Origin of the sequence: Flavobacterium sp. (assembly GCF_013823965.1) — a bacterium.
In the GTDB taxonomy this organism is placed as follows: Bacteria; Bacteroidota; Bacteroidia; order Flavobacteriales; family Flavobacteriaceae; genus Flavobacterium.
In genome coordinates this window covers 1-57,671 of sequence record NZ_PNNA01000048.1, presented here as the reverse complement: position 1 = coordinate 57,671, position 57,671 = coordinate 1, and the positions used below count along the sequence as shown (strand labels likewise).

Annotated in this window: 39 protein-coding genes (1 of these 39 running past the window's edge); 31 read left to right on the top strand and 8 right to left on the bottom strand. The window is 37.3% G+C overall.

All coding sequences use genetic code 11. From position 1 onward, the window contains the following. The 22 genes from C0430_RS05670 to C0430_RS05565 form a co-directional block, all read left to right on the top strand. A protein-coding gene (locus C0430_RS05670) for a hypothetical protein (protein WP_290866393.1) crosses the window boundary here: on the top strand, positions 1-508 show its final stretch. 2,009 nt of this gene lie to the left of the window's left edge; only the last 508 of its 2,517 coding nucleotides appear in the window; its start codon lies beyond the left edge, outside the window; its stop codon occupies positions 506-508. A 16-nt stretch (positions 509-524) separates the two neighbouring features. Further along, positions 525-12,335 (top strand): Ig-like domain-containing protein, encoded by an 11,811-nt coding sequence (locus C0430_RS05665; RefSeq protein WP_290866391.1) that lies wholly within the window; start codon positions 525-527, stop codon positions 12,333-12,335. Positions 12,336-12,385: 50 nt separating this feature from the next. Next, on the top strand, positions 12,386-13,315 hold the full coding sequence (locus C0430_RS05660) for a type IX secretion system membrane protein PorP/SprF (protein ID WP_290866389.1): 930 nt from the start codon (positions 12,386-12,388) through the stop codon (positions 13,313-13,315). A gap of 10 nt (positions 13,316-13,325) precedes the next feature. Continuing rightward, positions 13,326-15,266 carry an OmpA family protein gene (locus tag C0430_RS05655; protein ID WP_290866387.1) on the top strand — a complete coding sequence of 647 codons (1,941 nt, stop codon included), beginning with the start codon at positions 13,326-13,328 and terminating at the stop codon, positions 15,264-15,266. A gap of 168 nt (positions 15,267-15,434) precedes the next feature. Next, the gene (locus C0430_RS05650; RefSeq protein ID WP_290866385.1) at positions 15,435-15,860 is read left to right on the top strand and encodes a CBS domain-containing protein; all 426 of its coding nucleotides are present in this window, start codon (positions 15,435-15,437) and stop codon (positions 15,858-15,860) included. A gap of 157 nt (positions 15,861-16,017) precedes the next feature. Beyond that, positions 16,018-18,309 carry an NADP-dependent malic enzyme gene (locus C0430_RS05645; RefSeq protein ID WP_290866383.1) on the top strand — a complete coding sequence of 764 codons (2,292 nt, stop codon included), beginning with the start codon at positions 16,018-16,020 and terminating at the stop codon, positions 18,307-18,309. Positions 18,310-18,516: 207 nt separating this feature from the next. Then, a complete protein-coding gene (gene ruvA / locus C0430_RS05640) occupies positions 18,517-19,098 on the top strand; it encodes a Holliday junction branch migration protein RuvA (RefSeq protein WP_290866381.1) in 582 nt (193 codons plus the stop codon). 36 nt (positions 19,099-19,134) lie between these two features. Then, entirely contained in the window at positions 19,135-26,310 is a 7,176-nt protein-coding gene (gene sprA / locus C0430_RS05635) for a cell surface protein SprA (protein ID WP_290866379.1), read from the top strand. Positions 26,311-26,419: 109 nt separating this feature from the next. Next, positions 26,420-26,800 carry a glycine cleavage system protein GcvH gene (gene gcvH, locus C0430_RS05630; protein ID WP_290866377.1) on the top strand — a complete coding sequence of 127 codons (381 nt, stop codon included), beginning with the start codon at positions 26,420-26,422 and terminating at the stop codon, positions 26,798-26,800. Then, complete coding sequence (locus tag C0430_RS05625) at positions 26,793-27,179, top strand: VanZ family protein (RefSeq protein ID WP_290866375.1); 387 nt, start codon at positions 26,793-26,795, stop codon at positions 27,177-27,179. The genes gcvH and C0430_RS05625 overlap by 8 nt, the downstream gene beginning before the upstream one ends. 28 nt (positions 27,180-27,207) lie before the next feature. Beyond that, on the top strand, positions 27,208-27,951 hold the full coding sequence (gene deoC, locus C0430_RS05620; RefSeq protein ID WP_290866373.1) for a deoxyribose-phosphate aldolase: 744 nt from the start codon (positions 27,208-27,210) through the stop codon (positions 27,949-27,951). Between the two features lie 15 nt (positions 27,952-27,966). Continuing rightward, the gene (locus tag C0430_RS05615; RefSeq protein ID WP_290866371.1) at positions 27,967-30,090 is read left to right on the top strand and encodes a gliding motility protein RemB; all 2,124 of its coding nucleotides are present in this window, start codon (positions 27,967-27,969) and stop codon (positions 30,088-30,090) included. A gap of 101 nt (positions 30,091-30,191) precedes the next feature. Further along, on the top strand, positions 30,192-30,827 hold the full coding sequence (locus C0430_RS05610; RefSeq protein WP_290866369.1) for a hypothetical protein: 636 nt from the start codon (positions 30,192-30,194) through the stop codon (positions 30,825-30,827). Positions 30,828-30,919: 92 nt separating this feature from the next. Continuing rightward, entirely contained in the window at positions 30,920-31,591 is a 672-nt protein-coding gene (locus C0430_RS05605) for a hypothetical protein (RefSeq protein WP_290866367.1), read from the top strand. A 155-nt stretch (positions 31,592-31,746) separates the two neighbouring features. Continuing rightward, complete coding sequence (gene cyoE, locus C0430_RS05600) at positions 31,747-32,649, top strand: heme o synthase (protein WP_290866365.1); 903 nt, start codon at positions 31,747-31,749, stop codon at positions 32,647-32,649. Between the two features lie 2 nt (positions 32,650-32,651). Then, complete coding sequence (locus C0430_RS05595) at positions 32,652-33,239, top strand: cytochrome c oxidase subunit 3 (RefSeq protein WP_290866363.1); 588 nt, start codon at positions 32,652-32,654, stop codon at positions 33,237-33,239. A gap of 42 nt (positions 33,240-33,281) precedes the next feature. Beyond that, the gene (locus C0430_RS05590) at positions 33,282-34,307 is read left to right on the top strand and encodes a cytochrome c oxidase subunit 3 (RefSeq protein ID WP_290866360.1); all 1,026 of its coding nucleotides are present in this window, start codon (positions 33,282-33,284) and stop codon (positions 34,305-34,307) included. Between the two features lie 19 nt (positions 34,308-34,326). After that, positions 34,327-34,677 carry a cytochrome C oxidase subunit IV family protein gene (locus C0430_RS05585; RefSeq protein ID WP_290866358.1) on the top strand — a complete coding sequence of 117 codons (351 nt, stop codon included), beginning with the start codon at positions 34,327-34,329 and terminating at the stop codon, positions 34,675-34,677. Between the two features lie 77 nt (positions 34,678-34,754). Continuing rightward, on the top strand, positions 34,755-35,396 hold the full coding sequence (locus C0430_RS05580) for a hypothetical protein (protein WP_290866356.1): 642 nt from the start codon (positions 34,755-34,757) through the stop codon (positions 35,394-35,396). Positions 35,397-35,408: 12 nt separating this feature from the next. Next, positions 35,409-36,095, top strand: coding sequence for an SCO family protein (locus C0430_RS05575; protein ID WP_290866354.1), 687 nt, complete (start codon positions 35,409-35,411; stop codon positions 36,093-36,095). Between the two features lie 2 nt (positions 36,096-36,097). Next, a complete protein-coding gene (locus C0430_RS05570; protein WP_290866352.1) occupies positions 36,098-36,637 on the top strand; it encodes a DUF420 domain-containing protein in 540 nt (179 codons plus the stop codon). Positions 36,638-36,722: 85 nt separating this feature from the next. Next, positions 36,723-36,911, top strand: coding sequence for a hypothetical protein (locus tag C0430_RS05565; protein WP_290866350.1), 189 nt, complete (start codon positions 36,723-36,725; stop codon positions 36,909-36,911). A 19-nt stretch (positions 36,912-36,930) separates the two neighbouring features. On the opposite strand, the gene C0430_RS05560 is transcribed toward C0430_RS05565, so the two are convergent. Then, positions 36,931-38,337 (bottom strand): DUF4403 family protein, encoded by a 1,407-nt coding sequence (locus tag C0430_RS05560; RefSeq protein WP_290866405.1) that lies wholly within the window; start codon positions 38,335-38,337, stop codon positions 36,931-36,933. 167 nt (positions 38,338-38,504) lie between these two features. Here C0430_RS05560 and C0430_RS05555 point away from each other — a divergent pair, with 167 nt between their 5' ends. The 7 genes from C0430_RS05555 (at position 38,505) to tsaB (ending at position 46,430) form a co-directional block, all read left to right on the top strand. Continuing rightward, positions 38,505-39,206 (top strand): ABC transporter ATP-binding protein, encoded by a 702-nt coding sequence (locus C0430_RS05555; RefSeq protein WP_290866348.1) that lies wholly within the window; start codon positions 38,505-38,507, stop codon positions 39,204-39,206. Next, positions 39,199-40,446, top strand: coding sequence for an ABC transporter permease (locus C0430_RS05550; RefSeq protein ID WP_290866346.1), 1,248 nt, complete (start codon positions 39,199-39,201; stop codon positions 40,444-40,446). Before C0430_RS05555 ends, C0430_RS05550 begins: the two co-directional genes overlap by 8 nt. A gap of 2 nt (positions 40,447-40,448) precedes the next feature. Next, positions 40,449-41,714, top strand: a complete 1,266-nt coding sequence (locus tag C0430_RS05545) for an ABC transporter permease (protein WP_290866344.1) — start codon at positions 40,449-40,451, stop codon at positions 41,712-41,714. A gap of 43 nt (positions 41,715-41,757) precedes the next feature. Beyond that, the gene (locus tag C0430_RS05540) at positions 41,758-42,873 is read left to right on the top strand and encodes an efflux RND transporter periplasmic adaptor subunit (protein ID WP_290866342.1); all 1,116 of its coding nucleotides are present in this window, start codon (positions 41,758-41,760) and stop codon (positions 42,871-42,873) included. Between the two features lie 81 nt (positions 42,874-42,954). Further along, positions 42,955-44,325 (top strand): TolC family protein, encoded by a 1,371-nt coding sequence (locus tag C0430_RS05535; protein ID WP_290866340.1) that lies wholly within the window; start codon positions 42,955-42,957, stop codon positions 44,323-44,325. Positions 44,326-44,331: 6 nt separating this feature from the next. Further along, complete coding sequence (locus C0430_RS05530; protein WP_290866338.1) at positions 44,332-45,618, top strand: efflux RND transporter periplasmic adaptor subunit; 1,287 nt, start codon at positions 44,332-44,334, stop codon at positions 45,616-45,618. Positions 45,619-45,761: 143 nt separating this feature from the next. Next, positions 45,762-46,430: a tRNA (adenosine(37)-N6)-threonylcarbamoyltransferase complex dimerization subunit type 1 TsaB gene (tsaB, locus tag C0430_RS05525; protein ID WP_290866336.1), complete on the top strand. Its 669-nt coding sequence runs from the start codon at positions 45,762-45,764 to the stop codon at positions 46,428-46,430. Between the two features lie 5 nt (positions 46,431-46,435). Here tsaB and C0430_RS05520 read toward each other — a convergent pair whose 3' ends face one another. The 3 genes from C0430_RS05520 to C0430_RS05510 form a co-directional block, all read right to left on the bottom strand. Further along, positions 46,436-47,260 carry a mechanosensitive ion channel domain-containing protein gene (locus C0430_RS05520; RefSeq protein ID WP_290866334.1) on the bottom strand — a complete coding sequence of 275 codons (825 nt, stop codon included), beginning with the start codon at positions 47,258-47,260 and terminating at the stop codon, positions 46,436-46,438. Between the two features lie 23 nt (positions 47,261-47,283). Further along, positions 47,284-49,299 carry a thioredoxin domain-containing protein gene (locus tag C0430_RS05515; protein ID WP_290866332.1) on the bottom strand — a complete coding sequence of 672 codons (2,016 nt, stop codon included), beginning with the start codon at positions 49,297-49,299 and terminating at the stop codon, positions 47,284-47,286. 96 nt (positions 49,300-49,395) lie between these two features. Continuing rightward, complete coding sequence (locus C0430_RS05510; RefSeq protein WP_290866330.1) at positions 49,396-50,295, bottom strand: NifU family protein; 900 nt, start codon at positions 50,293-50,295, stop codon at positions 49,396-49,398. A gap of 164 nt (positions 50,296-50,459) precedes the next feature. Here C0430_RS05510 and C0430_RS05505 point away from each other — a divergent pair, with 164 nt between their 5' ends. Continuing rightward, complete coding sequence (locus tag C0430_RS05505) at positions 50,460-51,458, top strand: type IX secretion system membrane protein PorP/SprF (RefSeq protein WP_290866328.1); 999 nt, start codon at positions 50,460-50,462, stop codon at positions 51,456-51,458. Positions 51,459-51,486: 28 nt separating this feature from the next. After that, positions 51,487-52,005: a gamma carbonic anhydrase family protein gene (locus C0430_RS05500; protein WP_290866326.1), complete on the top strand. Its 519-nt coding sequence runs from the start codon at positions 51,487-51,489 to the stop codon at positions 52,003-52,005. A 9-nt stretch (positions 52,006-52,014) separates the two neighbouring features. Here C0430_RS05500 and murI read toward each other — a convergent pair whose 3' ends face one another. The 4 genes from murI to C0430_RS05480 all read right to left on the bottom strand — a co-directional run bounded on the left by murI (position 52,015) and on the right by C0430_RS05480 (position 57,587). Further along, positions 52,015-52,791, bottom strand: coding sequence for a glutamate racemase (gene murI, locus C0430_RS05495; protein ID WP_290866324.1), 777 nt, complete (start codon positions 52,789-52,791; stop codon positions 52,015-52,017). A gap of 109 nt (positions 52,792-52,900) precedes the next feature. Further along, positions 52,901-53,401: an OmpH family outer membrane protein gene (locus tag C0430_RS05490; protein ID WP_290866322.1), complete on the bottom strand. Its 501-nt coding sequence runs from the start codon at positions 53,399-53,401 to the stop codon at positions 52,901-52,903. A 20-nt stretch (positions 53,402-53,421) separates the two neighbouring features. Beyond that, positions 53,422-54,855 carry an OmpH family outer membrane protein gene (locus C0430_RS05485; protein ID WP_366559306.1) on the bottom strand — a complete coding sequence of 478 codons (1,434 nt, stop codon included), beginning with the start codon at positions 54,853-54,855 and terminating at the stop codon, positions 53,422-53,424. Between the two features lie 68 nt (positions 54,856-54,923). Then, positions 54,924-57,587: a POTRA domain-containing protein gene (locus C0430_RS05480; RefSeq protein ID WP_290866320.1), complete on the bottom strand. Its 2,664-nt coding sequence runs from the start codon at positions 57,585-57,587 to the stop codon at positions 54,924-54,926. Between the last annotated feature and the right edge of the window lie 84 nt (positions 57,588-57,671).

Here is a 57,671-nt window from a genome sequence, read left to right as displayed (position 1 = left end):
ACCTTATTCTTATTCTTGGTCAGGACCTTCCAGTTTTACTGCCACAACCGAAGACTTGTCCGCTTTAAAATATGGACAATATCAGGTGACAGTTACTGATGCCAATGGGTGTGCAACTACAAATAAAGTATTCGTTTACGAACCGGAAATTTGTAACGATGGTATTGATAACAATGGAAATGGACAAACAGATTGTGAAGAGACATCTTGCATTCCATTGAATCCAGGAACAATCACTCCTTCTAAAAGTGCTCCATGTGTTGGAGATTCGGTTACTTATACGGTTACAAATAATCCGGCATATACTTATGTTTGGACTGTTCCTGCAGATGTTGTGTTTACGGGTCAAGGAACAAATCAAATCACCATCACTTGGGCATCAACCCAAGGTGGAAATATTTGTGTCAAAGCAAATAATGTAGGTTGTTTGAGCACGCCAAGCTGTATGTTAGTTTCTCCAAATGCAATACCAGTAACGCCAACTCCACTTAATCTAATCAATCATTAATACGAAAAGTAGGTCAATGAATACAAAATTAGCCATGAAAAGTACTATCATATCATTACATAAGAAAGCATTTTATACACTCGTATTATTGTCTTTGTTTTCATTAGTTTCTAATGCCCAAGTCAATACTAAACTTTACCTATCAGAAGGCCAAACTTTAGACAGGATTGATCCAGTTGCAACGAGTGATGTGACATTAAGCCAGACAGCTGATCTATATAAAAATTCAGCAGTATTAGTGACAAAAGGTACTTATTCGTCATCAAACGGAGGTAGTACAGTACCTGCAAACGTTGGTTCATATACAATTGCAGCAGGGACTAATAGGTTGTTGATAGTTGGAGTGGGGTATTCGTATACTAATTCAGCTAACAATGTTACAGCAATTAGTTACGGCTCGCAATCATTGACTAAATTAACCGAAATTAGTAATGGAACATCTTCTAAAGTACAGTTGTGGTATTTGATTAATCCAACTGTCGGAACAGCAAATATTGTAGCTGCTTGGACAGGTACATTAGAAGTCTCTATGGGATTTGCAAATTTCACAAATGCCGATCAAACGAATCCTTTTGGTGTTTATAATGCAATTAATGCAAGCTCAACAGGTTCTTTTTCAAATACAGTAAATTCCAATATTGGAGATATAGTTGTTGATGTCGTTGCAACTACAAGTAATACTGCGCCGACTATTGGCTCCGGTCAAACATCAATATTTACTGCTGGAACTAATAGTATAAAAGTAGTGTCAAGTTACAAAACGGCTCTAGCAGGATCAACACCTACTTCTTGGACTGGTTCAGCGAGTTCTAATTGGAGTGGAATTGCGGTTGCGGTAAAGGGGTATTCTAATGATGATGCCTTATTTACCATGACGCCTACTTTTTGTAAAGACTTCACAGTAAAAGGATCTCAAACCATAACCATAAAATCGTTTGCCACGCAAGTTACGGGTACGATTCCCGCCACGGCAGCAGTAACAGCCACATTGGGATATGGATCCACCACTGTTTTTACAAGCACTTCGGCAACTTGGAACAGTACCGACAAATCCTTGACCTGGACAGGAACGATTCCTAGTGATGTTACTATTCCTTCAGGACAAGCACTAACATTGAGAGTTAAAAATGATATTACAGGAGTAACTTTTAAACTAGATTTTGATAGTTCTTCAAAGCCTTCGTCAATTACTATTCCAACATCTACGTATGTTAATGTAGATTCTGTAAATATTTATACTGCCAGTTATGCCTCTGGCGGAGGATCATCCATAACAACTTCACAAGGAGGTCAAACGGTTTACGTGAGATCTGTTGTTTCGGATCCATTTGGTTCTGCTGATATTACGGCAGAAGATATTTTAATTACGAATCCTTCAAGTTCGACTTCGACTTCAGCGGGTACTTTAGTGGCTACATCAACGTGTACCAAGACCTATGAGTATGCTTGGACTTTGCCTGCTACAGCGGGAGCTTATACCTTGAAAGGTACAGGGAAACAAGGTACGGAAGGAATAACGCAAACCAGCGCAGGAACTGCTTTTACCATTACTGCCCCTGCACTTTCTGTAACCAAAACATTAACTTCTCCAGCATCTGGTCCATACAAAATAGGCGATACGCTTACCTATTCAGTTGTGATTAACAATGCAGGTTCTGTTAATTTTAATACACTTCCTTTAAAAGATAGTTACAGTACTAGTTGTTTGCAGTTTGTGTCGTCATCAGTGGTGCCAAATTCTATTTCTGGAGGAATCATTAGCTGGAATAATTTGGGAACTTTAATTCCTTCGGCAAGCAAAACAGTTACGGTAAACTTTCTTGTTGTAGGCATGTGTGATCCGGCATCAAATACGGCTCAAGTAGCAGGAGCCATAGATGCAAATAGCGCTACATATCCTACTATATCTTCGAAGGTTGATATTAATATTGATGCAGCTCCTATTGCTTATAATGATAATTTTAGCTGTGTTAATTCGGGAGGGATTTTGAATGTACTTGCCAATGATGTGGACATAGATAATGATATAGCAACGGTAACCTTGGTTTCTGTTCCAAGCGCATCTATTGCAACATTTACAGTGAACCCTGACAAGACGATTCAGTTTACACCTGGAGCTTCTATCGTTGAAGACAGTACAATTTCGTTTACGTATAAATTAACCGATGCTGCTGGATTACAAAGTAATACAGTAACAGCCCAATTATTTTATTCTTCAACAAATAATCCTCCATCAATTGTAACGCCACAAAACTATTTGTTCTCTGGGAATGTGCAACATATTATCAATGTGCTTTCTGGAGTAACAGATTCTGATGGTACAATAAACACTTCTTCACTAACAATTGCATCGAATCCTAAAAATGGTATTGCGTATGTCAATCCAGACCATACAATTACCTATGTGCCAAATGCTGGTTACGAAGGAACAGATACATTTACTTATCAAGTATGTGATACTGGATGCCCAACTCCTGTCGCCTGTTCAACAGGGACGGTTTCTATATCTGTATATGCTGCTTTTTATGTTTGTTTAAATGGAACTAGTACCGTTAGTGTTCCAGCTGCTCCTGCAACCACGTATAGTTGGACCTTGCCTGCTGGAGCAACTATTACTTCTGGAGCAACAACAAATTCCATTGAAGTTGATTGGAACGGAGTTGCTGTAGGTGAATATACAATTTGTGCCAAAGCAATAAATGATTGTGGAGAATCATCGGATTCTTGTTTTAAAGTGATTATTGGAAAACCAACACTTTCTGCTTCGAACACCAATGTTTTATGTAATAACACCGCAACAGGCGCAATAGATTTAACGGTTACGGGCGGATTTGCTCCATACACATACAGTTGGACAAATGGTGCTACCGTTCAAGATTTATCCAATATTAGTGCGGGTACTTATACCGTTACTGTTACAGATAGTAAAGGATGTACGGCAACTTATTCAACTACAATTAGCCAACCATCTACAGCTGTTTCGATTACAGGCGGAACAATAACAGATGAAACAGCGTATTTAAATCATGATGGAGCCATAAGCGAGATAGCTGTTTCAGGAGGAACGTCTTCTTATACTTATAGTTGGAGTGGTCCTGATGCTTTTACTGCAAGTACCTTAAGTGTCTCAGGATTGTATAGTGGGTTATATACACTTTCGGTTACAGATGCAAATGGATGTGTCAAAACAAAAACTTTTACAGTAAACACAACGGGAGGACCTTTGAATATTGTTTCACTTGCGCAAACCAATGTAAGTTGTTATAACGGAACAAGCGGAGCAGTTAATTTAGAAGTTATTGGCGGTGTTAAACCTTATACCTATTCTTGGAGCGGACCAAGCAGTTATACAAGTACCGCGCAAAATATCTCCTCTTTAGCAGTAGGAACGTACACTGTTACGATTACTGATAGTTCATTGCCTTCCTCCATAACGGCTACAGGATCTGTGACCATAACGGGACCGTCTTCTGCTGTTTCAGCTTCTATTAGTAGTACAAACATAAGCTGTTATGGCAATAAAAATGGATTGGCAAATTTAACCGTAACAGGCGGAACGGCTCCTTATACTTATTTATGGTCCAATGGTGCAACAACCGAAGATTTAATTGGATTGGCAAATGGAACTTATTCAGTTACCGTGACCGATGCCAATGGCTGTTCAACAACGGCGAACACAACCATAACTGAACCATTATTGTTTTCTTTGACAGGTGTTGCTACTAATACCATTTGCGGAACTTCGAATAACGGAGCAATTAATTTGTCAAAAAATAACGGAGCAGGAACAATTACCTATTCTTGGTCTGGTCCTTCTAGTTTTACAGCTACTACCGAAGACTTGACTGGATTAGCTCCAGGAGTTTATTCAGTTGTTGCGACAGACAGTAATGGATGTCAAGCTGGAGCTTCATTCACGATAAATACAACTTGTATAGGAGTTGCAAAAACAATTTCATCAGGACCTACAAGTAATAAAGATGGAAGTTATACATTAACCTATGCCATTAAAGTTGAAAACAAAGGAACATCTGTATTAAATAATGTTCAGGTTGTGGAAAATTTATCAAATACTTTTGCATCACCTACAGCATATACCATAAGTGATGTTTCTTCTACAACTCTAAGTGTTAATTCCTCTTTCAACGGATTAGCCGATACTAATTTATTGGCAGCTTCTCAAACACTGAATGTGAATCAATCTGCAATTGTATTGGTTACAGTAGTGGTAACGCCTTCAATAAATTTAGGCCCCTACAACAATACGGTGACAGCTAGCGCAACCAGTAATGGATTAACTGTTTCTGATGATTCCAATAATGGAACAAACACGGATCCTGACAGTGACGGAAATCCAAAAAACAACGATGGAGTAACTCCAGTGACATTTACCGAAAATGCTTTAATTGGGTTGGCCAAGACAATTAGTTCCGGACCTACCAATAATGGTGATGGAAGCTATAATATTACGTATACATTGTTGGTGTCTAATGATGGAGAAGTTCCTTTGTCAAACATTCAAGTAACCGATAATTTAGCCACTACTTTTTCAGGAGCAACATTTACGGTAAATACGATCACGTCGCCTACTTTAAGTGTAAATAGTTCATATAACGGTTCTTCAAATGTTAATTTGTTGGCTACAGGAAATAGTTTGGCACTTTATCAAACGGCGACTATTCAATTAGCTTTAACTGTAACTCCAACTAGTACAAGTGCCTATTCAAATACGGCAACAGCTTCTGGAACTACTCCTTCAGGAAATAATGTTACCGATATTTCCCAGGATGGATCAAGTCCCGATCCGGACAATGATGGAAATCCAAAAAACAATAACGACTCAACACCTGTAACTTTTTCTCAAAATCCTTCTATTGGAGTTGCAAAAGCACTTACGTCTGGGCCAATAAATAATGGTAATGGTACTTATACATTGACTTATGCCATTAAAGTTAAAAACACGGGAGATGTGCCATTAAATAGCGTACAAATAACGGACAACTTGGCTACTGCTTTTTCTGGAGCTACTTATGTGGTAGATAGTAAATCTGCAACAGTTTTAACCGTTAATTCAGCTTATAATGGTTCGTCAAATGTTAATTTGTTAGACGGAACAGGATCTTTAAGTGTTGGTCAACAAGATACAATCATCTTAACTGTCACGGTAACTCCGGGAACTAATCTAGGAGCATATAATAACCGAGCAGTTGGATCAGGAACCAGTTCTTTAGGGACATTGGTTACGGATAATTCAACAAACGGAAGTGATGTGGATCCTGAAAATAACGGGCCGTCAGACAATAATATTCTTACGCCAGTTAGTTTTACGGAATCACCACAATTAGGTGTTGCCAAAGCGGTTACATCAACAACAAACAATCATAATGGAACTTACACGGTAGTTTATACATTACTTGTCAAAAACACAGGAAACGTTCCTTTGTCAAACATTAGGTTGACGGATGATTTAAGTGCCACATTTGCGGATGCAACTTCGTTTTCTGTTACCAGTGTTTCTCCTTCAATATTTACAAAAAACAACTCCTACAACGGAACAACAGATAAGCAACTATTAGGTTCTTCCAATACTTTGTCTGTAGGTGCAGCTGAAACAATTGTGCTTACAGTGCTTGTTACTCCTGGAACAAAATTGGGCGTTTACAATAATGCAGCTCTTGGTCAGGGAACTTCTCCTGCAGGAAATACAGTTTCTGATACTTCTACCAATGGAAACAATGTAGATCCAGACGGAAACAATAATCCAAACAACAACTCAAACACTACACCATTAACTTTGACAGAAGCACCTTCTCTTGGAATTGCTAAAGCTGTTGTGGGAGCGCCAGTTGATAATGGTGATGGTTCTTATAAAATAACCTATAGTATTTTGGCAAAAAACACTGGCGACGTACCGTTGTCAGATTTAATCCTTGAGGATAATTTAGCAGAAACTTTCGCATCGGCGGCAAGTTTTAATGTGGTGTCTTTGACTAGTCCTAATTTCACGGTAAATCCAAGTTATAACGGATCTACAGTTGTTGGACTTCTTGCTGGAACAAATAATTTGGCTTTTGGAGTATCTGGAACCATTACATTGGTTGTTAATGTAACTCCTAGTGATCATAGTTTACCTTATTTGAACACTGTTCTCGGAACTGCAAGTTCGCCAAATGGCAATACTGTTTTTGACAGTTCTCAAAGTGGTTCAAATGTTGATCCTGACGAGGACGGAAACCCAACAAACGATAATGATCCAACTCCAATAACATTGCCTAGATTGGTAATTGGAGCTGCCAAAAAAGTAGTTTCTTGTCCTTTGCCAATGGGAGATGGAACATATACTGTTTCCTATCAAGCGCTTGTTTCAAATATTGGTGATTTAAACTTGGTGGATGTACAATTAGAAGATGATTTGGCAACTGAGTTTGGAACATATACTTCAGGAACGTTAACTTCAACAGGACAATATAAAATAGAAACTGCGCCTTCTGTTTCAGCATTAGGTTCTACTTCTTCTTTGACTGCAAGTTCAACTTTTACTGGATCAGGATCCAACAAAGGATTACTTGGCTTAGTTGCCGGAGATGTTTTAAAACCAAATGAATCGGCTAATGTAACTTTTACGGTTAGGTTCATTCCGACGACATCTAAAACTAGCTTCACAAACCAAATTACGGCTAAAGGGGATAAATATGAAAATGGTGTGGCAAACGGAACTACAACAGATTTGTCAAATGACGGAAACAATGTTGATCCCGATAACGATGGTATTGCCAACCAAAATTTGGATCCAGACAATAATGTGTTCGTTAATAATAACACTCCAACAATATTTGTAATTGCACCTTGCGATGGTTCAACAATCACTTCTTGTGCTCCACAAAATCCAGGAACAATAACAGCCTCTGTTAATAATACTTGTACAGACGCCACAACAGTGACTTATTCTATACAACCAGTTGTTGGTTCAGTGAGTTATGAGTGGACAGTTCCTACTGGGGCAACAATTATTTCGGGATCTGGAACTACATCAATAACTGTTAAAAATGATGAATTTTTAACTGGTCAAATATGTGTTAAAGGAGTAAATGGAATATGTGAAAGTGGTACTCCATCGTGTTTAAATATTGTTCTTTCTCCGATACCAACTGAGCCAACTGCAGTAAATTGTTGGGATAATTTTGTATTCAACCCAGAGACTTGTACTTGGGACAACACAGGAACACAACCTACGGAACCAGCAGTTGTGAACTGTTGGGATAATTTTGTATTCAATACTGGAACTTGTACTTGGGACAACACCGGAACACAACCATTAGAACCGACAGCTGTAAACTGTTGGGACAATTACCAATTCAACACGACAAGCTGTACTTGGGTAAATCTTGGAACACAACCTACAGAACCAGCAGTTGTGAACTGTTGGGATAATTTTGTATTCAATACAGGAACTTGTAATTGGGACAACACCGGAACACAACCATTAGAACCGACAACTGTAAACTGTTGGGACAATTACCAATTCAACACAACTAGCTGTACTTGGGTAAATCTTGGAACACAACCTACAGAACCAGCTGTTGTGAACTGTTGGGATAATTTTGTATTCAATACTGGAACTTGTTCTTGGGACAACACCGGAACACAACCATTAGAACCGACAGATGTAAACTGTTGGGATGATTACCAATTCAACACGACAAGCTGTACTTGGGTAAATCTTGGAACACAACCTACAGAACCAGCAGTTGTGAACTGTTGGGATAATTTTGTATTCAATACTGGAACTTGTAATTGGGACAACACCGGAACACAAGCGCCACAACCAGCAGCTGTAAACTGTTGGGACAATTACCAATTCAACACAACTAGTTGTACTTGGGTAAATCTTGGAACACAACCTACAGAACCAGCAGTTGTGAATTGTTGGGATAATTTTGTATTCAACACGACAAGCTGTACTTGGGTAAATCTTGGAACACAACCTACAGAACCAGCAGTTGTGAACTGTTGGGATAATTTTGTATTCAATACTGGAACTTGTACTTGGGACAACACCGGAACACAAGCGCCACAACCAGCAGCTGTAAACTGTTGGGAAAATTACCAATTCAACACGACAAGCTGTACTTGGGTAAATCTTGGAACACAACCTACAGAACCAGCAGTTGTGAACTGTTGGGATAATTTTGTATTCAATACTGGAACTTGTACTTGGGACAACACTGGAACACAACCTACAGAACCAGCAGTTGTGAACTGTTGGGATAATTTTGTATTCAATACAGGAACTTGTAATTGGGACAGCACCGGAACACAAGCGCCACAACCAGCAGCTGTAAACTGTTGGGATGATTACCAATTCAACACAGCTAGTTGTACTTGGGTAAATCTTGGAACACAACCGGTGAAACCAACATTGGCTTGTTACGAATCGGCCACTTTCAATACCGAAACTTGTGTTTGGGATGTGACTGGAACACAAGCCCCAGCACCATCCATTGTGGTAACCCATCCAACTTGTGCCGTGGTAACAGGAACAATAACTGTAACAGTTCAAACTGCAGGAGAGTCTTATAGTTTTGACAATGGAGTAAGTTTTCAAGCTAGTAATCTCAAATCAGGATTGGCGGCAGGAAATTATAGTGTTATTATAAAAAGTGTTGGTGGTTGTAATTCTGCAGCGAAAGCCACGGTTATAAATGCGAAACCAAACTGCACTCCAATAGCGGTTGACGACACATATACTGTTGCCGAAGATAGCTCAGTAATTTTGACACCATTGTTAGGTGATAGTCACATGGATGGCGATGTATTAACTGTAACTTCTATTAATGGAGTAGTGCTTACGCCTGGAATTGATCAAGTTATAGAGGTTTCAAATGGAACAGTAAAGATTACTTCAGATGGAACGATTACTTTTTCTCCAGCACTGAACTTCAATTCAGCCACGCCGATAAGTATTCCTTATGTCATCAGTGACAGTAATGCAGCAACAGCAACAGCCAATGAATTGATTACCCTAACATCTGTCAATGACGCGCCGATAGTGGATAATGATGTCAATGCAACAGCCGAAGACACTCAAACAGTAGGAGGTGATTTAACCGATGAGGGCGATTCAGACCCAGACGGCACGGCACTGATAGTGACGACAACACCAGTGAGTGGACCAAGTAACGGAAGCATTGTTATCAACCCTGACGGAACTTATGTGTACACTCCGAATCTAAATTTCAATGGTGTAGATGTTATTACAGTTGAAATTTGTGATTCAGGAACACCATTGCCAAAAAGGTGTGTGAACCAAACCTTGACTATCACTGTGACACCAGTTAATGATGCTCCAATAGTGGATAATGATGTCAATGCAACAGCCGAAGACACTCCAACAGTAGGTGGAGATTTAACCGATGCTGGCGATTCAGATCCAGATGGCACGGCACTGGTAGTGACGACAACACCAGTGAGTGGACCAAGTAACGGAAGCATTGTTATCAACCCTGACGGAACTTATGTGTACACTCCAAATCTAAACTTCAATGGAACCGATGTTATTACAGTTGAAGTATGTGACCAAGGTTTGCCATTGCCGAAAGCTTGCGTAAACCAAACCTTGACCATAACGGTGGTGCCAATCAACGATGCTCCAATAGTGGATAATGATGTCAATACAACAACTGAGGATACACCAACGGTGGGAGGTGATTTAACCGATGACGGCGATTCAGACCCAGACGGTTCGGAATTAATTGTAACGACAACACCAGTGAGTGGACCAAGTAACGGAAGCATTGTTATCAATGCTGACGGAACTTATGTGTACACTCCAAATTTAGACTTCAACGGAACCGACGTGATTACAGTTGAAGTATGCGATTCAGGAACACCATTGCCAAAAAGATGTGTGAACCAAACCTTGACCATCACTGTGACACCAGTTAATGATGCTCCAATTGTAGATGACGATGTGAATACAACAACTGAAGACACTCCAACGGTAGGAGGCGATTTGACCGATGACGGCGATTCAGATGCAGATGGTGCGGCATTGGTAGTAACAACAACACCAGTTAGTGGGCCAAGTAACGGAAAGATTGTTATCAATCCCGACGGTACTTATGTTTACACCCCAAATCCAAACTTTAATGGAATAGATGTGATTACGGTTGAAGTATGTGATTCTGGTACGCCATTGCCGAAAATGTGTGTCAACCAAACTCTGACCATCACGGTAACACCAGTAAATGATGCGCCAGTAGTGGATAATGATGTCAATACAACGACAGAAGACAAACCAACGGTAGGAGGAGATTTGACTGATGCTGGAGATTCAGATCCAGACGGTACGGCATTAGTTGTGACGACAACACCAGTGAGTGGACCAAGTAACGGAAGTATCGTCATCAATGCTGACGGAACTTATGTCTATACTCCAAATCCAAACTTCAATGGCGTAGATGTGATTATAGTTGAAGTATGCGATTCAGGAACACCATTGCCGAAAATGTGTGTCAACCAAACTTTGACTATTACGGTTACTCCAGTCAATGATCCACCTGTGGCTAATAACGATTCGGCTACTACATTAAGTGATACAAACGTAATCATTACTGTAGCTGGTAATGATACCGATATTGATGGAACAATTAATCCAGCAACGATAGATTTGAATCCTTCATTGGCAGGACAACAAACAACGATGACTGTGGCAGGTGAAGGAACTTATACCGTAAATGCAAACGGAACGGTGACATTTGATCCTTTGCCATCATTTAGTGGAACTACAACTCCTGTGAATTACATAATTCAAGACAATCAAGGAGGTGTCTCTAATGCAGCGACAATCACGGTAGTTGTTGGCGCTTGTGTCAATAATCCAATTTTAGATTGTGACGGTGATGGAGTTAAAAATGGTCAAGAAGTATTGGATGGAACCAATCCATTGGATCCATGCAGTTTTATTCTGTCAAACGTGACTATGGTTCCAAGTTCAAATTGGTCTACAGCTGATTGTGACAATGATGGTTTAACTAACGGGAAAGAAGTTACTTTAGGAACCAATCCATTAAATCCGGATACAGATGGTGATGGAGTTTTGGACGGAAAAGAAGTTTCAGACGGAACCAATCCATTAGACCAATGTAGTTTAAAAATTGCAAGCGTGACAGTAGTTCAAAGTGCTAGCTGGTCTACAGCTGATTGTGATAACGATGGTCTGAAAAACGGACAGGAAATCACTATTGGAACCGATACTTTGAATCCTGATACGGACGGTGATGGAGTGTTGGACGGAGTAGAAGTAGCCGATGGGACGAAACCATTGGATCCTTGCGATTCAATAGAAGAGCATATAACTGTTCAACAATCTGTAATTTTCCTTAATGGAGACTGTGATGGAGATGGACTTTTGAACGGAGAAGAAATTGGAACCGATCCAGCTCATCCTTTTGACAGCAATGGAGATGGAATTAAGGATTATTTGGAATTAAATAATCATAAATTGTCTAATGCTGAAGATGATTTGGAGATTTTTAACGGTGTTTCACCTACTAGTGACGATGCAAAAAACAATGTGTTTACGATTAGAAACATCGAAAAGTATCCAAACAACACTTTGGAAATTTACAATCGATGGGGTGTTTTGGTTTATGAAGCCAGCGGATATGGACAAGGCAACAAATTTTTCAAAGGAGAATCCGAAGGAAGAGTTACCATTTCATCTGCCCAACAATTACCGGAAGAAACCTATTATTATGTGCTGAAATATGTTAAATCTGACGGGACTGTAAAACAACGTACAGGATACTTGTATATTAATCGATAAATCTAATTTTTGAGTGCTGAATCAAGCATTCTTAATTATAAACAAAAATTATGAAGACAAAATTTATAGGCTTGATTTTAGTGCTTTTATCCGGAATCAGCTATGCTCAACAAGATTCGCAGTATACGCAATATATGTACAACACGATTGTTGTCAATCCAGCTTATGCGGGTTCGCGAGAAGCGATGAGCATATTTGCCTTGCATCGAGCACAATGGATAGGCCTTGATGGAGCGCCAGTTACAAACAATTTCTCGATTCATACACCCATCAACGGGAGTAATGTTGGTCTGGGATTGTCTATTGTAAACGACAAAATTGGACCATCGGACGAGAACAATATTGCAGTAGATTTCTCTTATAGTATTCATACTTCGGAAAGATATAAATTGTCTTTTGGTTTAAAAGCTAGCGCCAATTTGTTGAATGTGGATTTTACCAAACTGCATATTTATAATCCTGGTGACCCTAGATTCCAGGATAATATTGACAACAAGTTTTCGCCAAACATAGGTGCCGGAATCTATTTGCATTCCGACAACACTTATTTCGGATTGTCCGCTCCCTATTTATTGGAAACAAAACATTTTGATAAATCAGCCAATAATAGTGCGTCAAGTTTTGTGGCAACAGAGAAGATTCATTATTATTTTATTGCGGGTCACGTTTTTGACTTGAGTGCAAATGTTCAATTCAAGCCATCAGTCCTTACAAAAATGGTTCAAGGTGCGCCTTTGCAAGTAGATTTGTCTGGAAATTTTTTGATAAACGAAAAGTTTACCGCTGGTCTTGCTTACCGCTGGGATGCTTCATTCAGTGGCTTGGTTGGATTTCAAGTCAGCGATTCTTGGTTTATAGGATATTCTTATGATATGGACACCACAAAACTGGCCAATTACAATTCGGGTTCGCACGAAATATTCCTGCGTTATGAATTGTTCCATAAAAATAACAGAATAATATCTCCTAGATTCTTCTAATAATACCATTATGAAAATAAAAAAACTCGTTTACAGTACCCTTTTGATTGTCGTTGCTTTACAAGGATTTTCCCAAAAAGCCAAAGTTGCGGCTGCCGACATAAAATACGATCGTTATGCGTATATCGATGCCATTGCAACCTACGAACGTGTTGCGGACAAAGGTTACAAGGATGAAAAAATGTTTCAAAAACTAGGGAACGCTCATTATTTTAATGCGGAACTGGAAAAAGCCGCAAAATGGTATGGCGAACTCTTTGCAATGAACCAAGAACAAGAACCGGAATATTATTATAGATATTCGCAATGTTTAAAATCTGTGGGAGAATATGCCAAAGCCGATGAAATGTTGGAGCAATTCAACAAAAAATCAGGCAATGACAAAAGGGCAAAACTTTTTGCAAAACATAAAAATTACCTCGAAGAAATCAAGGCAAATTCCGGGCGTTTCAATATTGAAGATGCTGGAATTAATTCAGAATATTCAGATTATGGAAGTTCCTTTTCGGGAAATAAACTAGTATTTGCTTCGGCGCGTGATACAGGAAATGTTTCTAAAAGAGTATTCCAATGGACCAATCAATCCTTTACAAACTTATATGCCTCCGAAGTAAATTCAAACGGAAATTTAGAAGCTCCAAAACCATTTGGAAACAGAATCAATTCAAAGTTTCACGAATCGACACCGGTTTTTACCAAAGACGGCAAAACAGTTTACTTTACCAGAAACAATTTTTTAGACGGTAAAAAAGGAAAAGACGACAAAAAAATAACCTTGCTGAAATTATACAAAGCGACTTTAGAAAACGACTCTTGGGGGAATGTTACGGAGTTGCCTTTTAACAGCAATCAATATAGCGTGGCGCATCCAATGTTGAGTCCGGACGACAAAACCTTGTATTTTGCCTCTGATATGCCGGGAACATTTGGACAATCTGATTTGTTTAAAGTAGCAATAAACGATGATGGAACTTTTGGCAAACCAGAAAATCTTGGTGACACAATTAATACTGAAGGAAGAGAAACATTTCCTTTTATATCTGAGGAAAACGAATTGTATTTTGCCAGTGATGGGCACCAAGGTCTTGGAGGATTGGATGTGTTTGTTTCCAAAATTGAAGAAGACGGAAGTTTTAAAGAAGTTCAAAATGTGGGTGCTCCCTTGAATGGACCTCAAGATGATTTTGCTTTTTTGATTGACAGCAAAAGTCGCAATGGATTTTTTACTTCCAATAGAACTGGCGGTAAAGGCTATGACGATATTTATAAATTTACCGAAACACGTAAGTTGGTTTGCAAACAAGAATTAGCTGGAATTATCACCGATTCAGAAACTGGAATTGTACTCCCTAATGCAAAAACAAGTTTGTTTAATGAGAAGTTTCAACTTTTGAAAGAGAATGTTTCTGATGAAAATGGGCATTACAGTTTTGATGTAGAATGTGGAAAAACGTATTATGTAAGAGCCGAAGCCGTAGATTATGCAACCAAAGAAAGCAAGGTTTCAATCATCACCACAAATGGTACGACTAATCTGCCTATAGCATTGGAAAAAGCACAATGTAAAGTGGCTGTTGGAGATGATTTGGCAAAATGTTTTGGCATAAAAATGATTTATTTTGACTTGGACAAATCGCTAATCAAGAAAGAAGCTGCTTTCGAGTTAGAAAAAATTCTGGATGTAATGAAACAATATCCAGCGATGAAATTAGACATTCGTTCACACACGGATAGTCGTCAAACAACTAAATACAACGAAGCTTTGTCTGATAGAAGAGCGAAATCCACCATTGCTTGGTTGGTAAAAAACGGAATAGAGGCAAGCAGGTTGACCGGCAAAGGTTACGGAGAATCTCAATTGGTAAACTCCTGTGTTGATGGTGTAAAATGTACCGAGGAGCAACATCAGGCTAACAGACGAAGCGAATTTATAGTGACTTCGATGGAATAAATACAACTGTTTTTATACAAAAAAACCTTTCCTTTTGGAGAGGTTTTTTTTTGGCATCAATTGAGGCTTGGTATTTAGATAGATTTTATATTAAAGAATAAATTAAAATAATGTGCGGTTTGTTTCATGTTTTTTTTTATTTTTATAATCAATTAAATTAATTCTATCATGACAGTAAATCAAATATTAGCCAAAAAAGGGAAAGAAGTATATTCAGTGCCGTCAACAATTACGGTATTTGAAGCTTTAGGAGTGATGAGCGAAAAAAATATTGGAGCTATTTTAATTATAGAAGACACGGTGTTAAAAGGTATTTTGTCTGAAAGAGATTATGCCAGAAAAATTGCCTTGAAAGCAAAATCTTCCAAGAAAACATTCGTTTATGAAATTATGGAAGAAAATGTTGTCACTGTAAAACCATCTGACAACCTCGAATATTGTATGGAATTAATGGATACAAAAAGAGTAAGACACTTGCCTGTTATAGAAAACAACGTGATAATCGGGATCATATCCATAAGCGACGTAGTAAAATCAATAATCGAAATACAGAAAGAAACCATCAAACATTTGGATTCTTATATTTCACAATAGAAGTAAGTAAATTGACAATCACAAATAGCTGCAAATTAGTGCAGCTATTTTTTTGTATACAAATTTTGGATGCATTTTTTTACAAATCAATAGTCTGAATGCATCCTTTTTAAATCAAGTCTTAATATCTTTGTAATACCGAATAAAAATTAAAATAATGGACAAGAACAGCAAAAGAAGGGAAGCATTATTGTATCATGCAAAACCTACTCCAGGAAAAATTCAAGTAATTCCAACCAAAAAATATGCAACTCAAAGGGATTTGTCTTTGGCATATTCGCCGGGTGTTGCCGAACCGTGTTTGGAAATCGCCAAAGACGTCAATAATGTTTATAAATACACTGCCAAAGGGAATCTGGTTGCAGTAATCTCAAATGGAACCGCCGTTTTAGGACTAGGTGACATTGGCCCAGAAGCATCTAAGCCTGTAATGGAAGGCAAAGGACTGTTGTTTAAAATTTTTGCGGGAATTGACGTGTTCGACATTGAAATTGGAACCAAAGACATAGAAGAATTTATTCAAACCGTTAAAAATATAGCACCAACTTTTGGAGGAATTAACTTGGAAGACATCAAAGCTCCCGAGTCTTTTGAAATTGAACGCAGATTAGTCGAAGAATTGAATATTCCGGTAATGCATGATGATCAGCACGGAACGGCAATCATATCATCGGCAGCCTTGATAAATGCCTTGGAATTAGCAGACAAGAAAGCCGAAGATTTAAAAATGGTAGTTTCTGGAGCAGGTTCAGCAGCTCTTGCCTGTGCAAACATGTATATTTTACTTGGTGTAAAATTAGAAAACATTTACATGTTCAACAGTAAAGGACTTTTGACAAAAGACAATCCTTCTTTATCTGTTTTGCAACAAAAATATGCCAAGGACATAAAAGGAATTAGCCTTGAAGAAGCCTTGGTAGATGCTGATATTTTCTTGGGATTGTCCTCAGGGAATATCATGACTCCAGAAATGTTGTTGGGAATGGCTAAAAATCCAATCGTTTTTGCAATGGCAAATCCAATTCCGGAAATCGATTATAATCTAGCCATTGCCACTCGAAAAGATGTTATTATGGCAACAGGACGTTCTGACCATCCTAATCAAGTAAACAACGTGCTTGGTTTTCCTTATATTTTCCGTGGTGCTCTAGATGTTCGTGCCACAAAAATTAATGAAACAATGAAGATGGCAGCTGCAAGAGCTTTGGCAGCTTTGGCAAAAGAACATGTTCCGGAACAAGTCAATATTGCTTATGGTGCTACCAAGCTGACTTTTGGTCGTGAGTATATCATTCCATCTCCTTTTGATCCTAGGTTGATAACCGTTGTTGCTCCAGCTGTAGCAAAAGCAGCGATGGAATCAGGCGTTGCTTTAAATCCTATTCACGATTGGAAAAAGTATGAAGATGAACTTTTAGAACGTTTGGGGACTGACAATAAAATGGTGAAATTAATTGCCAACAGAGCCAAAACCAATCCAAAGAAAATTGTTTTTGCCGAAGCAGAACATCTCGATGTACTTAAAGCGGCACAAATCGTATTTGAAGAAGGAATAGGGTTTCCTATATTATTGGGTAAAAAGAACATCATTTTGGAATTGAAAAAAGAAGTGGGCTTTGATGCCGAAGTTCCAATTATTGATCCAAAAACAAGCGAAGAGGAAACAAGAAGAAATAAATTTGCAAAAGCCTATTGGAATACCAGACAAAGAAGAGGAATATCATTATATGATGCCCAGAATTTAATGCGTGAAAGAAATTATTTCGCGGCCATGATGGTCAATGAAGGCGAAGCAGACGCATTGGTTACAGGACATACCAGAAGTTATCCATCAGTGGTGAAACCCATGTTGCAATTGATCGACAAAGCGCCAGGTGTTTCTCTTGTTGCCACAACAAACTTGATGATGACGAATCGTGGTCCAATGTTTTTGTCGGATACTGCCATAAATGTAAATCCATCAGCCAATGACTTGGCAAAAATCGCCATCATGACCGCAAATACTGCCAGAATGTTTGGAATTGAACCGGTAATTGCCATGATTTCTTTTTCAAATTTTGGATCTTCAAGCAATGATAGTGCTTCAAAAGTGAGAGAAGCAGTGCGCTACTTACATGAAAATCATCCAGAAATGGTAATTGATGGAGAAATTCAAGCTGATTTTGCTTTAAATCCCGAAATGTTGAAAGCCAAGTTTCCTTTTTCCAAATTAGCCGGTAAAAAAGTAAATACCCTGATTTTTCCTAATCTTGAAGCAGCCAACATTACTTATAAACTTTTGAAAGAATTAAACAAAGTAGATTCCATTGGCCCAATTATGTTGGGAATGGGGAAACCAGTTCACATCTTTCAACTGGGAGCAAGCGTGGAAGAAATGGTCAATATGGCAGCAATTGCAGTCATTGATGCTCAGGAAAAAGAAAAGAAAAAAGCCAAAAACGAAAAATAATTTTTGGGTAAAATAGGGATTGATAAAGTCTTATGAATCTTATGGTTTTTAGTCATTTTGACGAAGGAAAAATTGCACCAAGTGAGTAACTAATGCGCTTTCTCTTTCGTCGGAATGATATGTTTTTTAATAAGATTGTTTATTTTTCCCATTAAAATTTTCCCAAAGATTAAGTTTTGTTATATTTGAAGGATATAAAATTCAGGGATGATAGCACATTTGCAAGGAAAATTAGTAGAAAAATCGCCAACACAAGTGGTTATAGATTGCGGCGGAGTGGGGTATCACGTGAACATATCCTTGCATACCTATTCCTTGCTTCCAGCTACAGATTTCATAAAATTGTTTACACATCTTCAAATCAAGGAAGATGCACATACATTATTTGGTTTTGTGGAAAAATCAGAAAGGGAAATTTTTAAATTACTATTGTCTGTTTCTGGAATTGGAGCCAGTATAGCCAGAACCATGTTGTCTTCATTGGATCCAAAACAAATCACGAATGCAATTGCATCCGGCGATGTGGTTACGATTCAATCGATAAAAGGAATTGGAAGTAAAACAGCCCAAAGAGTAATATTGGATTTAAAAGAAAAAATACTAAAGCTGTACGATTTAGATGAAGTTTCGATGTCACAAAACAATACAAACAGAGATGAAGCGTTATCTGCTTTGGAGGTTTTGGGATTTGTTCGAAAAGCCTCTGAAAGGATAGTGGAGAAGATCATAAAAGAAGCCCCAGATAGTTCTGTTGAATATATTATTAAGCAAGCTTTAAAAAACTTATAAAAGTTGAAAATACAATATTTTAAAAAGAACCAATTCGTGCGTAAAATTTGTACCTTTTTGTTAGTTCTGTTTGGCGGTTTTGTTTCCCAAGCCCAGGTGACGCCAGTGGCTCAGGATACGACCAATACTGGATTTTCCACAGGAAAAATTCAAATAAAAGACCCTCAAAGTATCCTTAAATCCTATGCTTTTGATCCTGCTACCGGGATGTATGTTTACACTAAAACCATAGATGATTTCCCGACTAATTATCCCACTATTTTAACGCCAAAAGAATACGAAGATTTAGTGAGAAAGGAATCGATGCGCAACTATTTCAAGCAAAAATTAGACGCTATTGACGGTAAAAAAGACGGTAGCGAAGATGCCAAAAAAGATTTGTTGCCCAGATATTATGTCAAGTCAGGACTTTTTGAATCTATTTTTGGCAGTAACACCATCGATGTAAAACCCACTGGATCCATAGAAATGGACTTTGGAGCTCGCTATACAAAACAAGACAATCCCGCATTTTCTCCCAGAAACAGATCTACCACTTCTTTTGATTTTAATCAAAGAATAAGCATGAGTTTGATGGGGAAAGTAGGAACTCGATTGAATGTCAATGTCAATTATGACACCCAATCCACCTTTGCATTTCAAAACTTGATCAAGTTGGAATATGCTCCTTCAGAAGACGATATTGTTCAAAAAATTGAAGTCGGAAATGTAAGCATGCCTTTGAATAGTTCCTTGATTAAAGGAGCTCAAAGCCTTTTTGGCGTAAAAACCAAATTGCAATTTGGCAAAACATCCATCACGGGCGTCTTTTCAGAACAAAAATCACAAACCAAAACAGTTGTTGCCGAAGGTGGTGGAACGGTTCAGGATTTTGAAATGTTTGCGCTGGATTATGATAACGACAGACACTTTTTTCTTTCGCAATATTTTAGAAATAAATACGATGCGGCCTTAAAAAATTACCCATTTATAGACAGTAGAGTCCAGATTTCCAGATTGGAAATTTGGGTTACCAACAAGCAAAATCGCGTCAATACCACGACAGGAAACAATCTAAGAAATATTATTGCACTTCAGGATTTGGGAGAGTCACAATTGACAGGTTTGCAAGACAGTGAGGTGGTTGTGTTAGACCCTTCCACGGGAATGTTTAATAAACCAGCCGATTCGCCTTCCGATAACTCGAATAATGATTACGATCCTGCGCAAATTGTTGCTGGAACAGGTTTGTTGAACAGTAATATTAGGGAAATAGCTACTTCAAGTGCTGGATTTAATACCACCGTCAATGAAGGAGCGGATTATTCCAAATTGGAAAATGCCAGAAAATTAACGGCAAACGAATACACATTTCATCCTCAATTGGGTTACATTTCGTTACAACAAAGATTGGCCAATGACGAAGTTTTGGCTGTAGCCTATCAATACACCATTGGGGACCAAGTTTACCAAGTGGGTGAGTTTGGTAATGACGGTGTTGATGCAACCATTGTTTCTGGAACCACTCCTTCGGATCAAGCCATCATCACGCAAAGTTTGGTATTGAAAATGTTGAAAAGTAATTTGACCAATGTCAAAAATCCGGTTTGGAACCTGATGATGAAAAACATTTATCAAATTCCGGGAGCATATCAGCTGAAACAAGAAAATTTTAGATTCAACATTCTTTACACCGATCCATCTCCATTAAATTATATCACGCCGGTATCCGGAAGTTCTTTTCCTTCAAGTCCGTTGCCCGAAAATGAAGTTGCCGAAACACCTTTGCTTAAAGTATTCAATTTAGACAAACTCAATTTTAACAATGACCCACAAGCGGGTGGAGACGGTTTCTTCGATTTCATGCAAGGATTGACCATAGATACCCAAAATGGTAGAATAATATTTACAAACAAAGAGCCATTTGGAGAATTGTTGTTTTCCAAATTAGCAAACATTGGTGCGGGAGAAAACTACAAAGATGTCAATACCTACAATCCAAATCAAAAGAAATACGTGTTTAGAAACATGTATTCCAACACGCAATCTGGAGCATTGCAGGATAGCGACAAAAATAAATTCCTTTTAAGAGGGAAGTATAAATCCACTGGTGGCGAGGGAATTCCCATTGGCGCTTTCAATGTTCCCAGAGGTTCAGTAGTTGTTACGGCTGGCGGTAGAGTTTTGGTTGAAGGAATTGATTATAGCGTGAATTATCAGTTGGGAAGAGTTCAAATTTTAGATCCTTCGCTTCAAGCTTCGAACACGCCAATTAATGTTTCATTGGAAAACAACTCTGTTTTTGGGCAACAAACCAAACGTTTTTTTGGAGTTAATGTGGAACATCAAATCTCCGATAAATTCTTGGTTGGAGCCACTTTCTTGAAATTAAATGAAAGACCATTCACGCAGAAATCTGGTTTTGGACAAGAATCGGTAAACAATAATATTTTCGGATTCAACACGAATTATTCATCGGAAGTTCCCTTTTTGACCCGATTGGTCAATAAATTACCAAATATGGATACGGATGTTCCTTCCAATATTTCGGTAAGGGGAGAAATTGCATTTTTGCAACCAGAAACGCCAAAAGGAGATAGCTTTCAGGGAGAAGCAACCATATATGTGGATGATTTTGAAGGTTCACAATCCACGATAGACATGCGTTCTGCTTATGCTTGGAGTTTAGCATCAACACCATTAAACGATGCAGAAAGCCAGTATAATTTTAACGCATCTGCCAACGATTTGAGTTACGGATTCAAAAGAGCCAAATTAGCTTGGTACACCATTGATCCCATATTTTACACCCAGAAACCATCGGGAATTTCAAATGACGATTTGTCGTCGAATACCACTAGAAGAATTTTTAGCGAAGAACTTTATCCGCTAACCGATATAGCACAAGGACAATCGCAAGTTATAAACACTCTGGATTTAAGTTACTTCCCTTCCGAGAGAGGACAATACAATAATAGCTCAAGCATTGATTCAAACCCAAGAGAAAATTTTGGAGGAATTATGCGTTCTTTAAATTCCACGAATTTTGAACAAGGAAATGTGGAATACATCCAGTTTTGGGTTTTGGATCCTTATGTGGGGAATGGTCAGATTCCAACTACGAATACGGGTAAAATCTATTTCAATTTAGGAGAAATATCAGAAGATGTTTTGAAAGATGGAAGAAAACAATATGAAAACGGACTTGGTCCAGATCAAATATTGGTTAATCCAAGACCACTTTGGGGTGATGTTCCGGCTTCTCAATCCTTAATTTATGCTTTTGATGCCAATGCCGCCAATAGAACCAATCAAGATGTTGGATTAGACGGTTTGGCCAATGCCAATGAAGGAGCAATCTACACTAATTTTGCCTCGCAACCCGATCCAGCAGCAGATGATTACACTTATTATTTGAACACTTCAGGAGGAATTTTGGACCGATACAAAAATTATAATGGTCTCGATGGAAACTCTGCCGTAGACATCAACTCTGCCAATAGAGGTTCATCTGCCGAGCCTGATATCGAAGACATCAACAAGGATAACACGATGAATACCATTAATGCCTATTATGAATACAGCATTGATGTGAAACCAAATATGGCTATTGGCCAAAATTACATTACCGATATCAGGAACACTCAAGTTACAATGAGCAACGGGCAAGTTACGGATGCCAGATGGCTTCAATTTAAAATTCCTGTTTCGCAACCCGAAAACACCATTGGAAACATATCCGATTTTAGATCCATACGTTTCATGAGAATGTTCATGACCGGTTTCAGCAATGAAGTGACCGTTCGTTTTGGAGCCTTGGATTTAGTAAGGGGAGATTGGAGAAGATACACCAGCACGCTCGATCCAAATGATGTAAATGTGGCTGATGACGGTACAAATTTAGATGTATTGGCAGTAAATATTCAGGAAAATAACGATAGATGCCCCATCAATTATGTTGTTCCTCCTGGAGTCGAACGTGAACAATTGTATAACAATAATACGGTTATCAATCAAAATGAACAATCACTGTCCTTGCGAATTTCAGGTGATGGACTGGAACCGGAAGATTCAAGAGCCGTTTTCAAGAACGTGAGTGTTGACATGCGACAGTTCAAAAAATTGAAAATGTTTTTGCACGCTGAATCCTTGCCGGGGGAAATCGCCTTGAGTGATGATCAAATGACTGGATTTATTCGTTTCGGAAATGACTTTACCCAAAACTTTTACCAAATCGAAATCCCGTTAAAAGTGACCATTCCTTCTTCTACAACGGGTACAAATTGTACTTCGTTGAGTGCTGAAGCGGTTTGGCCAGCAGAGAATGAAATTGATCTTTCGTTGGCATTATTGACCCAATTGAAAATTAAAGCAATGGGTATCGATCCAAACACACTTCCAGCCGATGGAATTTATTACCAAGACGAAGATGAACTTGATCCTTCTTTGGCAGGAAAATCCAATAAATTGAGATTGGGGATAAAAGGAAATCCAAATTTTGGATTGGTTCGTAATTTGATGTTGGGGGTAAAAAGTGATGAAACGCATCAAGACACAAAAGGGGAAGTTTGGTTCAATGAACTTCGAGTGGCTGATATGGATAACAGCAAAGGAATGGCTGCAATATTGAATGTTGATTCGAATTTTGCCGATTTTGCCAATGTTTCGGCAACAGGAAGAAAAAGCACTATTGGTTTTGGCGCATTGGAAGAAGGACCAAACGAAAGAAGTCGCGAAGATGTTCAACAATATAATATTGTTGCCAATTTAAGTCTTGGAAAATTATTGCCTCCTAAATGGAAAATCACTTTGCCGTTTAATTATGCCGTTGGAGAAGAAACCATAACGCCTGAATACGACCCGTTTAATCAAGACATCAAACTAAAACAATTGTTGGATTACACTGCCGATGCAACCGAAAGAGAAAACATCAAGAGCAGGGCGGTAGATTATACCAAAAGGCAAAGCATCAATTTTATTGGAGTAAGAAAAGAAAGAGGAGAAGAACAAAAACAACATATTTATGATCCTGAAAACTTTACTTTTTCCCAATCTTTCAATGAGGTAGAAAGACATGATTTTGAAATTGAGGATTATGTAGACCAACAAGCCAACACGGCCATTGACTATGCTTATAGTTTTCAACCCAAATCCGTTGAGCCGTTCAAGAAAACCGAATTTATGAAAAAAAGTAGTTATTGGAAATTGCTAAGCGATTTTAACTTTAATTATTTGCCGTCTAATATCACTTTTAACACGAATATCAACAGACAATACAATCGCCAGCAATTTCGTCAAGTAGACGTGGAAGGAATAGGTATTGATCCAATGTACAGAAGAAATTTTGCCTTTAATTATCAATACGGATTCAATTTTAACTTGACAAAATCCTTAAAATTAAATTATACGGCTTCCTCCAGCAACATTGTAAAAAACTACATGAACGAGGATAATGTGCCAATTGATAGTTTCACGATTTGGGACAGCTATTGGGATATTGGCGATTCAAACCAACACATGCAACAATTAGTGGTGAATTACGAGATTCCAATTGATAAAATACCGTTTCTCGGCTTCATAAAATCCAACTATAATTATACAAGTGACTACAGTTGGCAAAGGGCTTCCGTGGCAATGTCTGAAATAAACATTGGAGGAGTGGATTACAATTTAGGAAACACGATTCAAAATGCGAGCTCCCATATTTTGAATGCCACATTTACGATGGATACTTTTTACAAGTATATCGGTTTGACCAAAAAATCACAATTAAAGACCAGTCCTAAAGCTGTTGCGCCAAAACCAGGAGAAAAAGTGGCTAACACAAATCTTCAGGTTTCAAGGGAGAACAACTTTTTAAATGGCTTGGTGGGAGTTTTGACCAGCGTAAAAAACATTCAATCCAGTTATACTAAAAATAGCGGAACTGTTTTGCCTGGATATACACCAGGAATTGGATTCTTTGGTTCGTCAAGACCGTCGCTTGGATTTGTTTTTGGAAGCCAAGACGATATTAGATACGAAGCGGCCAAAAACGGTTGGTTGACGGATTATCCTGATTTTAACCAAAATTATTCCCAAGTCAGCAACGAGGTGTTCAAGACAACGGCAAATTTAGATTTGTTCCCGGATTTTAAAATTGACTTGACATTGGACAGATCTTATTCCGAAAATTTCTCGGAACAATATGACGTTAGCAATGGGCAATACAATGCAAGATCGCCTTATAGTTTTGGTTCGTTCTCCATTTCAACCATTTTATTAAAATCTTCATTTTTGTCAAGTGATGAAAATGGATCAGTTTCATTTGATGATTTTAGAGAGAATAGACTTATAGTTGCAAATAGATTAGCCATAAAGCGTGGAATAGATATTAGTAATCCTGCTAATATAGATGCTGATGGATTTCCAAAAGGATACGGAAAAAACAATCAAGCCGTCTTGTTGCCTGCCTTTTTAGCTGCTTATACAGGAGGTGAAGTAATGTTTGGAAATCATTCAAATAAAGGCGCGTCTGATGTTTCTCTTGGGATTTTCAAAAGTTTTCCAATACCCAATTGGGCTATAAAATACAATGGATTGATGCGTTATGCTTTTTTCAAAAAGAATTTCAAACGATTCTCCTTGCAACAAAATTACAGGGCTTCATACACGATTAATGCCTTTAGATCTAATTTTGAATATGATAAAACACCTAATGGAGTGGATGCCAGCGGTAATTTTTTAAATCCAACCATTATGTCAAACGTCAATTTGGTAGAGCAATTCAATCCGCTTGTGAGAATGGATTTTGAATTGGTAAATTCGTTGAAGGTTCTTACCGAGGTTAAAAAAGACCGAGCGTTGTCGATGAGTTTTGACAATAATTTATTGACCGAAGTAAAAGGAATAGAGTATGTGGTAGGTCTTGGATATCGAATCAAAGACGTAATTTTCTCCTCTCAACTTGCTGATAATCCCACAGGAATAATAAAAAGCGATGTCATCATAAAAGCGGATGTGTCTTATAGAAATAATAAAACCATTGTTAGATATTTGGATTACGACAACAATCAATTGGCCGGAGGGCAAAATGTTTGGTCTTTAAAATTAACGGCAGATTATTCTTTCAGCAAAAACCTGACGGCTATTTTCTATTATGACCATGCATTTTCTCAAGCCGTGATATCGACTTCATTTCCTTTGACAAATATTCGTTCGGGATTCACGTTGCGATATAATTTTGGAAATTAATAAAGTTTTGTCACAATCAGTGTGATAATAGCATTTGAAATAATACTTTTGGAAAAAATCTAAAACCTAAAATCTGTCCCTTAAATTTAGGGGCGTAAACTTAATTAAAATGAATATACCAGCAAATTTAAAGTACACAAAAGATCACGAATGGGTTAGCATTGACGGCGATATTGCAACAGTGGGAATTACGCATTTTGCACAAAAAGAGCTAGGAGACATTGTATATGTTGAAGTGGAAACATTGGATCAAACCTTGGAAAAAGACGAAGTTTTTGGAACTGTTGAAGCTGTAAAAACCGTTTCGGATTTGTTTCTTCCGTTGTCTGGAGAAATTATCGAATTTAACGATGATTTAGAAAGCAAACCAGAAAGCGTAAACTTGGATCCTTACGGAGCAGGATGGATGATAAAAGTGAAAATATCAAACCAGGACGAAATAGATTCTTTGCTTTCAAATGAAGCATACAAGGAATTGATAGGTGCTTAAACGGGTTTTTCTTTTCGCGGCATTATTTTGGACCGGAATAATTCTGTTTTTTTGTTTAATAAAATCAAGCGATATTCCTAAAGTAAACATCCAAAACTTGGATAAAGTGATTCATTCAGGATTTCATTTTGTATTTACGATTCTTTGGTTTTTGTACTTAAAAAAGAAATTTACCAGTTCAAACAACTTTAAACTTTTGACTTTTACCATAATTGGTTCTTTTGTTTTAGGAATAGCAATCGAATTAATGCAACAATATTTTACAACAACCAGAAGTGCTGATGTTTTTGATGTTTTGGCAAATTTATTTGGAGCTTTTCTTGCCGCATTCTCCATTATTTTGTTGAATGCCATCAACGGAATAGTTGATAAAATTTAATTTATAAAGTAATATTTTTAGTAAGCAAATGAATATCAAGCAATACCTAGATTCGACCTATTTAAAAACACCTGCGCAAGCTGGAATTAGCGAAGCGGAAAACACGATAATTGTCAAAAAATTTATTCAGGAAGCCATCGACGAGAATTTTAAACTCATCATGATTCGACCTGACATGGTTTCAATTGCCAGCACAATGATCATTGATGCCAATTCACCTGTTCAAATAGGAACCGTAATTGATTTTCCGGAAGGAAAAGCAGGATTAGAAGCCAAACTTGCCGAAGCAACCCAAGCCATTGCTGATGGCGCTGACGATCTCGATTTTGTTTGTAATTACGAAGCATTCAAGCAAGGGAACGTAGATTTGGTCAAAGAAGAAATTCTGTTGTGTACCCAATTAGGCTTGGCCAACAATAAAGTCGTAAAATGGATTATCGAAGTGGCGGCGCTAACCGACAAACAAATTATTCAGCTGTCGGCTTTGATAAAAAACATTGTCATTACTAATTTTAAAGAAGAAAATTTCGCTTCAGTTTTTGTAAAATCATCAACTGGTTTTTACAAAACAGAAAATAATCTTCCCAACGGAGCTACGGTTCCAACCATAATAATGATGCTCGAAAACGCCTCGCCACTTCCAGTGAAAGCAGCAGGTGGAGTGAGAACGTATGAAGAAGCTGTCGAAATGATTGGCCTTGGCGTAAAACGAATCGGGACTTCAGGGGCAAAAGCGATTGCTAACGGTGAAAAAACGGAAGGCGGTTACTAAACAAGAAAACAAAACATGAAAAAAGGATTGCTGACATTGCTTTTAACACTTTGCACTTTTGTGGTTTTTGCGCAAGAGTCAAATGAAAGTTCAAAACAATCTGGGTCTTCTGCCGAACGATTTCCTGTTTTTCCAAATTGCGAAAATTTAGAAGCGAAAGCATTGGAGAATTGTTTCTACAATCAGGTGCAAGATTTTGTTTTTCAAAATTTTGTCGTTCCCGAAAATTTGCTTCAAAACAATTTCAAAGGCAATATTAAGGTGCTATTTGAAGTCAGCAAAAATGGCGTTTTCAAAATAATTTACGTGAATGCCATCGATGATTTATTGATTAAGGAAACCAAAAGAGTCTTTGGAAAATTGCCAAATATAAAACCACCTACTTATAATGGGAACCCAACTTTTTCCCAATACAATATTACCATTTCCATACCTCTAAAAAGTCCTGAACAACTAGCTTCTGAAGCAGTTCTTGTTGCCGAAACAGTGAAAGCAACGCCTAAAAAACTTAATGAATTAGACGGTATTGTGTATAAAAAATTCAACAATCCACAGTTCAAAAGTCATTTGAATGTTCCTTTTTCGCACAGTTATTATGCACATTTTGATACTTCAATGAACCAAGTGGGCAGCAATAATCACACGGCTTCAAAACCATACACTTATAAGGAAGTTGCCAAATATTATGATCTCGCGGCCGAAAATGAAAAGCTGAAAACAAAGACTTCTGGCTGGTGGGGGCGAAAATTGTGGAATGAAAATTTGGTCGAAATTCAAGGCGAAGAGTATTGGTTTGTCATTAATCCGATTGTTGATTTTCAAGTAGGAACGGCATCCGGAAAAAAACAGGTGAACACGTTTGTCAATACAAGAGGAATCAATTTTAGCGGAGGATTGGGTTCGCAACTTAATTTTACGACCACCATTTTTGAGAGTCAAGGAAGATTTGCCGATTATTACAATCGTTATGCCGAATCCATAAAACCGGCCGGAGGAAATCCATCCATTATTCCAGGAATTGGAATTGCCAAAGACTTTAAAACAGATGCCTACGATTTTCCGTTGGCGGAAGCCAATTTAACTTTTGCTCCTGCCAAGTTTATCGATTTGCAATTGGGATACGGTCGAAATTTTATTGGTGATGGATACCGTTCGTTATTCGAAAGCGACGGAGCAAGTCCGTATCCGTATTTTAAAATCAACACCAATTTTTGGAAAATAAAATACACCAATACTTATATGTGGCTTAAAGATGTGCGTCCAGAAGTCACCTTGGAACGAACTTATGCCACAAAGTTTATGGCAAATCATTATTTGAGTTGGAATATATCGAATCGATTGAATGTTGGTTTTTTTGAATCCGTAATTTGGACGGATACCAATAATAGAGGATTTGACATGTATTTCGTGAATCCCATTATTTTCTACCGTGCTGTCGAGTTTGCGGCTTCTGCAAGAACGGGAAATGCTCTTTTGGGCTTGACCTATAAATACAAATGGAACAATCAGGTCAATCTTTACGGGCAATTTCTCTTGGATGAATTTTCTCTCGGAGACGTGAAAGCGGGAGACAATAGCTGGAAAAATAAATTTGGGTATCAATTGGGCATAAAATATTTCAATGCATTTCAAGTAGACAATTTGTTGTTGCAACTGGAATACAATCATGTGCGTCCTTATGTGTATTCGCACAGTGACCCAATCACGAATTATGGACACGCCAATCAAAACATCGGCCATCAATGGGGTGGAAATTTTGAAGAATTCGTTGCCATTGGTCGTTACCACAAAGGCAGACTTTTTGCCGATGCCAAAATAACGTATGGAGTTCGTGGATTGGATTTTGCCAGTTCTGGAGCCAATTCCAATTATGGTGGAAATATTTACAGGGATTATGATGTTGAGCGTTATGCCGACAAAGGCGTGAAAGTAGGTCAAGGAAACAAGAGCAATGTTTTTATCACGGACTTGCAAGCCGGATATTTGTTAAACCCAATGACGAATTTGAAACTTTTTGGCAGCTTTATTTACAGGAATTTTGATCCTTCACAAGATACATTGACGACTTTCAAGGAAAGCACGACTTGGTTTTCTTTGGGAATTCGCTCGGACGTGTTTAATTGGTATTTTGATTATTAGTAGTTTGTGTTTAAAATTTAATTATTGTTTTTTAATAGAATGCGAGAGAGGTTATATATACATATCAACGGCAATTTGCAATCCGTCTAAAAATCAAATAAATGGACAATTATAATTCAGATTTTAGAGAAAATAATTTTATTTATTTAATACGTCAATCACAAGAACTGTTAGAATTTGCAAAAGTTAATAAAAATTCAAGTGCTTTAATTTATGCTTGTCTTGATTCAAGAATTGCACTTGAAATTTTAGATTTGCATAAAATATTGCTGTCTGTTAATGAGGAAGAGCGGTTGTTAATCCTTGAAGATTCTAAGCCTAAAAATGGAATTTACGCAGTCAATAGAAAAATTGGCATTTTAAAAGAAAAATATCAAATGTTCTATCAAGCTGTATGTGAGAATTTGGATGTAAAAGACAAACATTATGACTTTAAAAATTCAAAAGACTTACAGCATAAATTAAGTGCTTATATTCATTCCTATTATATGATGGATGAAGATATTAATTTTAATTCTAAAATAATGCAAAAAGCATTTGTAATAATTTCTGAAACTCATAAGTTTATTAAATCATCACTTCATTTTGATGGAGAAAAATATATTTGTTATGGAATAAAGATTGGCACAATCCCAGAAGAAGATAAAATGATTTTGGAGGAATGGAAAAAGTCTACTAAGATGGAATATAAAGAATTGAAAAATAAACTTAAGGCAAATCTTATTTTGCGAGAATAATGCCTTCGCCAATCCTTTTAATAAGCAAAGCTTATCATTTACAAACTTCTCTCTTTTTGAAATAATAATTAATTGTTACAAATTAAATAAATATGAAAAAAGTAATCCTTATAATAGTATTATTTACATCCTTGAATAGCTATTCACAATGTACATTGCTAAATATTTTTCCTTTTAATTTTGGTCAAACTAAATTTGAGATTACTAAAATACTCAATTCGCCAAATTCTATTGGAAAACTGACTGATTTGAATTTTATTAATCAATATGGAAACAGATGGACAAAGTATGATTATTTAAAAAATGATAGTATATATAAAACTGATGTAAAATTAAATCATATACAAGATGAATGTTTTAATGGTAACAAGAATATAATTTGGTTAAGTCTTGCTGACGACAAATTGTATGAAATAAGCACGGTTCAAGAATATTCAAAAGATAGATATAATGAAATGTTGGAAGATTATAATAATTATTTAAATGCTTTTAAAAAAACATATCCTTATAAGAATTCTTTCACTACGTTTACATCTGATACCCATGAAAAAATAGGGGAAGGAGTTAGTTTTTACAAAGTTCCAATAGGGCAAAGAAATAAAGTTAAAATTGAGGAGGTAAGTATTTCATATAATATCAAATATAAATCTGTTTACAATAGTTATGATAAAAAATTTATAAGTACAAGTGAAATGGAATCCTGTAAGATAGAAATAAAAATCGTAAATCTTAAAGGAACTAAATTGACCAATCAAGCTTATTGATATTTTAAATCTCTCGAAATCAAAATGCTTTATTAAAATAATCAATATAACCACAACCCAAAAGCAGTGGTTTTTTTATGCCGTTTTTTTATTTGCCAAATCACTTTCGATAAACTACTTTTGCAAAAGTTTTAAAAAAACAAATAAACCAAACCTTGAACAGCAAGCCCAATACCCTTTCCGTAAAATCAATTTATACTGATTTCAAAGCAATTACTAAAGCGGGATTGGCTATTAGCGTCGTGTTTTCATCCATCGCGGGATTTTTGCTTGGGGTTCCAGATTTTCAAACCTTGCATTGGGTTATATTGTTGAAGTTGGCCATCGGTGGTTATTGTATGGTGGGTGCCTCGAATGCCTATAACCAAGTCATCGAAAAAGATTTGGATGCCTTGATGGACAGGACCAAAAATCGTCCCGTTGCCTCGGGAAGAATGCAGCCGAATGTGGCGTTGGTTGTAGCCAGTGTGCTTACCGTTGTTGGAATTGTTCTTCTTTATAGCATCAATCCAAAATCGGCGATGTTTGGCGCGATTTCCATTTTTTTATACACCAGTATTTACACGCCTTTAAAAACGGTGACTTCTTTGTCGGTTTTTGTGGGAGCTTTTCCGGGAGCAATTCCGTTTATGTTGGGTTGGGTTGCGGCCACTGGAGATTTTGGGATTGAAGCCGGTACCTTGTTTCTAATCCAGTTTTTCTGGCAGTTTCCTCATTTTTGGGCAATTGGCTGGTTTTTATATGAAGATTATGAAAAGGCAGGTTTCTTTATGTTGCCAACAGGCAAGAAAGATAGAGGAACAGCCTTGCAGATAATATTGTACACGATTTGGTTAATTGTTGCCTCGCTTTTACCGTGTTTGGGCTATACGGGACAATTGTTTATTACGCCCATTGCTGCGGTGTTGGTGTTTTTACTTGGACTTTGGATGCTTTTTTACGCAGTGAAATTGTACAAGCTAAGAACGGCAAAAGCCGCAAGAACTTTGATGCTTGTTAGTGTTTCTTACATTACTTTATTGCAATTAATTTATATATTTGACAAAATTTTAAGATAGTTATGACAACGACAATGACCGCCGAAGAGCATAAATCAAGAACAGCAAGATCATACAAATTGCTGTTATTGTTCGCCATAATAAGTATGATTATGATGTTTGCAGGACTTACAAGTGCTTTTGTAGTGAGCAAATCCAGAGTTGATTGGTTGAAGGATTTTCAATTGCCAACGGCTTTTTTTTACAGTACCGCAGTAATTATAGGTTGTAGCGTCACTTTTCATTTGGCCAAAAAAGCCATCCAAAAGGACAATCAAAAAGCGACAACATCATTTCTTTTGGCTACTTTGGCATTGGGAATATTGTTTGTTGTTTTGCAATTTGTGGGCTTTGGACAAATAGTGGCGAATGGTTATTATTTCACAGGAGCCGAAAGTTCGATTACTACGACATTTCTATATATAGTAACTGTTGTGCATTTGGCACATCTTGCCGGTGGACTAATTGCACTTTTAATTATCATTTACAATCAATTCAAACACAAATACAATTCGACTCAAACACTTGGTATTGAACTGGGTGCAATGTATTGGCACTTTCTTGATTTATTGTGGGTATATTTATTTTTATTTTTATTTTTCTTTAAATAATAAAAAATTGTAGATTTGAAAACTTTTTAACGAATAACTTTTATGGATACAGTTACTACTGCGAATAGTGGAGAAAAAACTTGGGGAGGCGCAAATGAGCCAATGGGAGCTAGTTATGGCAAATTAATGATGTGGTTTTTTATCCTGTCAGATGCTTTAACATTCTCTGGATTTTTAGCTGCTTACGGCTTTTCTAGATTTAAATTTATTGAAACTTGGCCTTTAGCCGATGAGGTGTTTACACACTTTCCATTTATGCATGGCGTTTCGGCACCAATGTATTATGTGGCATTTATGACTTTTATTTTGATTTTTTCATCAGTGACAATGGTTCTTGCCGTTGATGCTGGTCATCAATTGAAAAAACAAAAAGTTACCATTTATCTATTCTTGACCATTGTTGGAGGTCTTGTTTTCGTTGGTTCACAAGCTTGGGAATGGAAAAACTTCATCAAAGGGGAATATGGAGCCATAGAAACAAAAGGAGGAAGTCTACTTCAATTTGTTGACAAGGAAGGTCATCGTGTGGCACTTGCTGATTTCGCTGCAACTTTGCCCGAAGACAGAGAACAATTGACCAGGAATAAAGGAAAATGGTTTATGGAAGAAGCTTCTTTGCCATCTTATTCCGTGGCAGAAGTTCAAGCTGGTTTCAAAGCACATCCAGATTTATTGATTAGAACAGAGACTATTTATGAAGATAGCCCTGCCAGTGCAAAAGACACTAAAATTAATCACGAATTAACGAAACACAAACACAAAACAATTTTAACCAGAGAAGAATCTCAATTGCGTTTAAACGATGCAACTTTAGTTGTTGAAGGAGCAAACTTGACCAGAAATGAGTATGGAAGCAAATTATTTGCCGACTTCTTTTTCTTTATTACAGGTTTCCACGGATTCCACGTATTCTCTGGAGTTGTTATCAATATTATCATATTCTTTAATGTCTTGCTCGGAACTTACGAGAAAAGAAAAAGTTATGAAATGGTAGAAAAAGTGGGACTATATTGGCACTTTGTTGATTTAGTTTGGGTATTTGTATTCACGGTTTTCTATCTAGTTTAATTTACAAAAAGCAATTATTATGTCACACGAACACGTATCTAATACAAAAAGAATTTGGACAGTTTTTGGAATATTATCTGTAATAACAATTGTTGAGGTAATTTTCGGGATTATAAAACCGGAAGCTTTGCACATGAATAGTTTCTTGGGCTTGAATTTGCTGAACTGGTTATTCATTATTTTGACGATTGTAAAAGCATATTATATTGTTTATGCCTTTATGCATATGGAAGGTGAAAAATCTAATCTAAGATATTCGGTTATTCTGCCATTAATCTTTTTGGTAATTTATTTACTTTTTATCCTTTTAACTGAAGGAAATTATATTTTTGAGGTTTTTAAAGATAGCACTATCAAGTGGAATTTTTAACAAAATATTAATTCAAGAAAAAGGGTGCGCATTGCGCGCCTTTTTTTATTTTTGCATATCATATTCAGGCACGACCCATGAAAAAAAATATTGTTCTCTTCGTTCTTTTTGTTTTACCTATTGTTGCCTATCTTTTTTTTGCATCAGGAATAAACGGTTTCACTAAACTACCTGTTATCACGCCCAATGTTGCCGACTTTGGCAATTGGAAATCATTGGATAACCAAAAGATAAGTTTGAATGAAAAAATAACAATCCTTGGTTTTTCAGGTACCAATCTTTTAAAGAACAGGGGAAATTTTTTTAATTTAAACCAAAAAATCTACCAACGCTACCATACTTTCAAAGACTTGCAATTTGTGGTTTTGTGTCCATTGGGAACAGAACAAGAAGCCAAGAGTGTTGTAAATGCCTTGAAAGCATTTACAGATGTCAGTCAATGGCATTTCGTTTTTGCTTCTCCAGAAGAAATCAAGGCGTATTACGACCAATTAAAACTAGTCGATAAATTAGATGCTGATTTAGGAACTCCAAACGTATATATTATCGATAAAGAAAGAAATCTCAGGGGAAGAAAGGGAAAAAAGGGATATAAAGAAGGCTACAACACGTTTCATCCTGCCGAATTGAGCAACGAAATGCTGGATGATTTTAAAGTTATTCTATACGAATACCGTGCAGCACTCAAAAAAAATCACAATGCTTCAAAACGACTTTAACTTTTAGAAACAATGCTTAAAAACAAATCATACATCTGGATTTCTCTTGTTGTTCTAGTTTTTGGAATTTATGCCGTTCCGAAAATAATTGACAAAATTGAAAATAATGAAATTGTAAAAGGAGATCGTTTAGATAAAGTATCCAATTCCTCAAAAGAGGATGGTAAATTGGAAAAAATTGGTCCTGCGCCAAAATTTGAACTGCTCAACCAAGATAATCTAAAGATTAACAACGAAACCTACAACGGCAAAGTATATGTTTTGGAGTTTTTCTTTTCGACTTGTCCGTCCATTTGTCCAAAAATGAATCAAAGTATGCTACAAATTGAAAAAACTTTTTTTGGAAACCCTAATTTTGGCATCGTTTCCATTACGATCGATCCAGAACACGATACTCCAGCAATTTTGAAAGCACACCGCGAATTATTGGGCGTTAAATCATCAAATTGGAATTTTTTGACCGGAGACAAAAACTATATTTTTGATTTGTCAAATAAAGGATTCAATATTTATGCCGGACAAAATAGTAAAGTACAAGGTGGTTTTGAACATTCTGGATTGTTTGCCCTGATTGACAAAAACGGCAATATCCGATGCAGAAAAGACAATTACGGAAACCCGATTTTATACTATGACGGTCTGGACAAAAAAGGAGTAAGAGACATTCAACAAGACATAGCAATTTTATTAAAAGAATAAAGATGGAAAAGAATTCGTTAGAACAAAAATTCAGCAAGTTTATAGTATTAGTATCCATTTTGATTCCTGTTGTGGTGGCGCTTCTTTTTAGCGTAAAATTAAAAGATTTTGGATTTCATGTTGAGCCGCTTTCTTTTCTTCCGCCTATTTATGCCACAATAAATGGTGTAACGGCTGTAGTTTTGGTTGTTGGAGTATTGGCCATTAAAAACGGAAAAAGAAAACTTCACGAACAATTAATGACAACTGCAATTGCACTTTCGGTAGTTTTTTTAGTGATGTATGTTGCTTATCACATGACTTCGGATTCCACAAAATTTGGAGGAGAAGGAATGATTAGAAACCTGTATTTCTTTATTTTGATATCGCACATCCTTTTGTCCATTGCGGTGATTCCATTGGTTTTGATAACTTATGTTCGTACTTTGGCCGAAAAATTTGACAAACATAAAAAAATTGCGAAAATCACCTTCCCAATTTGGTTGTATGTTGCCGTTACTGGTGTTGTTGTTTATTTAATGATTTCGCCTTATTATGTTTAGTAAAGTTAAAAGTGGGAAGTTAGAAGTTAGAAGTGAAAAAAGGGAAACGAAAATCAAATTTTCTGTTTTCTGTTTTCTGTTCTCCATGTTCTTTTCTGTTGCTGCAAACGCACAATGCGCGATGTGTCGTGCCGCTCTGGAAACCGAAGGAAATGCAGTGAAGGCACAGGCTGTAAATGATGGAATTGTTTATTTAATGATCATTCCGTATTTGCTTGTTGGCGGAATTGGATATTACATTTATCAAATGAGAAAGAAGAAAAAGCAGGAATAATTGAATTTTTAAACTGAAATCACTTCAAGCCGTCCACGGCAACATTAACGGTTCCATTTACTTTTATAAAAGCAATAATCGCTTGGTTCGTCAATTGAATTTTGTGAAATTGAATGTCTTCCATTTTGCCATTGACAAAAACACCGGGCATTGGCGAATAATTTTTTAAATATGCCATCATGTTTTGCTTTCCTTCTTCCAAATTAGGAACGATGGAATAGCGACAACTTTCCTGAATTTTTCTTAAAACCAGTCCTTGCACCAGCCAGTTGGCAGTTCGCATTAATTTATTCTTGGTGTCCAAGGCATAATCCAATTTATCGAAATATACTTCTTTGGTCTGTTCGTTGTATTGTGGAAATCCCGTTAAATAAATTGTTCCGTTTACCGTTCCCAAAAGGTCTAAAGCAATCACCATTTTGTCGTTTTTGTGCCAAATGTCCACTTTTTGAATCTTTACTTTTTTGCTGCCGGAACCAAATTCTTGTCCGGAAAAATTCTTGGTCATTATTTTTGAAGCTTCCGCATAAGTAGAAACTGCTGCAATGTTTGCCGTGATTTGGTTCGGGATTTTGGTTACTGGTTTCAAAGCGATTTTTGTCGCATCAAATTTTGATTCCGGTTTGCCTCCAATCAAAGTTTCCATCGTGCATTTCATTCCCATTTCCATCAAAAAAGTGTCGTTTTTAAGTTTGGCATTGGTCGAATAGATTTCTACAGGAACAATTCTAAGCCAGCTTTCATAAGCTTCGCTCATTTGAAAAGGAGTGCATAATTTTTCCAAAGCTGCCAAAACATTGGGTTTGAAATCCATTGATTTTTCGATGGCGGCATCAATCTTTTTTTCGATTTTTGATTTAAATAGTTTAACAGCGGGATTGATGAGATAAGTAACGGGAACATTTTTTCCGAAGACGACCATTGTGGGACTTTCGTTCCAATCCAAAGATTTTAGCTCGGTTTTGGTGTTGAGTTTCCAATTGGCCAAACTAACATCGCTCACCAAAGTTACCACACCATTTAAGTTGAATTCTTTGGTGTTGTACAATTCAACGCCCAATTTTTTTGTGCCAATTCGGTATTTGACCAATGCTTTTAATGGTAACACCGTTTTAATTTTTCCACCGGCACTTTCTTTGTCATTTTCGATAGTTATGGGAGCCAACTTCCAAATTTTCATTTCGACAGCATCGTCTTCGATGTTGTTGTCTTCGTATATCAATCCATTCAATAGCGCATTGGTTTGGTTTTCGACATCCTTTAGTTTTACGCTAATGGGCAAATTGATAAAGGAAGGAGTGTTGTCATAAATTAATGGACTTGCGTTGTCTGGTTCTGGTTTTAGAGCCGCAATTTTATTGGATGTGGAACAACTCGAAAGCAAAAAAATGATTTGGAAAACAAGTAGAATGGAACGAAATTTCAGCATTTTATTTTTTGTTTGAAAAGGCAAAATTAGTAAAACAAATATATTTTAAGGTTAAACTGTAACATTTTCAATTGGAATAAGTCTTATTCACTTATATGGTATTAACGTTTCGTTATTACAATTTCTTTTAAAGAATAATTAATATTGTTTTAAAATTACCCAACATGATTGAAATTAAAGACTTGCATAAATCCTATAAAGTTGGCGGTTCTGAATTGCATGTGCTAAAAGGAATCAATTTCAATATCAAGGAAGGAGAACTGGTGGCCATTATGGGTTCTTCCGGTTCCGGAAAATCTACCTTGTTGAATATTCTCGGAATTCTCGATGAAGCTGATTCGGGCGATTATGTTTTGGATAATGTGCCCATTAAAAAACTTAACGAAACTATCGCTTCCAAATACCGAAACCAGTTTTTGGGTTTTGTCTTTCAATCGTTCAATTTGATCAATTATAAATCAGCCTTGGACAACGTGGCAATGCCATTGTATTACCAAGGAATAAAAAGAAAAGAACGCACCGAAATAGCGATGCGTTATCTTGAAAAAGTAGGATTGGCATCGCATTCACATCACTTGCCCAACGAACTTTCCGGCGGACAAAAACAGCGTGTGGCGATAGCGAGAGCTTTGGCGTCGAACCCTAAAGTGTTATTGGCCGATGAGCCAACGGGAGCTTTGGATACATTGACTTCTTATGAAGTCATGGAGTTAATCCAAGGGATAAATGACGAAGGCAAAACGATTTTGATTGTAACCCACGAACCCGATATTGCCGCGATGTGCAAAAGAAACGTGGTGCTAAAAGACGGGATAATCATCGATGATAAATATGTAGAACAAGTAAGAGCTTCATCATATGTTTAACATAGAGCGCTGGCAGGAAATATTCGAGGCTATTGCCAAAAATAAAATGAGAACCTTTCTCACGGGAACTTCCGTGGCTTCAGGAATTTTTATTTTGGTCATTCTTCTCGGCGCCGGAAAAGGACTCGAAAACGGAATTGCCAAACAGTTTGAAAACGATGCCGACGGTGTTATTTGGATTTGGGCAGGAACGACAACAAAAGAATACAAAGGATTAAACCCTGGAAGACGTGTTCAATTACGCAACAGCGATTTCGTGATTTCTAAACAAAAATTTGACAATCAAATAGACAAGAAAAGCTCGAAATTTAATATTTGGAATGGCAATATAGTTTACGGAAAAGAAACCGGAAACTACGACTGCCAGGGCGTTTCTCCAGATCATCAGGTTATAGAAAAAGTCAGTGTCGTTGAAGGAAGATTTGTAAACGACATTGATTTGGTGAATAACAGGAAAGTGTCGGTTATTGGACAAAAATTAAAACGAGATTTATTTAAGGATAAAAATGCTATTGGAGAGCAAATTTTAATTAGCAACGTGCAATTCAAAGTTGTTGGTGTTTATACGGATCCAGGTGGCGAAAGGGAGGAATCCAGAACATATTTGCCCATAACAACCGTGCAACAGGTTTTTGGCAGCGGAGGAGACAAGTTGAGTGACATGTCTTTTACGCTCAATAAAAAAGACACTTATGAGGAAGCATTGGCCGAGTCTAAAAAATTCACCGAAGGAATCTCACAATTGCTCAAAGCTAAAAACACAATTGCGCCCGAGGATACCAGCGGAATAGGAATCAATAGTACGGTAGAAAACATTAAACAGTTTTATGATTTGAATTTGTACATTCGATTGTTTTTCTGGTGGGTTGGGATATGTACCATCATTGCGGGAGTTGTGGGGGTAAGCAATATTATGTTGATTATTGTAAAGGAAAGAACCAAGGAAATTGGAATTAGAAAAGCACTAGGGGCAACGCCAATTTCCATTGTTGGAATGATTTTGCACGAATCGATTTTTATTACCACAATAGCCGGTTTTATTGGGCTTTTGTCCAGCTTGGCGCTTTTGGAATTGGTTGGGCCACAAATTAAAAGTGAATATTTCTTTAATCCCGAAGTCGATTTTACCATCGCTTTAACCACTTTGGTATTACTGATATTTGCAGGTGCATTGGCTGGATTTTTTCCAGCTTACAAAGCCGCCAGAATAAAACCTATTGTAGCACTTAGAGACGAATAATTATGTTTGATAGAGATAAATGGGATGAAATTTTAGAGGCATTGACCGCAAATACGTTTCGGACAATACTCACTGCTTTTGGGGTTTTCTGGGGAATATTTATTTTGGTAATTCTACTTGCGGCAGGAAATGGATTGGAAAATGGAGTCAAGCAAGGCTTTTCCGGAATGGCGACAAACACGATGTTTATGTGGACACAAGCCACTTCAAAACCCTACAAAGGACTTCCAAAAACCAGACAATTTAGTTTTCAAAACAGCGATGTTCCAGCATTAAAAGAAAAATTCCCCGACCTTTTATATGTTTCTCCAAGGAACCAATTAGGCGGTTTTAGAGGCGGAAACAATGTGGTTAGAGGTACAAAAACAGCCGCTTTCAACGTTTATGGAGATTATCCTGAATATGTTAAACAGGAATCAATGGACATTGTAAAAGGACGTTTTGTAAATTACCAGGATATTGAGACGAGCAGGAAAGTTGCCGTGATTGGACAAGGCGTGATTGACGGATTGTATGAAAAAGCAGAGGAAGTTATTGGAACTTATGTCAAAATCAATGGGGTAAACTTTATGGTGGTGGGTGTTTACAAAACAAAATCCAATAATAACGGCAATGCAGAAGAAGCACAAAAAAATGTTTTTGTTCCTTTTACTGCTTTCCAACAAGCTTTCAATTATGGTGATAGAGTAGGCTGGATGGCCATTACCGCAAACGATGATGCTTCAATCACCGAATTAAAACCGAAAATTTTGGAATTTATGAAATCCAGACATTCCATCAGTCCGGATGATGAACGAGCCATTGGAAATTTCGATTTGTATGAGGAATTCAGCAAAATATTGGGGTTATTTTCCATACTTAGATTCATTGCCTATTTTGTGGGAACACTAGTATTGCTTTCGGGCGTTATCGGGATTTCAAATATCATGCTGATAGTTGTAAAAGAACGAACCAAGGAAATTGGAATCCGAAGAGCTTTAGGCGCAACACCAGCGGCAATCCGTTCCCAAATATTGTTGGAATCCATCTTTTTGACCATTTCAGCCGGAATGTTGGGCATTGGCGCAGCAACCGGGGTTTTGATAGTCATCAACAAGATTTTGGATTCAATGCCCAGCGAAGGCTCGATGTTTGCCAATCCAAGTGTCGATTTGCCAGTAGTGTTTTTCGCCTTAATTATATTAGTTGGCTCGGGGTTGTTGGCGGGATTTATTCCGGCTCAAACCGCCATAAAAGTAAAACCTGTTGACGCATTAAGAACAGAATAAAGTATCAATCAAAAAAATAAAAATCGAATTAAAAATCATCAATATGAAAAAAGGAGTAACCATATCAATTTTAATTTTTATAGTAATAGTGTTTTTCGGTGCGCTATATTATTTGTATGCCAAAAACCAGGAATCTCCAGTTGTTTTTGAAACAGATAAAACTGAAGTCAAAACAATTGTCAAGAACACCATTGCAACCGGTAATATTGTTCCCGACGAAGAAGTATTGATCAAACCGAACATTTCGGGAATTATTGAAGAAGTTTATATCAAAGCCGGACAAACTGTTAAGGCCGGAGATTTGATTGCCAAAATAAAAGTGGTGGCCAATGTTTCGAATTTGAGCAATACCCAAAACCAGGTTCAAACCGCCAAAATAAATTTGGACAACCAAGAAAAAATCTTCCAAAGGCAAAAAACATTATTTGACAAAGGCGTTATTTCTGCCAATGATTTTGATGCGGCACAACTGGCTTACAAACAAGCCAAACAAAATTATGCCGCTTCCAAACAAGGTTACGATATCGTAAAAACAGGAACCACTTCCGGTCTTGGAAATTACGCCAACACTTTAATTCGTTCTACAGTAAACGGAATGGTGCTGGATGTTCCCGTAAAAGTGGGAAATCAAGTAATTGAAAGCAATAATTTCAACGAAGGAACTACCATAGCAAGTGTTGCCGATGTGGGAAGAATGATATTCGTTGGAAAAATAGACGAATCCGAAGTAGGAAAAATAAAAGTCAACTTGCCAATTGAAATTACCGTTGGAGCTATCGAAAACAAAAAATTCAACGCTGTTTTAACGGATATTGCACCAAAAGGGAAAACCGAAAATGGCGCCATTCAATTCGAAATAAAAGCATCATTATTAAACAGGGACGATACCTTTATTCGTGCAGGTTTGAGTGCCAATGCCTCGATTATTTTGGAGAGAGCGGATAAAGTTTTGGCCGTAAAAGAAGCATTGATACAGTTTGATCCCAAGACACAAAAACCGTACGTGGAAGTGGAAACGACAACTCAAAAATTCACAAGAAAAGATCTTGTTTTAGGTGTCAGCGATGGTATTTATGTGGAAGTTAAAAGTGGGTTGAAAGCTTCCGACAAAATAAAAGTTTGGAATCAAGGCTTGAAAACAGAAGAGCCGCAGCCATAAGACATTACATAAAAAGAATTCCGTTTTTAAAATAAATGTTAAATTTGTGTAGTACCTTTGCTACGCTTTCATTCAAAATATATGAAAAAAAATAATTGCATCAGTTTTTTTATTATCATGCTGTTGAGCTTCTCGATTCAGGCCCAAACTAAAAAATGGACATTAGAAGAGTGTGTGAAATATGCCATCGATAATAATATTTCCATCAAACAAGCCGAATTAGATTCTAAAAACGCTGCCATTGACAAAAAAGGCGCCATCGGAAATTTTATTCCTTCGTTGAATTCCAATGCAAACCACTCTTGGAATATTGGTTTAAATACAGATCCTACAACTGGTCTCAAGAGAAATCAAACTACACAATATTCCTCATTTGGAGCAGGTGTTGGTTTTGATATTTACAAAGGTTTACAAAATCAAAATACGCTTCGAAAAGCGAATCTTTCGATTATTGCCGCCAAATATCAATTGACAAAAATGCAGGAAGATGTGGCGTTGAATGTCGCCAATGCTTTCTTGCAAGTCCTTTTCAATAAAGAAAATTTGAAAGTGCAACAAGAACAAAAGGCCAACAACGTAAAGCAATTGACCCGTTCCGAAGAATTGGTAAAAGCCGGTTCGGTGCCAAGAGGTGATTTGTTGGATATAAAGGCAACTGTGGCTTCGGACGGACAAAGAGTTGTGGCTGCTGAAAATGCCTTGTTGATTTCAAAATTATCCTTGGCCCAATTGTTACAGTTAAAAGATTTTTTTGATTTTGACGTAACGGATGATACTTCGATAAAAGACGAAAACAACATATTGGCTCAAACTCCAATAGCTGTTTACGACAAAGCCAAGGAACAAAGAACAGAATTGAAAATTGCTAAAACCAATTTAGAAATCGCTGAAAAAAATGTAGCCATTGCAAAAGGTGCTTTTCAACCTACTCTACAAGGTTTTTACAATCTCAACACGCAAATTTCATATGCCAATGTGCCTGCATTCGATACCAATGGCAATATAATTGGAACTAAAAGTCCAGCATCGTTCTCTAACCAATTTATGGATAATAGAGGACAAGCTTTTGGCGCACAATTGTCGATTCCAATCTTCAATGGATTTTCGACAAAAAACAATGTGGAACGCTCCAAAGTAAATTTAGAAAAATCAAAAATCGCGGTTGAGCAAGAAGAATTGGCCTTGCAAAGAAATGTTTACACGGCATTTACGGATGCTAAAGGAGGGTTGAATGCTTATGAATCGTCCCTTGCAGCATTAGAAGCCAGACAGGAAGCTTACAATTACGCCAAAGAAAAATATGCCGTGGGAATGATGAATTCTTTCGATTTCAACCAGTCGCAAACGTTGCTTTCCGCTGCTCAATCTGAAGTGCTTAGAACCAAATACGACTACATTTTTAAAATCAAAATACTGGAATTCTATTTTGGAATCCCAATCCTAAAAAACTAATTTATCATGTCTAAAAAAACTATTTATTTATTAATAGGCGGAGCAGTTGCAATAATTGCATTATTAATTGTACTTTCTAAAACGGGTGTCATTGGCAACAAAGACAAAGGAAAATCCGTTGAAATCGCCACTGTTGCAGCTACCACGATTGTCGAAACCGTTTCGGCAACCGGGAAAATCCAGCCCGAAATTGAAGTAAAAATTGCTTCGATGGTTTCCGGCGAAATCATTGATTTGCCAATAAAAGAAGGACAAGTAGTCAAAAAAGGAGATTTATTGGTAAAAATAAATCCTGATTTATATACTTCGGGATTAAACAGGTCCGTTGCTAATTTATCTGCGACTAAATCAGGCTTGACCCAAGCCGATGCTTCCTATAACGAAGCCAAAGCCAATTACGACAGAAACAAAACATTATTTGGAAAAGGAATTATTTCCAAATCAGATTGGGACAAAACAGTGGCTACTTTTGAAGTGGCCAAAGCGAACAAACAATCCGCTTATTTCAACGTGCAAAGTGCCTCGGCAACCGTAAACGAAGCGAAAGACAACTTGGGAAGAACCACGATTTATGCACCAGCCGACGGAACAATTTCTGTACTAAACGTCGAATTGGGAGAAAGAGTTTTGGGAACGCAACAAATGGCTGGAACCGAAATTCTTCGCGTGGCCAACCTCAATAACATGGAAGTGGAAGTCGACGTGAATGAAAACGACATCGTGAAAATAAAAGTGGGTGACGAAGCCAAGGTTGAAGTTGACGCTTATTTAAAAAAACAATTCAAAGGGGTCGTGACTAGTATTTCAAATTCGGCGAGTTCTACGTTAACAGCTGATCAAGTGACCAATTTCAAGGTAAAAGTGAGAATTTTGAAAGAATCCTACCAAGATTTGTTGGAAGGAAAACCAGCGACTTATTCTCCTTTTAGACCAGGAATGACAGCAACAGTTGATATTATTACCAAAACAAAAGCTAACGTTTTGGCAGTGCCAATTAGTTCCGTGGTGGTAAAAACAGACACGACAGCCGTAAAAACATTTAAAGTGGAAGATGAGGACGAGAAAAAAGCAACTCCAAAAAACGAAAAGAAACTGGAATGCGTTTTTGTCAAAGTAGGAGATAAAGCCAAAATCCGAATCATAAAAACAGGAATTCAAGACGATACCAATATTGAAGTACTCACTGGACTTAAAAAAGGAGACGTGGTCATAACGGGACCTTATTCTACAGTTTCAAAAGATTTGAATTCAGGAGATAAAGTGACTCTAGAAAAAACAGAAGATAAAAAGTAATAGTTGTTTGTAATTTATAACTTTGCAAAAACCAGCTAGTCATTTGACGAAGGAGGAATTTCATTTTGGGATTCCTCCTTTTTCGGAATGCTAATTTGGAGAATTAAAAACATAGAATTCAAATCCTAAACCGAAGCCACATTTTGTCCTATATTTTAAACATCGAAACCGCTACCAAGAATTGTTCTGTTGCTTTGGCAAAAGACGGAAAAACAATTTTGTGTAAAGAAATTGCCGAAGAAGGCTATTCCCATGCTGAACGTTTGCACGTTTTTATCGAGGAAATCATCAAGGAAGCAGGTCTTGCTTTTCAAGACATTTCAGCGATTGCAGTGAGTCAAGGACCAGGTTCTTATACTGGATTGCGTATTGGTGTTTCCGCTGCGAAAGGACTTTGTTTTGCTTTGGGAATTCCCTTGATTACCGTGGATACTTTGCAGGTTTTGGCCTCGCAAGCCAAAGTATCAGACGGATTGATCATTCCAATGCTTGATGCCCGAAGAATGGAAGTGTACAGTGCTATTTTTACTCCAAATTTTTACAACAAAAGAGCCGTCCAAGCCGAAATCATCACCGAAAATTCTTTTGAAGAATTGAATGAAACCCTTTATTTCGTGGGTGATTGTGCCGAAAAATGCCAACCGGTTTTAAACAAGGAAAACCATGTCTTTTTGGAAGCAATCAAATATCCTTCGGCAAAAGAAATGAGTTTGTTGAGTTTTGAAAAATACCAAAAAAACGAAACCGTGGATGTGGCTTATTTTGAACCCTATTATTTGAAGGATTTTATGATTACCAGTTCGAAGAAATAATACTTTTAACTATTCCTCGAAACCCCTTTAACAAAAGGCTGAATCACTATTCCGGCGGCGTCAAAGGCCAATTTACAACTCTCTAAAGTATCAGAACTAACAGCGCCAAAATCAGCATTGTTGGCCCAAGGTCTCACGGCCAGTTGAATCGAATTGTCTGTCAAAAGTTTTACAGAAACTTCGGCTTCGGGGGTTTTCAATACTTTTGGATTTTTGTTCAAAACTTCTGTAATCAAGTCTTTGGCTTTTCGAATGTCGGTATCGTAAGAAATTGAAAGTGTCAAATCAGCTCTTCGGATGCCTTGCAACGAATAATTGATAATCGTGCCATTGGACAAGGTGCCGTTCGGGACAAAAATAGTCTGGTTGTTGCCATTGATTAGCTTGGTCACGAAAATCTGGATTTCGCAAACCGTTCCCGTAACGCCCAATGCCTCGATAGTGTCGCCCACTTTGAAAGGTTTGAACAAAATAATTAACATCCCGCCCGCAAAATTAGACAGCGAACCTTGAAGCGACAAGCCTACAGCAAGTCCCATTGCACCCAAAATAGCCACAAACGACGAGGTTTCGATTCCCAGTTTCGAAATGAAGGTCACGAACAGCAAGACTCTTAAAACCCAAAGCAAAATATCGGCGAGAAACTTCGTCAATGTGGGGTCTAAATCTCTCTTGACCATTATTTTTCGAATGAGCCTGTTGATGACGCGAATCACGTAAAGTCCTACAAACAGGATTAAGAAAGCGGAAATTAATTTTGGAGAATAATCAATTAAAACTTTGATGAAAGTCTCTGCATAAGTGGTAATGTGTTCTGTGTTGAGAGTCATTTTATGAAAAAATAGCTGTTATTTTAAATTAAATCGGAAACAATTTTCTGGAAATCGTGGCTTGGAGCTTGGCAAGTCTTGTTTTGGCAAAGGTAAAAAAGGGTTTGGTTGGCAACAAATCGATCTTTCAAAAAAGGAAGATTCGAGACTTTTTTTGCGCCGGCAAGAACTACATTGGGAAGATACAGGCCGTTTATTTTGTTGCAATAGTCCAATGCCGTTTCGCCACAAATAGCCAATTCCTTGTTTTGCTCGGAATAGTTCAAGGCCAAATCCAGCCAATTCGAATAGGCGGAAGGATAACTAAAGTTGGGAAAAATAGTGTGCAGCATTCGTTGCGCCACTTTTTCGTAATGTGAATTTTCGAAATAAAGTCCCAACTGGAACAAGTTTTTTCCCATCACCGAATTGGAGGCTGGAATCACGTTGTCTTCGGTTTCGTAATGCGAAGTTATCAAGGCGTCGTCCAGATTGGAAGTAAAGGCGAAAAAAACGGTTTTCTCGTCATAAAAATGTTCCAAACTGTAATCGGTCAATTGCTTGGCGTCGCGAAGCCATTTTTCGTCCAATGTCACTTCGTACAAACCGATAAAAGCGGCAATAACCCAAGCGTAATCTTCCAGATAGCCGTTGATGGTACTTTTTTGGTTTTTGTAATTATGATACAAATTTCCTTCGCCCGACCATAAGTTTTTGATGATGAAATTGGCATTTTTCAGGGCCAAATTCAAATATTTCGGTTCTTCCAAAGCTTTGTAGGCGTCAACATAACCTTTGAGCATAATGGCGTTCCAAGAAGTCAGGCATTTGTCGTCCAGTCTGGGTTTGGAACGCTTTTCTCTTTTAAGGTAAAGTACTTTCTCCCAGAATATTTTCTTTTTTTGGAGCGTAGCAGCAGTAATATTGTTGTTTTTTGCGATTTCATCTAAACCTTGGTTTTGAATCAAGACATAATTTCCGTCTTCCCATAAACCAAAAGTATTGATGTTGAACACTTGGCTGAACAATTCGAAATCGTCCCCGACAATCGTCTTCAGTTCGGCAATTTTCCAGACATAAAAAGCACCTTCTTCCAGATGATTTTCCGCATTCAAACTATCGGCATCGAGGGCGCAATAAAAACCGCCTTCGGGATTCAGCAATTCCCTTTCGACGAAAGAAAGTGTTTTTTCGACAACTTCTTTGTACAAAGGATTTCCGGTTAATTTGTAGGCGTCGCTGTATAGAGAAACTAATTGTCCGTTGTCGTACAGCATTTTTTCGAAATGGGGAACGTGCCATTTGTTGTCCACCGAATAGCGCGAAAAACCGCCGTCAACCGTGTCGAAAATACCTCCGAAAGCCATTCTGGTCAAGGTAAGATTCACAAATTCGAGTAAGCGGTTGTCTTTTTTTTGGTAACTAAAACGCATCAAAAAATGATAGTTGTTGGGCATCATGAATTTGGGTGCGCTGGCCATTCCGCCAAAATCCCAATCGAAATAATCTTCCCATTTTTTGACCAAGGCAGTGATTTGGTCTTGGTCGATGTTTGTTTCCTTGTTTTCATTGGGGATAATACCAATGGACTGGATGCCTTCGTGCAGTTTTTCGGCATAATCCAGCATTTTTTCGGGAGTCGAAAGATAGATTTCCTGCAATTGACCAAGCGTTTGCATCCATTCCCCTTTCCTGAAATAGGTTCCGCCCCAAATGGGTCTTCCGTCGGGAAGCGTGACCACGTTCAGCGGCCATCCGCCACGACGAGTCATAATCTGGACGGCTTTCATGTAAACCGCGTCCACGTCTGGCCGTTCCTCGCGATCGACCTTGATGTTGACAAAATTCGCATTCATCACCTCGGCGACTTCTTGGTCTTCGAAACTTTCGTGTTCCATGACGTGGCACCAATGACAGGCCGAATAGCCAATGCTGATGACGATCAGCTTGTTTTTTTCTTTGGCTTCAGCCAATGAATTTTCGTTCCAAGCTTTCCAATGCACGGGATTATTGGCGTGTTGCAATAAATACGGACTGGTTTCTTCTGAAAGTAGGTTCATTTTTTTAGTTTTGCTTCGCCTGTTTGTTAGCACTCAAATCAGTCGCAGTTTTAGTCGCAGCTTACTGAATACTGCGACTGAAAACTGGATACTTAATTAAGCATTTACTGCTTCTACCGTGATGGCTTCGTCGTTGAGCATACTTTTTAGCATATTTTCGATACCGCTTTTCAGGGTAAAAGTTGAGGAAGGACAACCGCTACAAGCTCCTTGAAGGATTACTTTTGCCGTTTTGGTGGCTTCGTCATACGATTCAAAAGCAATATTTCCACCATCGGCCTGAACGGCAGGTTTCACGTATTCTTCCAATATGTTGATGATTTGCTGTGAAGTAACATCTAGATTGTCAAACTCTTGATTTTTTGTTTTTTCTTGTTCGGCTTTGGCAACAATCAAGCTTTCGTCAAGAACGGTTCCTCCGTTTTCGATGTATTGTTTGATGAAAGTTCTCAATTCCAAAGTGATTTCCTGCCAATCGCTGATTTCATATTTGGTCACCGAAATGTAATTTTCGTCGATGAAAATTTCTTTCACGAAAGGAAATTTGAATAATTCTTGTGCCAATGGAGATGCTTTGGCTTCGTCTATGTTCTTGAATTCAACCGGAGTTTTGGTCAACATTCTGCTTACCACAAATTTCTGTGCTGCCGGATTTGGAGTCGTTTCGCCGTAAACGGTAATCGGTTGTTTTTGTGTTTTGTTTTCAGATGGCGTGATGATTATTCCGCCTTTGGCCACAAATAATTCGATTTGTTCCGCTACGGCATCTTTCACGTCTTCCCATTCCACGATGCTGAATCTTTCGATGGCGATGAAATTCCCCGAAATGTAAATGGTTTTTACGAACGGCAAATAGAATAATTGTTGCGCCAATGGAGAATTCTTGGTTTCGTCAATATTTTTATACTCGAAACTTTCGTTTTGGGTAATAAAATCTTCGAATTCAAATTTTAGGATAGTTGGGTTTTGTGTTTCTTTTATTGTTATTTTTGACATGGTTTCTTTAATTTTTTACAAATTTAACGAAGTTATTTTCTACTAATAACTATATTTGATTTTTTAAAGAATAAATTAACTTTAATGTCGTTTTAATCGAATATTTATTCTCTTTTTACGTTGTTTTAATTGATGTCAAAGTTCCATGCTTATAACATATTTGAATGTATCATAAAATCAAGTTTTTCTTAGCTCTTTTCCTGGTCAGCTCATATTCTTTTTCACAAGAAGGAATTGCGGTTTATTCAGATTATTTGTCAGATAATTATTATTTGATTCACCCTTCAATGGCTGGTGCCGCCAATTGTGACAAAATTAGGCTTACTGCACGAAAACAGTGGTTTGATCAAACCGATGCGCCTGCACTTCAAACATTGAGTTACAACGGAAGAGTGGGAGAAAGATCTGGAGTGGGGGTAATTCTTTTTAATGATAAAAATGGCTATCATTCCCAGAAAGGAATGAAGTTGACTTATGCACATCATCTTATGTTTTCAAGGGATGAAATTGATTTGAATCAATTGTCTTTTGGTATTAGCGCCGATTTTTTTCAGAGTGAACTGGATGAAACCGAGTTTTTGCAATCAGGGGATTTTGATCCAATTATTAATGGAACCATTGTTCAAAAAGATGCTTATTTTAATTTAGACATTGGTGCTTCCTATAATTATTTGGATTTTTATGTACATGGAACGGTCAAGAATGCGATTGAAACTAGAAGAGAAATTTATACGGAATATGAAAGTGACAATTTGAGAAAATATTTGTTGAGTGCAGGTTATGTTTTTGGTGATAGGGACAGAATTTTATGGGAACCTTCTATTTTATTCCAAATGGTAGACAAGACCAAGGAAAAATCCATCGACATCAATATGAAGGCTTACAAGAACTTTGATTTTGGAAAACTTTGGGGTGCTTTATCGTATCGCAGAAGTTTTGATGGCGCCGAATATTTAAGCGGTAGCGGAATTTCTTCCCAAAAGTTGCAATACATAACGCCGATTATTGGTGTGAATTTTGATAAATTCATGTTTGCTTACACGTATTCGCATCTTTCAGGTCCAGTAAATTTTGATACTGGTGGCTTTCATCAAATAACATTGGGAATCGATTTATTCTGCAAAAAAGAGCGTTACGAGTGTAATTGTCCTGCCATTAATTAATTCGAATTATCTAGAAAAATTTCCTAAAATGTTGATAAAATCTCTAAACGGAAAAACGCCTTCCATACCGGAAGATTGTTACTTGGCCGAAAATGCAACCGTTATTGGCGAAGTTTCTTTCGGTCATTCCTGCAGTGTATGGTTTAATGCGGTTGTGAGAGGTGATGTAAATTTTATTACCATTGGAAACAAAGTAAATATTCAAGACGGAGCCATTATCCATTGCACGTATCAAAAACATCCCACAATTATTGGCAACAATGTTTCTATTGGCCATAATGCAATTGTGCACGGTTGTACCATTCAGGATAACGTATTGGTAGGGATGGGAGCCATTATTATGGATAATTGTATTGTTGGTAGCAATTCCATAATTGCTGCTGGAGCCGTAATTACCCAAAACACGGTTGTGGAATCGGGCAGTATTTATGCTGGAGTTCCCGCAAAGAAGGTAAAGGAAATTAATCAATCTGATTTTGCCGGCGAGGTGGCTCGTATTGCAAATAATTACGTGATGTATTCCGGTTGGTACAAAGAGGAGGAATAATTCAATTCCTTAGAAATCTTTTTCTAAAATTTTATATTTATTTCCCAGGATTTCCGAAAGCACTTTTGGATTGGAATTGGTGTAGAATAGCGCTTCGCTTTTTTCATTGGTTGCAAATCCCGCTTTTTCTTGCAACACATTTCGTGTTTGTTTGGCCACTGCTTCACCGGAATCAATAATTTGGATACTGGCAGGAAGTATTTTTTTAATTTGTGGAATCAAATACGGATAATGGCTGCAACCCAAAACCAGGTAATCAATATTGGCCTCAATCATCGGGTCGAGATAGGAGTGGAGCAGTTGTGTCATTTCAGGTGAATTGATGTTGCCGCTTTCGATGAGTTGTACCAATCCATGGCCTACTTGTTCAATGATTTTGGTGTCTTGGAACTTCTCGGTGGTTTTATGAAAAAGTTCGCTATTTAGGGTGCCTTGAGTGGCCAAAATTCCTATGGTTTGTGTTTTCGAATTTGTAGCAGCCGGTTTGATGGCTGGTTCTATGCCAATGAAAGGAACGTTATATTTCGCTCTCAATTCTTGAATTGCATTTGTGGTGGCTGTATTGCAGGCTACCACGATTAATTTGCAATCCATTTTGAGCAACAGTTCCACATTTTTTATGCTCAATGCGATGATTTCGGCTTTTGATTTCTGGCCGTAGGGAGCGTTTTTGCTGTCGGCCAAATAGATGGTTTTTTCGTTGGGAAGTAACTGGTGAATTGCCGCCCAAATGGAAGTTCCTCCAATTCCCGAGTCAAAAATTCCGATAGGTTTATTGTTCTCCATAGCAACAAAGTTAGTTGCTACACATTAAATTTCCTAAAAATTAAAGGCATAAAAAAACCGCTCAATCCAAATTTTGGTTGAACGGTTTTTTAATTTGAGTAAGTTTTTTTTAGAAACCTAAATCTTTTTTCACGTCAGCAGTCAAGTTTGGACCGTCAGCCAATAAAAGTGTTGAACCATCAAGAACGTATTGAAACCCTTTTGCTTTACCCACTTTTTGGATAGAAGTTCTTACTTTTTCGTAAATAGGTTTAGTGATATCTTCTTGTTTTTGTTGCAATTCTTTTTGGGCATTTTGACCGTAATCTTGGATTCTTTTTTGCATGTCTTGAACTTCTTTTTGACGTTCAGCATTTACAGCCTCAGTTACAGTTGCAGATTCCGCATCGTATTTTTTTAATTTTGTTGAAAATTCATCAGCCATTTTTTTGTACTCAGCATCGTAAGTGGCGCTCAATTTCTCCAATTGTTTTTGAGCATCCAGCATGGCAGGCATTTTTGTCATAATTTCACTTACATCAACATGAGCTGTTTTTGCTTGTGCGTTAATAGTCTGGCTGGCTCCTAAAACTAGTATTGCAGCAATTAGTAAAGTTTTGATTTGTTTCATCGTTTTAAAATATTTAGTAATTAATTATTGTTTGTATTCTCTTTTGTTAATTTTAATTTTTCCTGATTCGCTTTTTTGGCGGCTTCTCTTTCTTCAATAATTTTTAATCTTTTTTCTTCCAATGCTTTTTTACGGTCTTCAATCACTTTTTTGCGTTCCTCCAATGTTTTGGCCCTGGCTTCTGCTTGTTTTTGTTTTACCTCTTCTGCGGCAGTTTTTGATGTTTCTTTAGTGGGAGTAGCAACAGTGTCTTTTGTTTTTTCTACTTCTTTTGTTGTGCTTTCAGAAATCGTGCCAGTTTTTTTGGCTTCTTTTTCTTCTAGTGCTTGTTTTCTTTTTAGTTCAAGTGCTTTCTTGTTTTCATCGGCCAATTTTTTGCGATCTTCCAATGTTTTTGCCCTTGCGTCGATTTGTTTTTGTTTTGCTTCTTCAGCGGCAGTTTTTGCAGCTTCTTTTTCTGCATTGTTGCCAGCTGGGTTGGCTGTGGCTGTTTTTTCAGTTGCAGGAACTGCAGTTGTTTTTTTAGCTTCTCTATCGGCTATTATTTGTTTTCTTTTTTCTTCTTGGGCTTTTTTGTTGTCTTCAACTGCTTTTTTACGGGCTTCGAGGATTGATGCTCTTTCGTCCAGTTGTTTTTGTCTTGCCTCGGCTGCGGCATTTTTTGTGGCTTCTTTTTCTATTTCATTGCCACTAATAGGTGCGGCAGTTTTTGAAGATGCTGGAGTTGCACCAGATTTTTTGGCTTCTCTGTCGGCTATGATTTGTAATCTTTTATCTTCGGCTGCTTTTTTTCTTTCTTCCTGCAATTGTACTCTATCGGCAATGGCTTTATCTCGTGCCGCTTTTTTGGCGTCCAATGCTTTTTGTCTGTCTGATAAAGCTGGATTTTCATCAAGTGCATCTTCTTGGATTTCTTTTGCTTCTTCCTCTTTGAGTTGTTTTTTTGTTAGCTGTCCTCTTTTTTCAGTTCGATTTAAAACGCGAATAATTTGATCGCTGATGTCAAATTTTTTGGCTGCAAATAGCATGGTTAAATCCGAAGTTTTGTCAAAAATAAAATCATATTTTTTGGCTTCGGCGATATCTTGTACGGCTGTAAATACTTGGTCTTGTATTGGTTTTGTCAAACCGGCTTTTTGGGACATTAAATCGCCATTAGGACCAAATCTTTTTTGCTGGTAGTCCAGCATTTCGTTTTCAAGAAACGTGATTTCGGCAGTTCTTTCTTCGATAAGCCCTTTTGTTAATAAAGCTTTTTCTGCTTTTAAAGCTTCTTTTAGTTTGTTGATTTCAATTTTTTTGGCTTCAATTTCTTGTTTCCATTTTTGGGCTTTTTGTTCTAATTGGTTTTGGGCTTCGGTATAATCGGGCACATTTTGCAAAATGTATTCCATGTCAATAAAGCCTACTTTAGTTCCCCTAGTCTGTGCCTGGACTGTATTTGATACAATCATGACTAAAAAAATAAATAAAAATTGTTTTCTCATAACTATGCTGTATTAGAAAAATTTATTTTAATTTTTTAAAATTGTTGACCAATGATAAAGTGTGTCTCCCATCCGTGAGCCGTAGACCCTAATGTTCCGTTAGCTTGTGGCAATCCATCAAATCCGTAACCAAAATCAATTCCTAATAATCCAAATGCTGGCATAAATACTCTTAATCCAAGACCTGCCGAACGGCTTAATGCAAACGGATTGTAATTTTGGAAGGTATCAAATGACGAACCTGCTTCCAAAAAGGTGAGTGCATATATGGATGCCGACGCTTTCAAGGTTATAGGATAACGCAATTCTAATGAATATTTGTTGTAAATTGTTGCTCCAATTGGCTCTCCATACTTGTTGACTGGAGTCAATGAACTGTTTGGATATCCTCTAAGTGCTATTGTTTCTCTACCGTCCATGGAATAATTGGCCATTCCGTCTCCTCCTAAAAAGTATCTTTCAAAAGGGATTATTCCCCTGTCTTGATTGTAAGCTCCCAAGAAACCATATTCCACCAAAGAACGGAGTACTAATTTACCATAAACTTTTGTATACCAATCCGCTTTGAACTTTATTTTGTAATATTCTAACCAATTGTATTTCTTTTGGTCCACTTTTGCCGGATCTGCTACTGCATCTTGATAAGTGTTTGCTTTGTTTCCTTGGGAATCAAGATAGTCTCCTATTTTGATCATTTGTCCGTTTGCATCTGCTTGTGTGGCATCTGCAGTGGCTTTCATTTTGTATTCTTCTTTATCGCCTAATTTGGCATAATCGATTCCGTTAAACAAAGAGTAAGGAAGCGTGAATTTACCTACTAAACTAAACTCTGCTCCATAAATTGGGAATATTGGATTGACACCTTTGTTGCTTCTTGATAATCCTATGGTGTAAGCCAAGTTTCTTGATGCTCCATTTCCAAATGTAAATAAACCGGTATTGTAATTATGCAAATCATAATGTTGGTAACTTATGGTTTGAGACAATCCGAAAAAATCATCAGGTACGGTAAGCCTTTTGTAAATTCCAACGGATAAAGTTAAAATGTTAAAACTTTTACTTTTATCTACTTTTTGTGTTTGGAAATTATTGTAAAATTGGCTTGTATACGAAAGCGAGGTGCTAAGTTGTACTGGTTTTTGCTTTCCGAACCAAGGCTCTGAAAAGGAAGCGCTATAGGTTCTATAATAAGTGCTGGCTTGTAATCTCAAGGATACTTTTTGTCCATCACCCATCGGAAGCGGTTTGTAAGCTTCTTTGTTGAACAAGTTCCTCGCAGAGAAATTATTGAATGACAATCCTAAAGTTCCTATAAAACCACCTCCGCCATAACCACCTTGTAGTTCTATTTGGCTAGCTCCTTTTTCGGTCAACGGATATTCTATGTCAACAGTTCCGGCAGCTGCATCAACGTTTTTAAATTTTGGTTCGATGCTTTCTGGGTCAAAAAATCCCAATTGCCCAATTTCACGAATGGTTCTTATCAATAATTCTTTGTTGTATTTTTCTCCCGGTTTGGTTCTTAGTTCTCGGTAGATTACGTGGTCATTTGTTTTGTCGTTTCCTGTAACGGTGATTTTGTTGAAATAAGCAATTGGACCTTCCGTGATTCTAATTTCAAAATCGATGGAGTCGTTGGCCGTTTTTGTCTCTACGGCATTTATGTTGGAAAATAAATAACCGTTGTTTTGATATAAATTGGTAATGTCTTCACCGTCTGGTTTTGACTTGTCTGCAATTCTTTTTTCAAGAAGAACGCCGTTGTAAGTATCTCCTTTTTTGATGCCAAGCATTGCAAGAAGTCCTTCGTCAGAATACACGGTATTTCCAAGGAATTTGATGTTCCCAAAACGGTATTTGTTTCCTTCTTCGACTTTGACTTTAATCATTATGGCATTTAAATCCGGATTGTAGGCAACGGAATCTGAAATTATACGGGCATCTCTATATCCTTTTTCCTTGTAGGCATCAATCATTTTGACTAAGTCAGCTTGGTATTTTTCCTTGATGAATTTTGATGCTTTTAAGGTCAGTAATTTTTTTTGCTTTGTGTCTTTCATTGCGGCTCTCAATGACTCGTCTTTCAATTCTTTGTTTCCTATAAAATCAATTTTTTTAATTTTGACCTTTGCTCCTTTGTCAATTTTCACAACCATGTTAACTTGGTTAACTTGCGCTGTGTCTATAACGGTATTTATGGTGACCTTGGTATTGAAAAAGCCGTCTTTTTTATATTTGTTTTCGATGTAATTTTTGGTTGTCGTGATTAAATTTTCGTTAACCACTTTGCCTTTTGTGAGGCCATTGTCTTTTATTAAACCTTCGATTTTGCTTTTACTTACACCAACGAGTTTTACGTCATTTAATTTTGGCAATTCTTCAACGTGCAAATCAAGGTAAATGCTGTCCATTTCAATTCGGTTCACATAAAATGAAATCTCGTCAAAGAGTCCCAGTTTCCCTAATTTTTTTATGGCGTTACTTATTTCTTCGCCAGGAACAGTGATTACTTGCCCCTTTTCAAGACCAGCAAAGGTTACCACGGTTTGAGAATTAAAACTTATTTTTCCAACAACGTCAACATTGGCGAGGATGTATGGTTTTCCTTGATCAAAAGGAACTCTTTCTTGGGCTTTAACTTGTGAAAAACTTCCAAAAATTAACAGGCTTAGGACTATCTTTATGCTTTTTTGTAACACTAAAAAATTATTTAATTTGTTCACTTGTTTTTCCAAATCTACGCTCTCTTTTTTGATAACTAATGATAGCCTCATACAAATCTT

Coding starts and splice junctions, on each gene's coding strand:
- C0430_RS05665 (WP_290866391.1), top strand. CDS start 525: ATGAATACAAAATTAGCCATGAAAAGTACTATCATATCATTACATAAG.
- C0430_RS05660 (WP_290866389.1), top strand. CDS start 12,386: ATGAAGACAAAATTTATAGGCTTGATTTTAGTGCTTTTATCCGGAATC.
- C0430_RS05655 (WP_290866387.1), top strand. CDS start 13,326: ATGAAAATAAAAAAACTCGTTTACAGTACCCTTTTGATTGTCGTTGCT.
- C0430_RS05650 (WP_290866385.1), top strand. CDS start 15,435: ATGACAGTAAATCAAATATTAGCCAAAAAAGGGAAAGAAGTATATTCA.
- C0430_RS05645 (WP_290866383.1), top strand. CDS start 16,018: ATGGACAAGAACAGCAAAAGAAGGGAAGCATTATTGTATCATGCAAAA.
- ruvA (WP_290866381.1), top strand. CDS start 18,517: ATGATAGCACATTTGCAAGGAAAATTAGTAGAAAAATCGCCAACACAA.
- gcvH (WP_290866377.1), top strand. CDS start 26,420: ATGAATATACCAGCAAATTTAAAGTACACAAAAGATCACGAATGGGTT.
- deoC (WP_290866373.1), top strand. CDS start 27,208: ATGAATATCAAGCAATACCTAGATTCGACCTATTTAAAAACACCTGCG.
- C0430_RS05615 (WP_290866371.1), top strand. CDS start 27,967: ATGAAAAAAGGATTGCTGACATTGCTTTTAACACTTTGCACTTTTGTG.
- C0430_RS05610 (WP_290866369.1), top strand. CDS start 30,192: ATGGACAATTATAATTCAGATTTTAGAGAAAATAATTTTATTTATTTA.
- C0430_RS05605 (WP_290866367.1), top strand. CDS start 30,920: ATGAAAAAAGTAATCCTTATAATAGTATTATTTACATCCTTGAATAGC.
- C0430_RS05595 (WP_290866363.1), top strand. CDS start 32,652: ATGACAACGACAATGACCGCCGAAGAGCATAAATCAAGAACAGCAAGA.
- C0430_RS05590 (WP_290866360.1), top strand. CDS start 33,282: ATGGATACAGTTACTACTGCGAATAGTGGAGAAAAAACTTGGGGAGGC.
- C0430_RS05585 (WP_290866358.1), top strand. CDS start 34,327: ATGTCACACGAACACGTATCTAATACAAAAAGAATTTGGACAGTTTTT.
- C0430_RS05580 (WP_290866356.1), top strand. CDS start 34,755: ATGAAAAAAAATATTGTTCTCTTCGTTCTTTTTGTTTTACCTATTGTT.
- C0430_RS05575 (WP_290866354.1), top strand. CDS start 35,409: ATGCTTAAAAACAAATCATACATCTGGATTTCTCTTGTTGTTCTAGTT.
- C0430_RS05570 (WP_290866352.1), top strand. CDS start 36,098: ATGGAAAAGAATTCGTTAGAACAAAAATTCAGCAAGTTTATAGTATTA.
- C0430_RS05565 (WP_290866350.1), top strand. CDS start 36,723: ATGTTCTTTTCTGTTGCTGCAAACGCACAATGCGCGATGTGTCGTGCC.
- C0430_RS05555 (WP_290866348.1), top strand. CDS start 38,505: ATGATTGAAATTAAAGACTTGCATAAATCCTATAAAGTTGGCGGTTCT.
- C0430_RS05550 (WP_290866346.1), top strand. CDS start 39,199: ATGTTTAACATAGAGCGCTGGCAGGAAATATTCGAGGCTATTGCCAAA.
- C0430_RS05545 (WP_290866344.1), top strand. CDS start 40,449: ATGTTTGATAGAGATAAATGGGATGAAATTTTAGAGGCATTGACCGCA.
- C0430_RS05540 (WP_290866342.1), top strand. CDS start 41,758: ATGAAAAAAGGAGTAACCATATCAATTTTAATTTTTATAGTAATAGTG.
- C0430_RS05535 (WP_290866340.1), top strand. CDS start 42,955: ATGAAAAAAAATAATTGCATCAGTTTTTTTATTATCATGCTGTTGAGC.
- C0430_RS05530 (WP_290866338.1), top strand. CDS start 44,332: ATGTCTAAAAAAACTATTTATTTATTAATAGGCGGAGCAGTTGCAATA.
- C0430_RS05520 (WP_290866334.1), bottom strand. CDS start 47,260: ATGACTCTCAACACAGAACACATTACCACTTATGCAGAGACTTTCATC.
- C0430_RS05515 (WP_290866332.1), bottom strand. CDS start 49,299: ATGAACCTACTTTCAGAAGAAACCAGTCCGTATTTATTGCAACACGCC.
- C0430_RS05510 (WP_290866330.1), bottom strand. CDS start 50,295: ATGTCAAAAATAACAATAAAAGAAACACAAAACCCAACTATCCTAAAA.
- C0430_RS05505 (WP_290866328.1), top strand. CDS start 50,460: ATGTATCATAAAATCAAGTTTTTCTTAGCTCTTTTCCTGGTCAGCTCA.
- C0430_RS05500 (WP_290866326.1), top strand. CDS start 51,487: ATGTTGATAAAATCTCTAAACGGAAAAACGCCTTCCATACCGGAAGAT.
- murI (WP_290866324.1), bottom strand. CDS start 52,791: ATGGAGAACAATAAACCTATCGGAATTTTTGACTCGGGAATTGGAGGA.
- C0430_RS05490 (WP_290866322.1), bottom strand. CDS start 53,401: ATGAAACAAATCAAAACTTTACTAATTGCTGCAATACTAGTTTTAGGA.
- C0430_RS05485 (WP_366559306.1), bottom strand. CDS start 54,855: ATGATTGTATCAAATACAGTCCAGGCACAGACTAGGGGAACTAAAGTA.